Source organism: Amycolatopsis sp. NPDC058340 (assembly GCF_042723975.1).
GTDB lineage: Bacteria > Actinomycetota > Actinomycetes > Mycobacteriales > Pseudonocardiaceae > Amycolatopsis.
This window is the reverse complement of the sequence record NZ_JBHXIB010000009.1, coordinates 107,285-164,955: the sequence shown is the minus strand read 5'-3', so window position 1 is coordinate 164,955 and position 57,671 is coordinate 107,285. Positions and strand designations below refer to the sequence as shown.

General features: G+C 69.4%; 47 protein-coding genes and 1 riboswitch (2 of these 48 running past the window's edge). Of the genes, 35 read left to right on the top strand and 12 right to left on the bottom strand.

Going from position 1 to position 57,671, the window contains the following annotated elements; genetic code table 11:
* On the bottom strand, positions 1-1,216 hold the 5' portion of the coding sequence (locus tag ACFWIW_RS14720; RefSeq protein ID WP_378368906.1) for a glutamine synthetase family protein. The gene continues 158 nt to the left of window position 1, outside the view; the window shows 1,216 of its 1,374 coding nt (coding positions 1-1,216); it begins with the start codon at positions 1,214-1,216; its stop codon lies beyond the left edge, outside the window.
* A 96-nt stretch (positions 1,217-1,312) separates the two neighbouring features.
* Between ACFWIW_RS14720 and ACFWIW_RS14715 the strand changes: the two genes are divergently transcribed.
* The 3 genes from ACFWIW_RS14715 to lgt are packed head-to-tail and all read left to right on the top strand — an operon-like array spanning position 1,313 to position 4,691.
* Positions 1,313-2,455 carry an amidohydrolase family protein gene (locus ACFWIW_RS14715; RefSeq protein WP_378368905.1) on the top strand — a complete coding sequence of 381 codons (1,143 nt, stop codon included), beginning with the start codon at positions 1,313-1,315 and terminating at the stop codon, positions 2,453-2,455.
* On the top strand, positions 2,452-3,621 hold the full coding sequence (locus tag ACFWIW_RS14710; RefSeq protein ID WP_378368904.1) for a M20 family metallopeptidase: 1,170 nt from the start codon (positions 2,452-2,454) through the stop codon (positions 3,619-3,621). The genes ACFWIW_RS14715 and ACFWIW_RS14710 overlap by 4 nt, the downstream gene beginning before the upstream one ends.
* Positions 3,622-3,650: 29 nt before the next feature.
* A complete protein-coding gene (gene lgt / locus ACFWIW_RS14705; RefSeq protein ID WP_378368903.1) occupies positions 3,651-4,691 on the top strand; it encodes a prolipoprotein diacylglyceryl transferase in 1,041 nt (346 codons plus the stop codon).
* Between the two features lie 245 nt (positions 4,692-4,936).
* Here the strand turns inward: lgt and ACFWIW_RS14700 are convergent, their stop codons facing one another.
* Both ACFWIW_RS14700 and ACFWIW_RS14695 read right to left on the bottom strand, forming a co-directional pair.
* The gene (locus ACFWIW_RS14700; protein ID WP_378368902.1) at positions 4,937-6,001 is read right to left on the bottom strand and encodes a diacylglycerol kinase; all 1,065 of its coding nucleotides are present in this window, start codon (positions 5,999-6,001) and stop codon (positions 4,937-4,939) included.
* Positions 6,002-6,009: 8 nt separating this feature from the next.
* Positions 6,010-6,795 carry an SDR family oxidoreductase gene (locus ACFWIW_RS14695; protein WP_378368901.1) on the bottom strand — a complete coding sequence of 262 codons (786 nt, stop codon included), beginning with the start codon at positions 6,793-6,795 and terminating at the stop codon, positions 6,010-6,012.
* Positions 6,796-7,122: 327 nt separating this feature from the next.
* Here ACFWIW_RS14695 and gltB point away from each other — a divergent pair, with 327 nt between their 5' ends.
* The 5 genes from gltB to ACFWIW_RS14670 all read left to right on the top strand — a co-directional run bounded on the left by gltB (position 7,123) and on the right by ACFWIW_RS14670 (position 17,282).
* A complete protein-coding gene (gene gltB / locus ACFWIW_RS14690) occupies positions 7,123-11,691 on the top strand; it encodes a glutamate synthase large subunit (RefSeq protein WP_378368900.1) in 4,569 nt (1,522 codons plus the stop codon).
* Complete coding sequence (locus tag ACFWIW_RS14685; protein ID WP_378368899.1) at positions 11,684-13,192, top strand: glutamate synthase subunit beta; 1,509 nt, start codon at positions 11,684-11,686, stop codon at positions 13,190-13,192. Before gltB ends, ACFWIW_RS14685 begins: the two co-directional genes overlap by 8 nt.
* Before the next feature lie 165 nt (positions 13,193-13,357).
* Positions 13,358-14,749, top strand: a complete 1,392-nt coding sequence (locus tag ACFWIW_RS14680; RefSeq protein ID WP_378368898.1) for an alpha/beta hydrolase — start codon at positions 13,358-13,360, stop codon at positions 14,747-14,749.
* Between the two features lie 128 nt (positions 14,750-14,877).
* Positions 14,878-15,810, top strand: coding sequence for a trypsin-like serine peptidase (locus ACFWIW_RS14675; RefSeq protein WP_378368897.1), 933 nt, complete (start codon positions 14,878-14,880; stop codon positions 15,808-15,810).
* Positions 15,811-15,890: 80 nt separating this feature from the next.
* Entirely contained in the window at positions 15,891-17,282 is a 1,392-nt protein-coding gene (locus ACFWIW_RS14670; RefSeq protein ID WP_378368896.1) for a class II 3-deoxy-7-phosphoheptulonate synthase, read from the top strand.
* Between the two features lie 69 nt (positions 17,283-17,351).
* Here the strand turns inward: ACFWIW_RS14670 and ACFWIW_RS14665 are convergent, their stop codons facing one another.
* Positions 17,352-18,656, bottom strand: coding sequence for a wax ester/triacylglycerol synthase family O-acyltransferase (locus tag ACFWIW_RS14665; RefSeq protein ID WP_378368895.1), 1,305 nt, complete (start codon positions 18,654-18,656; stop codon positions 17,352-17,354).
* A gap of 224 nt (positions 18,657-18,880) precedes the next feature.
* On the opposite strand from ACFWIW_RS14665, the gene ACFWIW_RS14660 reads away from it, so the two are divergent.
* Complete coding sequence (locus tag ACFWIW_RS14660; RefSeq protein ID WP_378368894.1) at positions 18,881-19,390, top strand: DinB family protein; 510 nt, start codon at positions 18,881-18,883, stop codon at positions 19,388-19,390.
* On the opposite strand, the gene ACFWIW_RS14655 is transcribed toward ACFWIW_RS14660, so the two are convergent.
* Positions 19,377-20,162 carry a DUF1295 domain-containing protein gene (locus ACFWIW_RS14655; RefSeq protein WP_378368893.1) on the bottom strand — a complete coding sequence of 262 codons (786 nt, stop codon included), beginning with the start codon at positions 20,160-20,162 and terminating at the stop codon, positions 19,377-19,379. The two genes, ACFWIW_RS14660 and ACFWIW_RS14655, sit on opposite strands and share 14 nt — an antisense overlap.
* A complete protein-coding gene (locus ACFWIW_RS14650) occupies positions 20,162-21,433 on the bottom strand; it encodes a class I SAM-dependent methyltransferase (protein ID WP_378368892.1) in 1,272 nt (423 codons plus the stop codon). The genes ACFWIW_RS14655 and ACFWIW_RS14650 overlap by 1 nt, the downstream gene beginning before the upstream one ends.
* A gap of 87 nt (positions 21,434-21,520) precedes the next feature.
* Between ACFWIW_RS14650 and ACFWIW_RS14645 the strand changes: the two genes are divergently transcribed.
* The 11 genes from ACFWIW_RS14645 (at position 21,521) to ACFWIW_RS14595 (ending at position 30,626) form a co-directional block, all read left to right on the top strand.
* Positions 21,521-22,798 carry an NAD(P)/FAD-dependent oxidoreductase gene (locus ACFWIW_RS14645; protein ID WP_378368891.1) on the top strand — a complete coding sequence of 426 codons (1,278 nt, stop codon included), beginning with the start codon at positions 21,521-21,523 and terminating at the stop codon, positions 22,796-22,798.
* A 5-nt stretch (positions 22,799-22,803) separates the two neighbouring features.
* Positions 22,804-23,532, top strand: a complete 729-nt coding sequence (locus ACFWIW_RS14640; RefSeq protein ID WP_378368935.1) for a DUF1365 domain-containing protein — start codon at positions 22,804-22,806, stop codon at positions 23,530-23,532.
* Positions 23,525-24,133 carry an ECF RNA polymerase sigma factor SigK gene (gene sigK, locus ACFWIW_RS14635; RefSeq protein WP_378368890.1) on the top strand — a complete coding sequence of 203 codons (609 nt, stop codon included), beginning with the start codon at positions 23,525-23,527 and terminating at the stop codon, positions 24,131-24,133. The genes ACFWIW_RS14640 and sigK overlap by 8 nt, the downstream gene beginning before the upstream one ends.
* A complete protein-coding gene (locus ACFWIW_RS14630; protein WP_378368889.1) occupies positions 24,130-24,900 on the top strand; it encodes an anti-sigma factor domain-containing protein in 771 nt (256 codons plus the stop codon). The genes sigK and ACFWIW_RS14630 overlap by 4 nt, the downstream gene beginning before the upstream one ends.
* A 261-nt stretch (positions 24,901-25,161) precedes the next feature.
* The gene (gene ftsZ, locus ACFWIW_RS14625; protein WP_378368888.1) at positions 25,162-26,484 is read left to right on the top strand and encodes a cell division protein FtsZ; all 1,323 of its coding nucleotides are present in this window, start codon (positions 25,162-25,164) and stop codon (positions 26,482-26,484) included.
* Positions 26,485-26,558: 74 nt separating this feature from the next.
* Complete coding sequence (pgeF, locus tag ACFWIW_RS14620; protein ID WP_240593887.1) at positions 26,559-27,266, top strand: peptidoglycan editing factor PgeF; 708 nt, start codon at positions 26,559-26,561, stop codon at positions 27,264-27,266.
* A complete protein-coding gene (locus tag ACFWIW_RS14615; RefSeq protein ID WP_378368887.1) occupies positions 27,263-27,994 on the top strand; it encodes a YggS family pyridoxal phosphate-dependent enzyme in 732 nt (243 codons plus the stop codon). The genes pgeF and ACFWIW_RS14615 overlap by 4 nt, the downstream gene beginning before the upstream one ends.
* 82 nt (positions 27,995-28,076) lie before the next feature.
* Complete coding sequence (locus tag ACFWIW_RS14610) at positions 28,077-28,691, top strand: cell division protein SepF (RefSeq protein ID WP_378368886.1); 615 nt, start codon at positions 28,077-28,079, stop codon at positions 28,689-28,691.
* A 114-nt stretch (positions 28,692-28,805) separates the two neighbouring features.
* A complete protein-coding gene (locus ACFWIW_RS14605; protein ID WP_005155180.1) occupies positions 28,806-29,081 on the top strand; it encodes a YggT family protein in 276 nt (91 codons plus the stop codon).
* Between the two features lie 54 nt (positions 29,082-29,135).
* A complete protein-coding gene (locus ACFWIW_RS14600) occupies positions 29,136-29,996 on the top strand; it encodes a DivIVA domain-containing protein (protein WP_192741184.1) in 861 nt (286 codons plus the stop codon).
* A gap of 78 nt (positions 29,997-30,074) precedes the next feature.
* A complete protein-coding gene (locus ACFWIW_RS14595) occupies positions 30,075-30,626 on the top strand; it encodes a hypothetical protein (RefSeq protein ID WP_378368885.1) in 552 nt (183 codons plus the stop codon).
* Here the strand turns inward: ACFWIW_RS14595 and ACFWIW_RS14590 are convergent.
* Complete coding sequence (locus tag ACFWIW_RS14590) at positions 30,623-32,431, bottom strand: FUSC family protein (protein ID WP_378368884.1); 1,809 nt, start codon at positions 32,429-32,431, stop codon at positions 30,623-30,625. The genes ACFWIW_RS14595 and ACFWIW_RS14590 overlap by 4 nt on opposite strands.
* Before the next feature lie 303 nt (positions 32,432-32,734).
* Between ACFWIW_RS14590 and ACFWIW_RS14585 the strand changes: the two genes are divergently transcribed.
* Complete coding sequence (locus tag ACFWIW_RS14585; RefSeq protein WP_378368883.1) at positions 32,735-33,991, top strand: DUF222 domain-containing protein; 1,257 nt, start codon at positions 32,735-32,737, stop codon at positions 33,989-33,991.
* Between the two features lie 126 nt (positions 33,992-34,117).
* Here the strand turns inward: ACFWIW_RS14585 and ACFWIW_RS14580 are convergent, their stop codons facing one another.
* Entirely contained in the window at positions 34,118-34,663 is a 546-nt protein-coding gene (locus ACFWIW_RS14580) for a hypothetical protein (RefSeq protein ID WP_378368882.1), read from the bottom strand.
* A 48-nt stretch (positions 34,664-34,711) separates the two neighbouring features.
* Between ACFWIW_RS14580 and ACFWIW_RS14575 the strand changes: the two genes are divergently transcribed.
* From ACFWIW_RS14575 to ACFWIW_RS14530, 10 genes are all read left to right on the top strand, one after another.
* Positions 34,712-35,218: an Imm21 family immunity protein gene (locus tag ACFWIW_RS14575; protein WP_378368881.1), complete on the top strand. Its 507-nt coding sequence runs from the start codon at positions 34,712-34,714 to the stop codon at positions 35,216-35,218.
* Between the two features lie 262 nt (positions 35,219-35,480).
* Positions 35,481-38,642: an isoleucine--tRNA ligase gene (gene ileS, locus ACFWIW_RS14570; RefSeq protein WP_378368880.1), complete on the top strand. Its 3,162-nt coding sequence runs from the start codon at positions 35,481-35,483 to the stop codon at positions 38,640-38,642.
* Between the two features lie 212 nt (positions 38,643-38,854).
* Complete coding sequence (locus tag ACFWIW_RS14565) at positions 38,855-40,450, top strand: penicillin-binding transpeptidase domain-containing protein (RefSeq protein WP_378368879.1); 1,596 nt, start codon at positions 38,855-38,857, stop codon at positions 40,448-40,450.
* A gap of 43 nt (positions 40,451-40,493) precedes the next feature.
* Entirely contained in the window at positions 40,494-41,177 is a 684-nt protein-coding gene (locus tag ACFWIW_RS14560; protein WP_378368878.1) for an ArsR/SmtB family transcription factor, read from the top strand.
* Positions 41,178-41,289: 112 nt separating this feature from the next.
* A complete protein-coding gene (locus ACFWIW_RS14555; protein ID WP_378368877.1) occupies positions 41,290-42,768 on the top strand; it encodes a potassium/proton antiporter in 1,479 nt (492 codons plus the stop codon).
* Between the two features lie 131 nt (positions 42,769-42,899).
* On the top strand, positions 42,900-43,583 hold the full coding sequence (locus tag ACFWIW_RS14550; RefSeq protein WP_378368876.1) for a M23 family metallopeptidase: 684 nt from the start codon (positions 42,900-42,902) through the stop codon (positions 43,581-43,583).
* A gap of 128 nt (positions 43,584-43,711) precedes the next feature.
* Positions 43,712-43,826, top strand: a riboswitch (SAM riboswitch).
* 32 nt (positions 43,827-43,858) lie between these two features.
* Positions 43,859-45,214, top strand: coding sequence for an aminotransferase class V-fold PLP-dependent enzyme (locus ACFWIW_RS14545; protein WP_378368875.1), 1,356 nt, complete (start codon positions 43,859-43,861; stop codon positions 45,212-45,214).
* 19 nt (positions 45,215-45,233) lie between these two features.
* Positions 45,234-45,839 carry a hypothetical protein gene (locus ACFWIW_RS14540; RefSeq protein ID WP_378368874.1) on the top strand — a complete coding sequence of 202 codons (606 nt, stop codon included), beginning with the start codon at positions 45,234-45,236 and terminating at the stop codon, positions 45,837-45,839.
* The gene (lspA, locus tag ACFWIW_RS14535; protein ID WP_240593856.1) at positions 45,836-46,399 is read left to right on the top strand and encodes a signal peptidase II; all 564 of its coding nucleotides are present in this window, start codon (positions 45,836-45,838) and stop codon (positions 46,397-46,399) included. The genes ACFWIW_RS14540 and lspA overlap by 4 nt, the downstream gene beginning before the upstream one ends.
* A complete protein-coding gene (locus ACFWIW_RS14530) occupies positions 46,396-47,322 on the top strand; it encodes an RluA family pseudouridine synthase (protein ID WP_378368873.1) in 927 nt (308 codons plus the stop codon). The genes lspA and ACFWIW_RS14530 overlap by 4 nt, the downstream gene beginning before the upstream one ends.
* 40 nt (positions 47,323-47,362) lie before the next feature.
* Here ACFWIW_RS14530 and ACFWIW_RS14525 read toward each other — a convergent pair whose 3' ends face one another.
* Positions 47,363-48,355, bottom strand: a complete 993-nt coding sequence (locus tag ACFWIW_RS14525; protein WP_378368872.1) for an AsnC family protein — start codon at positions 48,353-48,355, stop codon at positions 47,363-47,365.
* A gap of 135 nt (positions 48,356-48,490) precedes the next feature.
* On the opposite strand from ACFWIW_RS14525, the gene ACFWIW_RS14520 reads away from it, so the two are divergent.
* The 4 genes from ACFWIW_RS14520 to ACFWIW_RS14505 all read left to right on the top strand — a co-directional run bounded on the left by ACFWIW_RS14520 (position 48,491) and on the right by ACFWIW_RS14505 (position 54,302).
* Positions 48,491-51,802, top strand: coding sequence for a DUF885 domain-containing protein (locus ACFWIW_RS14520; protein ID WP_378368871.1), 3,312 nt, complete (start codon positions 48,491-48,493; stop codon positions 51,800-51,802).
* 80 nt (positions 51,803-51,882) lie between these two features.
* Entirely contained in the window at positions 51,883-52,923 is a 1,041-nt protein-coding gene (locus ACFWIW_RS14515; protein WP_037344934.1) for an LLM class F420-dependent oxidoreductase, read from the top strand.
* A gap of 203 nt (positions 52,924-53,126) precedes the next feature.
* Positions 53,127-54,083, top strand: coding sequence for a Ppx/GppA phosphatase family protein (locus ACFWIW_RS14510; RefSeq protein WP_378368870.1), 957 nt, complete (start codon positions 53,127-53,129; stop codon positions 54,081-54,083).
* 39 nt (positions 54,084-54,122) lie between these two features.
* The gene (locus ACFWIW_RS14505; protein ID WP_378368869.1) at positions 54,123-54,302 is read left to right on the top strand and encodes a hypothetical protein; all 180 of its coding nucleotides are present in this window, start codon (positions 54,123-54,125) and stop codon (positions 54,300-54,302) included.
* 4 nt (positions 54,303-54,306) lie between these two features.
* Here the strand turns inward: ACFWIW_RS14505 and ACFWIW_RS14500 are convergent, their stop codons facing one another.
* The 3 genes in view from ACFWIW_RS14500 to ACFWIW_RS14490 are tightly spaced (at most 11 nt apart) and all read right to left on the bottom strand, a layout consistent with a single transcriptional unit that may run on beyond the window.
* The gene (locus ACFWIW_RS14500) at positions 54,307-56,667 is read right to left on the bottom strand and encodes a glycoside hydrolase family 65 protein (protein ID WP_378368868.1); all 2,361 of its coding nucleotides are present in this window, start codon (positions 56,665-56,667) and stop codon (positions 54,307-54,309) included.
* Positions 56,664-57,398, bottom strand: coding sequence for an HAD family hydrolase (locus ACFWIW_RS14495; protein WP_378368867.1), 735 nt, complete (start codon positions 57,396-57,398; stop codon positions 56,664-56,666). The genes ACFWIW_RS14500 and ACFWIW_RS14495 overlap by 4 nt, the downstream gene beginning before the upstream one ends.
* An 11-nt stretch (positions 57,399-57,409) precedes the next feature.
* Positions 57,410-57,671, bottom strand: partial view of a TetR/AcrR family transcriptional regulator gene (locus ACFWIW_RS14490; RefSeq protein WP_378368866.1) — the 3' portion only. The gene runs 311 nt beyond the window's last position; the window shows 262 of its 573 coding nt (coding positions 312-573); its start codon lies off the right edge, out of view — the gene reads right to left on this strand; it ends in the stop codon at positions 57,410-57,412.

Here is a 57,671-nt window from a genome sequence, read left to right as displayed (position 1 = left end):
CCAGCCGCTGAGGCAGGCGCTCGATCCCGCGCGCGGCGCGTTCCTCTTCCGTCAAGACGCCAGGGTCGACGTCCACCGGTTCCGGCAGTGACGCTTCCTCGTCGACACCGGCCATCCCGGAGAACAGCAGCGCGGCCGCCAGCAGGTACGGATTCGCGGTCAGGTCGAAACATTTGACCTCGAGGTTCGCCGCCGACTCGCGGTTCCCGGCGACGCCGCGCACCAGCCGCAGCGGCGTCTCCCGGTTCTCCAGCCCCCACGCGGTGTACACGCCCGCCCAATGGTGCGGCTCCAGCCGCAGGTAGCTGACCACCGACGGTGCCCCGATCGCGAGCAGTGCGGGCAGCCGCTTGAGGATGCCCGCGCTGAACGACTCGGCGACCGGTGTCAGCCCGAAAACCCTTTCCCCACCGGAGAAAAGATTCCGCGCGCCGTCCCAGACGCTCAGATGCACGTGCCCGCCGTTGCCGACGCCGGCGGGCGCGAACTTCGGGGTGAAGGACGCTTTCAGCCCGTGCCGGTGGCTGAGCGCGCGGATCGTCTCCTTCGTCAGCACGGCGATGTCGGCCGCGCGCACCGGATCGGCCGCGGCGACGGACAGTTCGAACTGGCCGTCGGCGTACTCCGGATGGATCTGCTCCACCCCGGCGCCCTGTTGGTCCAATGTGGACACCAGGGCGCGGAGGTAGTCCGCGCGCTCGGAGAGCCTCGCGTAGCCGTAGGCCGGGCCCGCCGTGGCCGACGTCGCGTCGTCCGGGGTGTCGGCGCTGGTGATCACCCATTCGATCTCGAAGCTCATCCGCGCGCGGAGACCGCGTGCGGCGAGCCGGTCCACCGCCGTCGCCAGCAGGGCACGCGGATCCTGCGGATGCGGCTCGCCCTCCTGGTCGAGTTTCGTCACCGGCGCCCAGGCCCAGCCGGGTTGCCCGGCGAGCACGGTCAGCGCGTCGAGATCCGGATGCAGCCGCAGGTCGCCGACCGGCCCGAGGGAATGCTCACCGCCGGTGATGACATCGTCGAAGCCGAAGAAGTCGAAGGAATTCGAAGCGCCGACACCCCACGCGGCCGCCGACGGCAGCTTCCGCAGCGGCACCGCCTTGACCCGCGCGATCCCGGCGTTGTCCACGAAGGTCAGCGCCACGAGCTCGACACCCCGTGCCCGGAGTTCCCCGGTGAGGGCGGTCGCGCGGGCCGTCAGTGCTTCCCGGTTCACCATGGTTCCTCATCCTGGCCTGTTCTCCAGCCCCTTGCCACGCCCGGATCCGGCCATAGGGTGAGGCCGCACTCGTCGATCACGAGAAGGGACGCGCTCATGCCGGGAACCCCGATCCTGCCGTTCGTGGCCCGGACACGGCTGGTGGACCACCACTGCCACGGCGTCGTCACCGGAGACCTCGGCCGGATCGAGTTCGAGCAGATGCTCACCGAGGCCGACACCGTCTCGTCACTGGGCACCACCCTGTTCGACTCGCTGATCGGGCTCGCCGTGCGGGCCCGCTGCGCTCCCGTGCTCGACCTGCCGCCGCACGTTCCGGCCGAGGTCTATCTCGCCCGCCGCGCCGAACTGGGCGCCACGGAGGTCAACGCGCGATTCCTGCGTGCCACCGGCACGACCGAATTCCTGCTCGACGGCGGTTTCCTGCCGGACACGCTGACCACGACCGAGCAGTTCGCCGCGCTGTCCGGTGGCCGCGCGCGGGACATCGTCCGGCTCGAACAGGTCGCCGAATCGGTGATCGGAGCGACCACCGCGGCCGGATTCGCCGAGGCCTTCACCGGGGAACTGGCGAAACGCGCCACGACGGCCGTCGGGTTCAAGTCCATCGCCGCCTACCGGGTGGGCCTCGACCTGGCGGGCGACCGGCCGACGGACGCCGAAGTCACCGAAGCGGCGGGCCGCTGGCTCGCGCGGATCGAGGCGGGCGAACCGGTCCGCCTCGCGGACGAGGTGCTGCACCGGTTCCTGATCTGGACCGGGATCGATCTGGCCTTGCCGATCCAGTTCCACGTCGGTTTCGGCGATTCCGACGTCGACCTGCACCGCTGCGATCCGCTGCTGCTCACCGGGCTGCTGCGGGCCACCCGGTCGCACGGGGTGCCGATCATGCTGCTGCACAACTATCCCTTCCACCGGAACGCCGCGTATCTGGCGCAGGTGTTCGAGCACGTGTTCGTCGACGTGGGACTCGCGACGCACAACGCCGGTCATCGTGCGCCCGCGATCATCGCGGAGACAATGGAGATCGTGCCGTTCGGGAAGCTGCTGTTCTCCACGGACGCGTTCGGGCTGGCCGAGCTGTACCACCTCGGTACCGCGCTGTTCCGGCAAGGACTGTCCGACTTCCTGTACGCGGGGCTCACTTCGGACGTACTGTCCGAAGTGGACGCGCATCGGATAGCGGCGCTGGTGGGGCACCGCAACGCCGAACGGGTGTACGGGCTGGAGGGGTCATGACGGAGCTGGACGAACTGCACGACCGGTGGGAGGCCGCGGTCGAAGCGGAGCTGCCTTCCGCGATCGAGCTGCGGCATCGCGTACACGCCGACCCCCGGGCGTCGGGGGACGAGGAGGACACCGCGCGGGTCGTCGTCGAGGCGCTGGGCATCGACGACGGGGTCCAGGTCGCCAAGACCGGGCGTGCCGTGCTGCTCCCCGGCACCGGGCCGGGACCGGCCGTGGCGCTGCGCACCGAGCTGGACGCGCTGCCGGTCACCGAACGCACCGGGATCCCATGGGCTTCGGAGACGTCGCTGATGCACGCGTGCGGACACGACGTGCACATGGCCGCGCTCGTCGCGACCTGCCGCGCGGCCGCCGTCGTCGGGGTGCCCCGGCCGCTCGTCGCGCTCCTCCAGCCGCGTGAGGAGACGTCGCCGTCCGGCGCGCTGGACATCGTCGAGTCGGGTGTGCTCGCCGAGTACGGCGTCGAGTCGGTCATCGGCGCGCACGTCCAGCCCCGGCTCGCGGCGGGTGTGGTGTCCGCGGTGCCGGGACCGGTCAACGCCTCCACCGACGAGTTCGACGTCGTCGTCCGCGGCCAGGGCGGGCACGCCGGATACCCGCATCTGCTGCGGGACCCGATCCTCGCGCTCAGCCAGATCGTGGTGAGCCTGCAGCAGCTCGCGAGCCGCCGGGTCGATCCGGTGTTCGGCGCGGTCTGCTCGGTCGGCCGGATCGAGGCCGGGACCACGGCGAACGTCGTGCCGAACGAGGCCCGCCTGTCGGGCTCGCTGCGGCTGATGCGCGCCGAAGACCGCGACCTCGCGCTGGAAGGGCTCGCCGAGGTCGTCCACGGCACCGCCAAGGCACACGGCTGCCGGGCGGAACTGGAGATCAGCCCGTGCGAACCGGTGCTGCACAACGACCCCGGGCTCACCCAGCGCGCGCACCGGCGGCTGCTCCGGACAGGCGTGGGCGTGGACACCGATTTCCGCTCGTTCGGCGCCGACGACTTCGCGCACTACTGCGGGATGACACGCGGGCTGATGATGTTCGTCGGCCTCGGCGACACCGCCGGTGCGCCCAGCCTGCACGACGAAGTCTTCCTGCCGCCGGACGCGGCCATCGGGCACGTGGCTTCGGCGCTGATCGCGGGCTATTTGGCCGCCGTCGAGGGCTGACGCCCCCAAGAAGTGGATGAAGCGCTACGGTGGCCGACGTGAATACCGCCTCGGCAGCGTTCCTCGCGACCATCCCCAGCCCCGACCAGGGCGTCTGGCATATCGGGCCGGTCCCGATCCGGGCGTACGCGCTCTGCATCATCGCCGGCATCATCGTGGCGATCTGGCTGGGCGAACGGCGCTGGGTGAACCGCGGCGGCACGAAGGGCACCGTCATCGACGTCGCGGTCTTCGCGGTGCCTTTCGGCCTGATCGGCGGCCGGTTGTACCACGTCATCACCGACAACCAGCTGTACTTCGGCGAGGGCAAGAACCCGCTCAACGCGCTGAAGATCTGGGACGGCGGCCTCGGCATCTGGGGCGCCATCGCGCTCGGCGCCGTCGGCGCGCTGATCGCTTGCCGCCGCCGGGGCATCCCGCTTCCCGCGATGGCGGACGCGCTCGCGCCGGGGATCGTGATCGCGCAGGCCATCGGGCGGCTCGGCAACTACTTCAACCAGGAGCTCTACGGCGCGCACACCGATCTGCCGTGGGGCCTGGAGATCTACCAGCGCTACAACCCGACCAACCCGGACGACTTCCTGAACGGCATCGCCATCGGGCACGTCCCGCTGCCGGACAGCCCGGTGCACCCGACGTTCCTCTACGAGCTGATCTGGAACCTCGGGGTCGCGCTGCTGGTCATCTGGGCGGACAAGAAGTTCCGCCTCGGCCACGGCCGCGCGTTCGCGCTGTACGTCGCCGGGTACACCGCGGGCCGGTTCTGGATCGAGATGATGCGGACCGACACCGCGAACCACATCCTCGGCCTGCGGGTCAACGTGTGGACCTCGATCCTGCTGTTCGCCGCGGCGGTCGCGTACTTCGTCCTGGCCGCCAAGCGGGGGCCGAGGGAAGCGCCGGAAACGCTGTGGAGCAAGGACGTGCCGCGAGAGGACTCCGCCTCCGATACCTCCGATGCCTCCGACTCCGGTGAGTCACACGCGGAGGTCGCCGCCGCTCCGGACACCGTCCGGGACTCCGCCGCCGACAAGGCGACCGAGGACCCGAAGCCCGACGCCGAGAAGTAGCGGGCTTCAGTACGTGAAGGCCCCCTTCATTGCGCTAGACGCAGTGAAGGGGGCCTTCACGTACCTCCACCTTCCGGGACTCGCCGCGGTGAGTCGCGTGATCAGACGGACGACACATGTGTCCAGACGGACGACACGCGTGATCAGGTGGACGGCACGCGATAGGACCTGGCTACGGCCCGTGGCGTCCGTCCCATCACGCGTGGTGTCCGTCTGATCACGCGTGTCGTCCAGCCAGTCAGGCTTCAGGGAGCCACCAGGCCCCGTCCGGTCACCAAAGGCAGGTCCAGCGCCGTCAGCAGCCCCGGCGGAGCCGCCACCACCGCCGGGATCGCGTTCACCAGCCGCATCGCGGTCGCCTTCAGCCCGGCCGTGTTGTGGTCGCCGTCGGTCCCGACCAGGCGCAGGTCCAGCACGTAGTTCGGCTCCCCGGTCACCTGGACGCGGTAGCAGCCCTGCCCGGTCGGCTGCGGCCAGTCCGGCCCGAGGTCGCCGCGCAGCCGCGTGATGTGCTCCAGCACGCACACCGGCCGTCCGCCGCGCATGCCGCGCACCTCGAACCGCAGCGCCGCCGCCGTGCCCTCCTTGATGGTTCCCGAGGCGATCTCGAACGTCTCAGGCGCCGGTAGCCGTTCGTAGACCTCCTCGACGGCGTCGAGTTCGACGTCCAGCCCGGCCGCGAGCTGCCGCACGACGCTGCCCCAGGCCAGCGACAGCACGCCGGGCTGCAGCAGGAGTGGCAGATCGTCCATCTCCCGGCCGAAGCCCATGATGTCGAACAGCACCTTGCCGTTGTCGTACGTCGAATAGTCGAGGATCTCCAGGCAGCGCACCTCGTCGATCCGCTCGCACACGCCGGTGAGCACCAGTGGCAGCCAGTCGTTGGCGAAGCCGGGGTCGACGCCGTTGACCCACAGCGAAGCACCGCCTTCGCGGGCGGCCTCCCGGATCGGCTCGATCATCTCCGGCGGGACGACACCTTCGGGGTACTGGAGGAACACCGGGCTGCTGGACACCACGTTGATCCCCGCGCGCAGGAAGCGCTTCAGGTCCTCGACGGCTTCGACGAGCCGGTCGTCGGCCATCGCCGTGTAGAGCACGCAATCCGGCTTCAGCGCGATGAGCGCGTCCGCGTCGGTGGTGGCCGCGACACCGAGCGCGCGCCCGAGCCCGGCCAGCTCCCCGGCGTCGACGCCGGCCTTGGCGTCGCTCGAAACCCAGACCCCGGCGAGTTCGAGATCGGGCCGGGCGGCTATCCCGGCCAGCGCGTGGCGGCCGACGTTCCCGGTACTCCACTGGACCACGCGCACGGTGCCTCCTACAGATCGGGCAGGCCCAGCTCCAGGTTCGGGGCCTGCAGTCCTCCGTCGACTTCGATGATCTTGCCGGTGACGTACCGGCCCGCGCCCGACGCCAGGAACACGACGGTGGCCGCGATGTCCTCGGCCTCGCCGATCCGGCGCAGGGGAGTGGCGGCCTCCATCCGGCCGCGCAGTTCGTCGTTGCCCACCACCACTTCGAGCGCGGAGGTCGCCACCGAGCCGACCGAGATCGCGTTCACGCGCACCTTCGGCGCGAGGTCGGCCGCGGCGAGCCGGGTGTAGTGCGCCAGTGCGGCCTTCGCCGTCCCGTACGCGGCGAAACCGCGGCCGGTCACGCGGCCCATGACCGACGAGATGTTGACGACCGAGCCGCCCGACTCCAGTAAGGACGGTGCCGCCGCCACGGTCAGCGCGTGCGCGGTGGAGACGTTGAAACGAAAGGCTTCTTCGAGGAAGTCCGGGGTGGTTTCCAGCAGCGGCCGTGGATACGTGCCGCCGACGTTGTTGACCACCAGGTCCAGCCGCCCGAACTCCGCCGCCGCGATCCGCGCCAGCTCGCCCGCGGCGGCCGGGTCGCTCAGATCGGCGGGTACCACGTGGGCGCGCCTGCCGGCGGCGGCGACCAGGGCCGCCACGTCCTCGAGCTGGGTCTCGGTGCGGGAGGAGATCACCACGTCGGCGCCGGCCTCGGCGAGCGCCACGGCGGTCGCCGCGCCGATCCCGCGTCCGGCGCCGGTGACCACGGCGACCTGGTCGGTGAGCCGGAAACGGTCCAGGATCATGGCCGGAACTGTAACATGTTCTATTTCCGGTGTCCTGGGCTCGCGCGACGGGGCCGGAGTGACTAGGGTCGCCTCACCGCGTCTCGTGACATCCCGGAACAGGACATATACTTAGCGGAACGAACTACTGCGACCTCATCAGGAACTGTGTCGTTCCGGGCGTCCAGATCGTTACCCATCGGCGGGCTTTCGCGCCCGCCGAACTGATGCCGACGTGTTTCACAGGTGTTAAAGTCGCGCTAACGAACGGGCCATCGTCGTCCCGTGCGCATTCCCCCGGCCGGCCTCGCCCGGTCGCTGAGCACAGACGACGAAGGAGGTCCCTTCATGATCTTCTCCGCCATTCCAGGCAAACAGGGTCTCTACGATCCCGAATCCGAACAGGACTCCTGCGGTGTGGCCATGGTGGCCGACATCCGCGGGCGGCGCTCGCACGGCATCGTCACCGACGGCCTGTCCGCGCTGACGAACCTCGACCACCGCGGTGCCGCCGGCGCGGAGCCGACCAGTGGTGACGGTGCGGGCATCCTGCTGCAGCTCCCGGACGAGCTGCTGCGGGCGGAAGTGGACTTCACGCTGCCCGAGGCGGACGCCGACGGTCACCAGACCTACGCGACCGGGATCGGTTTCCTGCCCTCGGACGCCGAGGAGCGGAACAAGGCCATCGCCCTGATCGAGCGGATCGCCGGCGAAGAGGGCCTCGACGTCCTCGGCTGGCGTGAGGTACCGGTCGACGCCGACCGCGCCGACATCGGCCCGACGGCGCGTTCGGTGATGCCGCATTTCGCGATGCTGTTCGTCGCGGGCGCCGAGGCCGACGGGCGATGTCCCGCCGGGCTCGAACTGGACCGCCTGGCCTTCTGCCTCCGCAAACGCGTCGAGAACGAGAGCGTGACCGCGGGCTGCGGCACCTACTTCCCGTCGCTGTCCTCGCGGACCATCGTCTACAAGGGAATGCTGACCCCCGAGCAGCTCCCGCTCTTCTTCGCCGATCTGACCGACACCCGGCTCACCAGCGCCATCGCGCTCGTGCACTCGCGGTTCTCCACCAACACCTTCCCGTCGTGGCCGCTGGCGCATCCGTTCCGGTTCGTCGCGCACAACGGCGAGATCAACACCATCCGGGGCAACCGCAACCGTATGCGCGCCCGTGAGGCGCTGCTCGAATCGGACCTCATCCCCGGCGACCTCACCCGGCTGTACCCGATCTGCTCGGCCGACGCGTCGGACTCCGCCTCCTTCGACGAGGTGCTGGAGCTGCTGCACCTCGGCGGCCGGTCACTGCCGCACGCGGTGCTGATGATGATCCCCGAAGCGTGGGAGAACCACGCCGGGATGGACGCCCAGCGTCGTGCGTTCTACCAGTTCCACGCCAGCCTCATGGAGCCGTGGGACGGCCCGGCCTGTGTCACCTTCACCGACGGCACGCTCGTCGGCGCGGTGCTCGACCGCAACGGCCTGCGCCCCGCCCGATGGTGGCGCACCGCGGACGATCGCGTCGTGCTGGCCAGTGAGGCGGGCGTCCTCGACGTCGCCCCCGCGGACGTCGTGGCCAAGGGCCGCCTCAAGCCCGGCCGCATGTTCCTGGTGGACACCGAAGCGGGCCGGATCGTCGACGACGAAGAGGTCAAGTCGGCGCTGGCCAAGGAGCTCCCGTACGAGGGCTGGCTGCACGCCGGACTCCTGCAGATCGCCGACCTCCCGGACCGCGACCACATCGTGCAGAGCCACGATTCCGTGCTGCGGCGCCAGCTTTCCTTCGGCTACACCGAAGAAGAACTGAAGATCCTCCTCGCGCCGATGGCGGTCAAGGCGGCCGAGCCGATCGGTTCGATGGGCTCCGACACCCCGCCCGCCGTGCTGTCGAAGCGTTCCCGGCTGCTTTACGACTACTTCAAGCAGAACTTCGCGCAGGTCACCAACCCGCCGCTGGACGCGATCCGCGAAGAACTCGTCACCTCGATGAGCCGGATCATGGGCCCCGAGCGCAACCTGCTCGCCCCCGGCCCGGCCTCCTGCCGCCACGTGCAGCTGCCGTATCCGGTGATCGACAACGACGAACTCGCCAAGCTGATCCACATCAACGACGACGGCGACCTTCCCGGCTTCGCGTGCAGTGTCCTTTCCGGACTGTACGAAGTGGACGGTGGCGCCGACGCGCTGGCGTCCGCGATCGAGCGGGTCCGGCGCGAGGCCTCCGAGGCGATCGCCGCCGGCGCGCGCACGCTCGTGCTGTCCGATCGCGACTCCGACCACCGCATGGCGCCGATCCCGTCGCTGCTGCTGGTGTCCGCGGTGCACCACCATCTGGTGCGCACCAAGGAAAGGTTGCGTGTCGCGCTGGTCGTCGAGACCGGCGACGCCCGCGAGGTCCACCACATCGCGCTGCTGCTCGGCTACGGCGCCGCGGCGGTGAACCCGTACCTGGCCTTCGAGACCATCGAGGACATGATCTCGACCGGTGCGGTCACCGGTATCGAGCCCGCCAAGGCGGTCCGCAACTACGTCAAGGCGCTCGTGAAGGGCGTCCTGAAGATCATGTCGAAGATGGGCATCTCGACCGTCGGCGCGTACACCGCGGCGCAGGTCTTCGAATCCTTCGGCCTGGCACAGGATCTGCTCGACGAGTACTTCACCGGGACGTCGTCGAAACTCGGCGGGGTCGGGCTGACCGTGCTCGCCGAAGAGGTCGCCACGCGGCATCGTCGCGCGTACCCGGACAACCCGACCGATCGTGTCCACCGTGGACTCGAGACCGGCGGCGAGTACGCGTACCGCCGTGAGGGCGAGCTGCACCTGTTCACCCCCGAGACCGTCTTCCTGTTGCAGCACGCGACGAAGACCGGGCGGGAAGAGGTGTACAAGAAGTACTCCGACGAGGTGCACCGCCTGTACCGCCAGGGTGGCGCGCTGCGCGGGCTGTTCTCCTTCCGCGAGGGGGCCCGCGAGCCCGTCCCGCTGGACGAGGTCGAGCCCGTCGAGGCGATTTTCAAGCGCTTCAACACCGGTGCGATGTCCTACGGCTCGATTTCGGCCGAGGCACACGAAACGCTCGCCATCGCGATGAACCGCATCGGTGGCCGGTCGAACACCGGTGAGGGCGGGGAAGACCCCGAGCGGCTCTACGACCCGGCACGGCGCAGCGCGATCAAGCAGGTCGCGAGCGGCCGCTTCGGTGTCACGAGCGAATACCTCGTCAACGCCGACGACATCCAGATCAAGATGGCGCAGGGCGCGAAGCCGGGCGAGGGCGGGCAGTTGCCGCCGAACAAGGTGTACCCGTGGATCGCGCGCACGCGGCACTCGACGCCTGGTGTCGGGCTCATCTCCCCGCCGCCGCACCACGACATCTACTCGATCGAGGATCTGGCCCAGCTGATCCACGACCTCAAGAACGCCAACGAGAACGCCCGCATCCACGTGAAGCTGGTGTCCTCGCTCGGTGTCGGAACAGTCGCGGCGGGCGTGTCCAAGGCGCACGCCGACGTCGTGCTGATCTCCGGCCACGACGGCGGCACCGGCGCCTCCCCGATGAACTCGCTCAAGCACGCGGGCACCCCGTGGGAGATCGGGCTCGCCGAGACGCAGCAGACGTTGCTGCTCAACGGTTTGCGCGACCGGATCACCGTGCAGGTCGACGGCGCGATGAAAACCGGCAAGGACGTCGTCATCGCCGCACTGCTCGGCGCGGAGGAGTACGGCTTCGCGACGGCGCCGCTGATCGTCGAAGGCTGCGTCATGATGCGCGTCTGCCACCTCGACACCTGCCCGGTCGGCGTCGCGACCCAGAGCCCGGATCTGCGCAAGCGGTACACCGGACAGGCCGACCACGTCGTGAACTACTTCCGGTTCGTCGCCGAAGAGGTCCGGGAAACGTTGGCGGCACTCGGTTTCCGCACCCTCGACGAGGCCATCGGGCACGCGGAGATGCTGAACACCGACGAGGCGATCGACCACTGGAAGGCTTCCGGTCTCGACCTCGCGCCGATCTTCGAGATGCCGTCCGACACCCCGTACGGCGGGGCGAAGCGGCGCACGCGTTCGCAGGACCACGGCCTGGAGCACGCGCTCGACCGGACGCTGATCCAGCTCGCCGAGGCGGCGCTGGAGGACGCGCATCCGGTGCGGCTCGAACTGCCGGTGCGGAACGTGAACCGGACCGTCGGCACACTGCTCGGCTCCGAGATCACCCGTCGCTACGGCGGTGAAGGGCTGCCCGAGGACACGATCCACGTGCTGCTGACCGGTTCCGCCGGCCAGTCGCTCGGGGCGTTCCTGCCGCGCGGCATCACGCTCGACATGGTCGGCGACGCGAACGACTACGTCGGCAAGGGCCTTTCGGGCGGGCGGATCGTCGTGCGCCCGCATCCGGACGCGAAGTTCGCCGCGGAGGGCCAGACCATCGCCGGGAACACCCTCGCGTACGGCGCCACGAGTGGCGAGATGTTCCTGCGCGGCCAGGTCGGCGAGCGGTTCTGCGTGCGCAACTCCGGCGCCGTGGTGGTCGCCGAGGGCGTCGGCGACCACGCCTTCGAGTACATGACCGGCGGGCAGGCCGTGGTGCTCGGCCCGACCGGGCGCAACCTGGCGGCGGGCATGTCCGGCGGCGAGGCCTACGTGTTGGACCTCGACCGCGGCAAGGTCAACGAGGAGATGGTGAACCTCCAGACGCCGTCGTCGGAGGATCTCGCCTGGCTCAAGAAGACCGTGCAGAAACACTACGACCTCACACGTTCGGCCGTGGCCGCGTCGCTGCTCGGCGACTGGCCGCGTCGCTCGGCGGCGTTCACCAAGGTGATGCCCCGCGACTACCAGCGTGTCCTTGACGCGGCGAAGGCGGCGCGCGCCGCGGGCCGCGACGTCGACGAAGCGATCATGGAGGCCGCTCGTGGCTGATCCGACGGGTTTCCTGAAGTACGAACGCGAAGAGCCGAAGAAGAAGTCTAAAGAGGACCGTCTCGCCGGCTGGGGAGAGGTCTACGCCGACGTGGAGCCGGGTGAGCGCAACGAACAGGTGCGCAAGCAGGCTTCGCGGTGCATGGACTGCGGCATCCCGTTCTGCCACTCCGGTGGTTCCGGCTGCCCGCTGGGCAACCTGATCCCGGAGTGGAACGACCTGGTTCGCCGCGGCGACTGGGCCGCGGCGAGCGACCGGCTGCACGCGACCAACAACTTCCCCGAATTCACCGGGAAGCTGTGTCCCGCGCCGTGTGAGGCGGGCTGCGTCCTGTCGATCTCGCCCCTGTCCGGCGGCCCGGTGTCGATCAAACGGGTCGAGCAGACGATCGCGGACCAGTCCTGGGAAGCGGGTTACGTGCAGCCGCAGGTCTCGGCGGTCTCGTCGGGGCAGCGGGTCGCGGTCGTCGGCTCCGGCCCGGCCGGGCTCGCCGCCGCGCAGCAGCTGACCCGCGCCGGCCACGAGGTGACCGTCTTCGAACGGGACGACCGGCTCGGCGGCCTGCTGCGATACGGCATCCCCGAGTTCAAGATGGAGAAGAAGGTCCTCGACCGGCGGCTCGCGCAGCTCCGCAAGGAGGGCACGAAGTTCGTCACCGGCTGCGAGGTCGGCGTCGACCTGACCGTCGAGGAACTTCGGGCGGAGTACGACGCCGTGGTCCTCGCCGTGGGCGCGTTGCGCGGCCGCGACGACAAGACCACGCCCGGACGCGAACTGGCCGGGATCCACCTGGCGATGGAACATCTGGTCCCGGCCAACAAGTACGTCGAGGGCGACGGCCCGTCGCCGATCGACGCGGCGGGCAAGCACGTCGTCATCATCGGCGGCGGTGACACCGGGGCCGACTCCTACGGCACCGCGACCCGGCAGGGCGCGCTTTCGGTGACCCAGCTGGACCAGTACCCGACGCCGCCGTCCACAAGGGACGACGAGCGGTCGCCGTGGCCGACGTGGCCGTACATCCTGCGCACCTATCCGGCGCACGAGGAGGCGGGCGAGCGCAAGTTCGCCGTCGCGGTCACCCGGTTCATCGGTGACGACGAGGGCAACGTGCGCGCCGTGGAGCTCCGTCAGGTCCGCGTGGTCAAGGACCCGGAGACCGGCAAGCGCATGGTGACCCCGGTCAACGACGAGGTCGAGGAACTGCCCGCCGATCTCGTGCTGCTCGCGATCGGGTTCGAGGGTGTCGAGCACATGCCGCTGCTGGACGGGCTCGGCCTTTCGCTGACGAAACGCGGCACGCTCTCGTGCGGCGCGGACTGGCAGACGGAGGCGCCCGGCGTGTTCGTCTGCGGCGACGCGCACCGCGGTGCCTCGCTGGTGGTGTGGGCGATCGCCGAGGGACGTTCGGTGGCGAGCGCCGTCGACGCCTACCTCACCGGCGCTTCGGACCTGCCCGCTCCGGTGCACCCGACGGCGCTGCCGCTCGCTGTCGTCTAGGTCCGGACAGCGTTGAGGCTCGTGAGTGGCAAGGACGGTTAGAACCGTCCTTGCCACTCACGAGGCCCAAGACCAACGTAAGGTCCCGCTCCTCCCGAAGGTGGAGGCCCCGGATCAGGCTCCGGTCCGACGCGGTGGGGCGGCCGGTCGCGCCAAGCTCGCCGCATGCGAAAAACGTTGGCGATACTGGCTTTCCTGCCCTTGGCCGTGGCCATCCCCGCAACCGCCGAAGCGGCTCCGGCGCTCAGGTGGACGTCGCCCTGCCCGGACTACGGCATGACACCGTCACCGACCGAGGGCCTCGAATGCGCGAAACTCGAGGTGCCGCTGGACTACGCCGACCCAGGCGGCCGGACGATCGAACTCACCGTCTCCCGCAAGGCGAGCGAATCGCCGAAGCGACGTGGCGTGCTGCTGATGAACCCCGGCGGCCCCGGCAGCCCCGGTCTGGCGATGCCCGCGCAACTCGCGCAGCGACAGGGACAGTCCGGCCTGCTCGACAGTTACGACGTCATCGGTTTCGACCCGCGCGGGACCGTTTACAGCACGCCGGTGACCTGTGACCTGAGCGAGGAACAGCGGTTCATCGCCGTCGGCCCGTACGCGGAGGGACCGCGTGACGTCGCCGAGAAGGCGGCGAAGTCCCGCGCGGTGGCGAGGCAGTGCGCCGAGTCGGAGACTGCGGATCTCCTGCCGCACATGACCACCGCCAACACCGCGCGCGACCTGGACCGGATCCGCGCGGCGCTGGGGGAGCGGAAGATCTCGTACTACGGCGTTTCGTACGGCAGCTATCTCGGCGCCGCCTACGCGTCGATGTTCCCCGCGCGCACGGACAGGATCGTGTTGGACAGCCTCGTCGGTCCTGAAGGACTGGACGTCCGGGCGCATCAGCGGTTCGCCGAGGGCTTTGATGATCGCTTCGGCGACTTCACGGCTTGGGCGGCGGCGCGCGATGACGTCTATCACCTCGGGCGGACACAGGCCGAGGTGACGGCGAAGTTCCTCGAACTGGCCGAGAAACGTCCGGGAATCCGAAGCGACACTTGGGGAGCGCTGTACGACGACGCGAACTTCCCTGGCCTCGCCGAGCGATGGGCCGCTCCGGCGGCGAAGGCACAGAGTGGGCCGCTCGACGGCGACAATCACGCCGCGCTTCAGCTCCAGGTGCTCTGCAACGACTCCGACTGGCCGGAAAGCGTTCGCTACTACCAAAAAGCGGTCGAGCGCGCCCGCGTGACGCATCCGATGTTCGGCCCCGCCACCGCGAACATCACCCCGTGCGCGTTCTGGCCGGTCGAGCGCCGCGAACCGCCCGTGCGGATCCACGACCGCGGACCGTCGAACATCCTGCTGGTGCAGAACCTCCGCGACCCGGCGACGCCGCTGTCCGGCGCGCGGGAACTGCGTTCGGCGCTGGGCGGACGGGCGAAGTTCGTCACCGTGGACGACGGCGGGCACGGCGTCTTCACCAAGGAGAACGCCTGCGGCAACGACTTCGTGGTCCGGTACCTGCGGGACGGCGACCTCCCGGCCGCCGACGCGCATTGCCTCTAGACCGAACGGCCCATACACGTCCACGGATGCGGCCGAACGGCCGCTTGTACGCCCGGTAGCAGGACAAATACTTTCGAAATGTCGTGCAAGTCATACGGCAATTCACCGGTGGCGAAAGGTGGTACGCCATGAAGAGGACGGCTTCCCGGGCGGGGATATTGGCGGCGCTCGTGGGACTGGCGGTGACGGGTCTGACAGCCGTCGCGAGTCCCGCCAACGCCGGACCGGTCCACCATGAAGCCGCGGCCGACGCGCGGGCGGTCGCGGCCTACTGGACCCCGGAGCGGATGCGGTCGGCGGTGCCGATCGAACAGCTGGTCCAGGCGCCCGCCTTCACCCCGAAGGATGTCGCGAAGGGCACGAGCACGATCATCCAGAGCATCCCCAACGGCGGGGGCGCGTGGACCGGCGCGGGCAAGGTCGTGCAGACCGCGGGCCGGGTGTTCTTCACCATGGGCGGGCGGAACGCGTCGTGTTCCGGTGACGCGGTCACCAGCACGAACGGCAGCGTCGTGATCACCGCCGGGCACTGCGTGAAGTACCAGGGCGCCTGGCACACCAACTGGACCTTCGCGCCCGGCTACAACAACGGCAACACGCCCTACGGCACCTGGGCCGCGAAGAGCACGCTGACCACCCCGCAGTGGGAAGCGAGCGAGGACATGAACTACGACATCGGCGCGGCCGTGGTCAACCCGCTCAACGGGCAGAAGCTGACCGACGTCGTCGGCGCGCAGGGGATCGCGTTCAACCAGGCGCGCAACCAGTCGATGTACACGTTCGGGTATCCGGCGGCGGCCCCGTACGACGGCACGAAGCTGATCTACTGCAGCGGGAGCACGTTCACCGACTTCCTGCTCACCAAGGACCACGGGATGAACTGCAACATGACCGGTGGTTCGAGCGGCGGCCCGTGGTTCCTCAACTTCAGCGAGGCGACCGGCGCGGGCATCCAGGCCTCGGTGAACAGCTTCGGCTACAACTTCCTGCCGGGCTACATGTTCGGCCCGTACTTCGGCACGGACGCGCAGAACCTCTACAACAAGGCACAGGCCGCCTGATCTCGTCCGCCGCCCGTCCACGATTTGGGACTTTCGTCCCGGTGGGCGGGCGGCTTTCGGCCCGGCATATCCTGGAGCCTGTGAACTGGACAGTGGACGTTCCCGTCGACACGCTCCCCGAACTGCCACCTCTGCCGCCCGAGCTGCGTGAGCGGCTCGACGACGCGCTTTCCCGGCCCGCCGCGCAGCAGCCCGAGTGGCCGGACGCCGAGCTGACGAAGCGCGTACGCGGCGTGCTGGAGAGCGTGCCGCCGATCACCGTTCCCGCCGAGATCGACCGCCTCTCCGACCGGCTCGCCATGGTCGCCCGCGGTGAGGCGTTCCTGCTTCAGGGCGGCGACTGCGCGGAGACGTTCGAGTCGAACACCGAGCCGCATATCCGCGCCAACCTGCGCACCCTGCTGCAGATGGCCGTCGTCCTCACCTACGGCGCGAGCCTGCCGGTGGTGAAGGTCGGCCGCATCGCCGGCCAGTACGCGAAGCCGCGTTCGGCGTCCACCGACGCGCTCGGCCTGCCGGTGTACCGCGGCGACATCATCAACTCGCTCGTCGCCAAACCCGAACTCCGCGTGCCCGACCCCGGCCGGATGATCCGCGCCTACGCGAACGCGGGCGCCGCGATGAACCTCGTCCGCGCGCTCACCGGCGCCGGTATGGCGGACCTGCACCAGGTGCACGACTGGAACAAGGACTTCGTGAAGTCCTCGCCCGCCAGCGAGCGCTACGAGGCGCTGGCCTCGGAGATCGACCGCGGCCTGCGGTTCATGTCGGCCTGCGGCGTCACCGACGCCTCGCTCCAGTCCACCGAGATCTTCGCCAGCCACGAGGCGCTGCTGCTGGACTACGAGCGCTCCATGCTGCGGATGGACCGCGTGGACGCGGCGAACCCCAAGCTGTACAACCTGTCCTCGCATTTCCTGTGGGTGGGCGAGCGGACGAGGCAGCTCGACGGCGCGCACATCGCCTTCGCCGAACTGCTGGCGAACCCGATCGGCCTCAAGATCGGCCCGACGACCACGCCCGAACAGGCCGTCGAGTACGTCCGGCGGCTCGACCCGCGCAACGAGCCCGGCCGCCTCACGCTGATCGCCCGGATGGGTAACGCCAAGGTGCGCGAGGTGCTGCCCGCGATCGTCGAGAAGGTCGAGGCGTCCGGGCACAAGGTCATCTGGCAGTGCGACCCGATGCACGGCAACACCCACGAGTCCTCGACGGGCTACAAGACCCGGCACTTCGACCGGATCGTGGACGAGGTGCAGGGCTTCTTCGAGGTGCACCGCAAACTCGGCACCTACCCTGGCGGCATCCACGTCGAGCTGACCGGCGAGGACGTCACCGAATGCCTCGGCGGCGCGCAGGAGATCTCGGATCTGGACCTTTCGGGCCGGTACGAGACCGCGTGCGACCCGCGCCTGAACACTCAGCAGTCGCTGGAGCTGGCGTTCCTGGTCGCGGAGATGCTGCGCGGCTGACGAACTCGGCGGCTGACCGGCTCGTGAGTGGCAAGGACGGTTCTAACCGTCCTTGCCACTCACGAGGCACTAGGCGGTATCGAGCAGGCGCGCGGCCGACTTGAGCACACCGTCGCGCAGCGAACCCACGTCCGAGACCGCCGCCCCGTTCGCCTGCAGTCCGATGTGGACCGAGTCGCGATAGGTCGCCACCGCGATCCCGACCGCCTGCCGCGGCGCGAGCGGCACGAACGGGTACACGCCCGACACCTGCGTCCCGTTCAGGGTCAGCCGGTTGGGCGGCACCGGCACCGTGGTCACCACGAGGTCGAACAGCAGCGGCGCGGCCAGCCCGGCGGCCTTCGAGCCGAGCCGGTGCAGCATCGGCGGCATCCGGTCGGCGAGCAGCGGGAAGGCACCCGCGCCCCGCGCCGGGCCCGCGGCCTTGTTCCGGCTCATCTCACGTTGGACGGCCAGCAGCCGCGCAAGCGGATCGTCGAGGCCGACCGGCAGCTCGCAGAGGTAACCGGACAGCTTGTTCCCGCCGAGCTGCTCGGCGGACCGCCCGCGCACGCTGACCGGGATGAGCGCCCGCAGCGTCCGGTCGTCGGCGCGCTGGCCGCGGTTGATCATCCATTCGCGCAGCGCGCCGCTGAGGATCGCCAGCACGACGTCGTTGGCGGTGCCGCCGTGGGCCCGGCGGATCCGCCGGATCTCGGCGGTGTCGAGCCGGACGAGGCCGAGCCGTCGTTCGGTCGACGGCGGCGCGCTGATCGGCGACAGCGGCGAGCGCGTCGCGCGGACGACCGAAGAGGCGATCCCGGCCTGGGTCAGCGTCGAGCCGACGGCCTCCTTGACGGCGTCCACAGGGGACCGCGGCGTGGGCGGCGCGGCGCCGCCGTGCGCACGCCGGGTGGGGCGGGGCAGCTCGTCGAGCAGGCCCACGGCGACGGCGTACGCGCCGGCGCCATCGGTCAGCGCGTGGTGCAGTTTCAGCAGCAACGCGAACTCGCCGTCCGGCAGCCCGGTGACGAGATGCAAGTCCCACAACGGTTTTCCGGTGTCGAGCGGCCGTCCCATCCAGCGCGACGCGTAGGCGGAGAGCGGGTCCGGTTCGTACAGGGAGCTCAGGTGATGATGTGAAATATGTTCACTGGCAACGAAATCCGGGTCTTCGGCCCAGATGGCGGCACCGGGCGGGAACAGCGCGGTGCGGGGGCGCTGACGCAGCTTGGGGAGGCGTGCCGCCCGCTCGGCGAGCAGCGTGGTCAGCTCGCGCGCGTGCACCTGCCCGTGCGGGCGGAAGGTGACCACCGCCCCCATGTGCATGGGCGTCGTTTCGCTTTCCAGGCAAAGGAAAGCGACATCGAGTGCGCTCAGCTGCAGGCCTGACATCAGTGACCTTTCTCGGTACTCCGGCGGCGGTGGCCACAACTGCACCAGCCTGACATGACGGGCGGGTGGTCGTCATGTTTCCTGGGCGCTAACTACCGTCGGGTTCACTCGAACGATGGGATCACGTTCGGACATGGACCACGGCTCTGCGACAGATGGTGGACAGTGCCTCCCCGGGTAACTCGTTAGCGGATCATCCGAGGAAACCGGCAGACTGCACGACCATGACCGACGAACCGAAGCGCCCCGAACCGCCGCTCACCGGCGACGAGCGCACCCAGCTGAACGGCTTCCTCGACTTCCTCCGCGCCACCGTGGTGTGGAAGTGCTCCGGCCTCACCGACGAACAGGCCAGGCGGCCGCTCGTCCCCAGCGAACTGACCACCGTCGCCGGTCTGCTCGGGCATCTGACCCTCGTCGAGCAGTACTGGTTCAACGTGGTGCTCAACGGGCAGGAGGACGTCTGGAAGGAGGCGCTGGAGGCCGATCCGGACGCCGAGTTCCGGGTCGCCATGCAGACCCCGATCGACCAGCTGATCGCCGCCTACGAGGCCGAGTGCGAGCGGAGCCGCAAGATCGTCGAGTCGATGGGGCTGGACGACGAGGTCCCCTTCCGCGGCGAGCGCAAGGTCAACGTCCGGTTCGTGGTCGCGCACATGATCGAGGAGACCGGCAGGCACGCCGGCCACCTCGACCTGTTGCGCGAGCTGACGGACGGGCTCACCGGGGAGTGACCCGGCGAGGGGGCAGCGGGAAGAACCCGCTGGTCCGCTCGACGTACGTCGCGTATCCCGGCCGGGAACGACGCAAACCCTTCTCCAGCAAAGGTTTTCCGGTTCCCCTGGCCAGCGTGTACGTCATCGCGACCGGCGACAGCACGGTCGCCGCCCCCACCCAGCTCGAACACGCCAGCAGGTACAGGCCCCACCACACGCACGCGTCCCCGAAGTAGTTGGGATGCCGGGTGTAGCGCCACAGCCCGCTGTCGAGGACCTTCCCCTTGTTGCCCGGGTCGGCCTTGAAGCGGCGCAGCTGCTCGTCGCCGATCGTCTCGAACCCGAAGCCGACCAGCCACACCGCGACACCCAGCCACGCCGTCACCCCGAAGGCGTCGCCGTACATCGCGAACTGGACCGGCAGCGAGACGAACCACAGCACCACGGCCTGCACCAGGTACACGCGGACGAACAGCTTGAGCGCCGGATTCTCCCCGGCGTTCTCGGCCATCCGCACATAGCGCGGGTCCTCGGGCAGCTTGTGATTGCGCAGGTGGAGGTGGACGCCGAGGCGTACACCCCAGATCGCGGTCAGCAGCGCGGTGACCACGCGCAGCGCGACCGGCCCGTCCCCGAGCGGGGCCGCGACCAGTGCGACGAGCGCGAAGCCCGGCCCCCACAGCGTGTCGACGGTGTCGTACCGCTTCCGCCATCGCGCGATGCCGAAGGTGACGACGAACGCCAGCAGCGTCGTGCCCGCCGTGACCGCGAGTGTGCCGCCGAGAGGCATCAGGACCACTCCCTGGTGGCGGGCAGCGCGCTCCGGCCTTCGTCCGACGGGCGGACCGCGAGGATCTGGTCCACGCCCATCCGGTTCTCCTCGAACGCGAGCGCCCCGCCGACCAGGTACAGCCGCCAGACCCGCGCGCCGGATTCACCGATCAGCGCGACGACGTCGTCCCAGTTGCTTTCGAGCGTGTTCTCCCAGGCCCGGACCGTGCGCACGTAGTGCTCTCGCAGCGCGTGGACGTCGCGGATCTCGAATCCGGCCGTCTCCAGATGCCCGAGCGTGCGGCTCAGCGGCCGCATCGTCATGTCGGGGGCGATGTAGCGCTCGATGAACGCGCCGCCGCCGGGCGCCACCGCGCCGCGGGACATCTGCTGCAGGACCAGCCGTCCGGTGGGCTTGAGCATCCGGTACAGCGTCCGCGTGTACTCGGGGTAGTTCTCCTCGCCGACGTGCTCACCCATTTCGATGCTGGCGACGGCGTCGAAGGGCTCGTCACACAGCTCGCGATAGTCCTGCCGCCGGACCTCGACGCGATCCTCCAGATCGTGCTGGACGAGGCGGCCGCGGACGTGCTGCAGCTGTTCCGCCGACAGGGTGATGCCGACGGCTTCGACGCCGTGATGTTTCGCCGCGTGCACCAGGAGCGAGCCCCAGCCGCAGCCGACGTCGAGCAGCCGCATCCCCGGGCGCAGGCCGAGCTTGCGGCAGATCAGGTCGAGTTTGTCCCACTGGGCCTGTTCGAGGTCGTAACCCTCGTCCTCGGACGTCCAGTACGCCGACGAGTAGGCCATCGATTCGTCCATCAACAGCTGGTAGAAGGCGTTGCCGAGGTCGTAGTGGTGGGCGATCGCGGACTTGTCGCGGAGCAGGGTGTGCAGCTTCCCGGACAGCCGGGCCTCCTCGGCGGGCGGTTTGGGCGGCGGCCCGACGACGCCGAGGCTCACCGCGAGCCGCAGCGCCTCGGCCCAGTCGCGCGGGCCGAGTTTCGCACCGCGCACGGCGCCCGACCGGGTCAACGCCCAGATCCGGCGGAATCCGTCGGCGAGGTCGCCTTCGACGTCGAGATCACCTGAGACGTACGCCCTGGCCAGGCCCAATTCGCCGGGGGCGTAGAGGAGACGGCGCAGGGCCCGGCGGTTGCGGAGCACCACGGTCGGGGCATCCGGCGGACCGGCGCGTACGCCATCCCAGGTACGCAGACCGACCGGAAGGGAGCCACCGAGGAGCCGCTCGACGAACGGGACTAGGCGGGACGCGGGACTGTTCGGCATAGTCGTCATTCGCTCCCGGACCGGAAAGGGATGGGTCGGATGCCGCGCCGGTTCACGAGATCCAATCCTCGCCCGATCCGGCTCCGAATGCTTCACGTGCACACCAAGGGGCAACGCATCGGAGTCATCGGCAGCGGCGTGGCCGGCCTCACGGCCGCGTATCTGCTGCAACGACGCTACGAGGTACTGCTGTTCGAAGCCGAAGACAGGCTGGGCGGGCACGCGCACACCCACGACGTCCCGAGCGCGCACGGCGGCACCGTCGGCGTCGACTCCGGATTCATCGTGCACAACGAGCGCACCTACCCGAACCTGCTCCGCCTGTTCGCCGAACTGGGCGTCGCCACCCGCGACACCGAGATGTCGATGAGTATCCGCTGCGACGGCTGCGGGCTCCAGTACGCCGGCGCGAAGGGGCTGAAAGGCCTGTTCGCGCAGCCTCGCAACGTCGCACGGGGCCGCTATCTGCGGATGCTCGCCGACGTCAAGCGTTTCCACCGGCACGCGAAGCGCGTCCTCGACGCGCCTGAGGCCGGAGACGTCACCCTCGGCGCGTTCCTCGCGATCGGCGGGTACACGAAGTACTTCGTCGACCACTTCATGCTCCCGGTCGTCTCGACCGTCTGGTCCGCCGACCGCGCCGACACGCTCTCGTACCCCGCGCGCTACCTGTTCGAGTTCCTGCGCAACCACGGGATGCTCTCGGTCGGCGGTTCCCCGAAGTGGCGCACCGTCGTCGGCGGTTCCCGCGAGTACGTCGAGCGCGCCGCCAAACAGCTGACCGCGGTGCACCTGTCCACTCCGGTCCGCTCGGTCGAGCGCACCGCGCGGGGGATCGAGGTCCGCGACGACGCCGACACGCGGCACCGGCTCGACAAGGTCGTCCTGGCCACGCACGCGGACCAGGCGCTGAAGCTGCTCGCGTCGCCGACCGCGGCCGAGCGCGACGTCCTCGGCGCCTTCCGGTACTCCAGCAACGAGGCGTGGCTGCACACCGACACCGGCGTGCTCCCGACGGCGGAATCGGCGCGGGCGGGCTGGAACTACGCGACGCCGTACTGCGGTGCCCACCACGGCGCGGTCCAGGTGTCCTACGACATGAACCGCCTGATGCGGCTCGACGAGCCGACCGGCTACGTCGTCACGCTCAACCCGGGCGCCGGGCCCGGCCACGGCTCGGTGCTGGCCAAGATGTCCTACGAACACCCCGTCTACACGCCGGATTCCGTGGCCGCCCAGCGCCGTCTGCCCGAACTGAACGACGGCACGGTCGCCTTCGCCGGCGCGTACCACGGCTGGGGATTCCACGAGGACGGCTGCGCGTCCGGTGTCCGCGCGGCCGAGAACTTCGGGGTGCGCTGGTGACCGTCATGGCCGTGCTCTACGACTCCACGGTGGCGCATGTCCGGCGCAACGATCCGCCGATCTCGTTCGCCCACCGGATCTACCTGTGGTTCGTCGACCTCGATAGGCCGCCGAAGCTGCCGTGGTGGCTGCGCCCCTTCGCCCGCTTCGACCCGCGAGACCACTTCGCGCCCGACGACACCTCCGGCATCCGGTCCAAATTGGACCGCTGGCTCGCCGCGCGCGGCGTGGACCTCCGCGGCGGCCGGGTGCTGATGCTGGCCGGCGCGCGGATGCTCGGCCACAACTTCAACCCGATCACCCTGTACTGGTGCCACCGGCCGGGCGGCGAGCTCGAATGCGTCGTCGCCGAGGTCCACAACACCTACGGGGGCAGGCACGCGTACCTCCTGCGCCCCGACGCGGACGGGAACGCCTTCGCGGACAAGGAGTTCTATGTGTCGCCCTTCCAGTCGATGGACGGCGAGTACCGGATGGCGGTACCCAGACCGGAGTCGCTGCTTTCCGTCAAGATCGCCCTCCACCAGGACGGGAAGACGCCGCTGACCGCGTCGCTGCGCGGCGTGCGGCGCCCCGCCACCGCCAAATGGCTGGCGCACATGCTGATCACCCGTCCGCTCATGCCGCACCGGGTCTCCGCGCTGATCCGGCGGCACGGGGTCAAACTGTGGTTGAAGAAGGCGCCGATCACCCAGCGGACGCCGCAGACGGCCGGAGGCAGGCTTGATGGATGAATCGGCACGCCCGCGCCGGATGGCGCCCGTTCCCGGCGACGGCGAACCGGCCGGTCCGACGGCCGAGGAACTGCTCGTCCGGGTCGCGAAGGGTGACGAGCGGGCCTTCGACGCCTTGTACGACCGGCTCGCCGGTCCGATCCTCGGCCTTGTGCGCCGGATCCTCCGTGACGCCGCGCAGTCCGAAGAGGTCACGCAGGAGGTCATGGTGGAGCTGTGGCGCACGGCCACGCGCTACTCGCCGGAGCGGGGGAGCGCGCTGAACTGGGCCATGACGCTCGCGCACCGCCGCGCCGTGGACCGCGTCCGCTCGGCACGGGCCAGTTCGGACCGCGAGGTCAAGGCGACCTTCGAGGCCGCCCGGGCGCGGCCCTTCGACGAGGTGGCCGAGGCCGTCGCCGCCCGCTGGGAGCGTTCGCAGGTACGCCGCTGCCTGACCACCCTCACCGAGCTGCAACGGGAATCCGTGCTGCTCGCCTACTACCAGGGCTATACCTATCGCGAGGTCTCCGAGGTGCTGCAGACGCCGCACGGGACCATCAAGACCCGTCTCCGGGACGGCCTGATCAGGCTCCGGGACTGTTTGGGGGTGACGGCATGACCATGCCCGAAATGCACACGCTCACCGGGGCCTACGCCGTCGACGCGCTGTCCGAAGTGGAGCGTGCCCAGTTCCAGCGGCATCTCGCCGAGTGCGCTTCGTGCGCGCAAGAGGTCCTCGAACTGCAGATGACGGCGACCCGGCTCGGCGCGGCGCTGGCCGAGGACCCGCCGCCCGAACTGAAACGCCGCGTGCTCGCCGAGGCGATGGCGACCAGGCAACAGCCGCCGAAGACGCGCTTCGAGGCGGGGGAGCGCGTCAAGGACCGCCGTCGCACCCCACGCTGGGCGATCGCCGCGGTCGCGGCGGCCGTCGTCGGGCTCGCGGGCACCGCCGTGTTCGGCGGGATCGCCTACGACAACCACTCGCAGCTGACGGCCGCGCGGGAGCGGGCGGCGCAGTACGCGGACCGGTACGCGCCGGTCGCCGACGTCCTTTCGGCCGCCGACCTCCGGACCGGGCACGCCGAAACCTCGGCGGGCGGTGGCGGCACCGTGATGATGTCGCGCGCGAAGGACCGTCTGGTGTTCATGGCGGCGCAGCTGCCGGCGAACGAACCGGGCCGGATCTACCAGGCCTGGCTCATGTACCCGGACGCCGCGCCCAAACCCGCCGGGCTCATTTCCGGTGGTCAGGACGGTGCGCTGCTGGTCGCCGACGGGCTCGGCGGTGCCGAGAAGTTCGCGCTCAGCGTCGAACAGGCGGGCGGATCACCGACCGGGTCGCCGTCGAAGGACGTCGTCATGGTCATGTCCATGCCTTCCTGATGCCCTCCTGATCTTCGCCTTTACCAGGCCGCCGTTCGCCGCCGCGACCGGGTCTCGCTCTTGCGCCCGCGAACATGTTGTGGCAAAACACCTTTGCGACACACGGCGTGGCTACTGGATTCGAGCCAGCCTGGTGCATACCGTCCTGCTTCAACGTCGGCAGTTGACATAACTCTCAATCTGAACTTCAGCTCGAGGGTTCGGCACAGGCTCAGCGACCGGCGGGCAGCACGAGCACACACGATCAGGAAGGCGGCTCCGATGACGCCCCCGCACAACTACCTTGCGGTGATCAAGGTCGTCGGTATCGGCGGCGGCGGAGTGAACGCCGTGAACCGCATGATCGAGGTCGGCCTCAAGGGTGTCGAGTTCATCGCGGTGAACACCGACGCTCAGGCACTGCTCATGTCCGACGCCGACGTCAAGCTCGACATCGGCCGGGAACTGACCCGCGGCCTCGGTGCCGGCGCCGCCCCCGAGGTGGGGCAGAAGGCCGCCGAGGACCACCGCGAAGAGATCGAAGAGGTCATCAAGGGCGCCGACATGGTGTTCGTGACCGCGGGCGAGGGCGGTGGCACCGGCACCGGTGGCGCGCCGGTCGTCGCCCAGATCGCCCGCAAACTCGGCGCGCTGACCATCGGCGTCGTCACCCGCCCGTTCACCTTCGAGGGCAAGCGCCGCAGCAAGCAGGCCGAAGAGGGCATCCAGCAGCTGCGCAACGAATGCGACACCCTCATCGTCATTCCGAACGACCGGCTGCTGCAGCTGGGCGACATCGGCGTCTCGCTGATGGACGCCTTCCGCTCGGCGGACGAGGTGCTGCTTTCGGGTGTCCAGGGCATCACCGACCTGATCACCACGCCGGGTCTGATCAACCTGGACTTCGCCGACGTCAAGAGCGTCATGTCCGGCGCGGGTTCCGCGCTGATGGGCATCGGCTCGGCGCGCGGCGAGGGCCGGGCGATCCAGGCGGCGGAGAAGGCGATCAACTCGCCGCTGCTGGAAGCGTCGATGGACGGGGCGCACGGCGCGCTGCTGTCGATCGCGGGCGGATCGGACCTCGGCCTGTTCGAGATCAACGAAGCCGCGTCGCTGGTGCAGGAATCCGCGCACCCCGACGCCAACATCATCTTCGGGACGATCATCGACGACTCGCTCGGCGACGAGGTCCGGGTCACCGTGATCGCGGCCGGTTTCGACGCCGGCACCCCGACCCACAAGAAGCTCGACCCGCCGGCGTTCGGCTCCCGCACGAGCTCGACCGCGTCCGCACAGGCGGGCCAGGTCAACGGCGGCGGGGCGACCCCGGTGCAGAGCCCGCCTTCGGGTGCCACGCCGGTGCCGTCGACCGGTTCGAACGGCTACCCGGTCGCGCCGCCGCGCACGCACACTCCGATGCCGTCCGCCCGCAACGAGGGCAACGGTTCGCTGAGCGGCGGGCTCCCGCAGCCCGGCGGCGGCTCGCGCGGCTACTCGCCGATCGGGTCGAACACGAACCACGGCAGCCTGCCCGGCCGCGCCACCCCGGTGCACGACGACCCGTCGGACGACGAGGTCGACGTGCCGCCGTTCATGCGCCGGTAGTTCGCCAGTACGTTCCGTGAAGGCCTCCTTGACTACAGTCGAGGGGGCCTTCACTCAGGTCTAGGAGGAAAAGCGTGCGGGTACGGCGGGTCGTCACGACCAGGGCGGGCGGGGCTTCCCGGCCGCCTTACGACACCTTCAACCTCGGTGATCACGTCGGCGACGACGCGGGCGACGTCTACGCCAACCGCAAACGTCTCGCCACCGAACTCGGCCTCACCGAGGACAGGCTGGCCTGGATGGAGCAGGTCCACGGCCGGACCGCGACCGTCGTCGACGGCTCGGAGACCTCCGCCGCCGAAGCGACCGACGCGCTCGTGACGGCCGAGCCCGGCCTCGCGCTCGTGGTGCTCGTCGCCGACTGCGTTCCGCTTCTGCTGGCCGACGCCGAAGCCGGTGTCGTCGCCGCCGTCCACGCGGGCCGCGTCGGCGCCAGGGTCGGTGTCGTCCCCGCCGCGATCGAGGCGATGCGTTCGGTCGGCGCCGAGCCCGCCCGCACCGAAGCGCTGCTCGGTCCCGCGATCTGCGGCGACTGCTACGAAGTCCCCGCCGACATGGCCGCCGACGTCGAAAAGCACGTGCCGGGCAGTGCCTGCAAAACCCGCAAGGGCACACCGGGGCTCGACCTGCGGGCCGGTCTCTGGCGGCAACTGGCCGACCTCGGCGTCGGCAAGATCGGCGTGGATCCGCGCTGTACCAACGAAGACAAGACCTTGTTCAGCTTCCGTCGCGACGGCACCACGGGCCGGATCGCCGGGATCACGTGGCTGGACGCGTCGTGAGTGACGCCCGCAAGGGGGAACTCGCGGCTTCCCTCGCCGAAGTGGAAAAGCGGATCGCCGCCGCGTGCGAGGCCGCCGGCCGGGCCCGCGACGAGGTCAAACTGCTCGCGGTCACCAAGACGTTCCCGGCGCTCGACGCCGCGCTGCTCGCCGACCTCGGCGCGCTCGACCTCGCCGAGAATCGCGATCAGGAAGCGGGCGCGAAGGCCGAAGAGGTCGCCGGTCTCCGTCCGGACGCGCCGATCCGCTGGCATATGGTCGGCAGCCTGCAGCGGAACAAGGCCAAATCGGTCGTGCGCTGGGCCGACGAGGTCCAGTCCGTCGACTCCGAGCGGCTCGCCGACGCACTCGCGAAGGCGACCAAGTCCGCGCTCGATTCCGGGCAACGTGATCACCCGTTGGACGTCCTCATTCAAGTAAGTCTCGATGACGATCCGAAACGCGGGGGCATTCGGTTGAGCGAAGTGAGCCATTTGGCGGAGCGGATAGCCCATGTGGGTGATATTCGGCTCCGGGGGCTTATGGCGGTCGCGCCGCTGGGTACTGATCCCGCCGAGGCGTTCGGGAAACTCGCTCGTGCGTCGGAGCGTCTACGGGAAGAACACCCAAATGCCCGTGAGATCTCCGCCGGAATGAGCAATGATCTCGAGCAGGCGATCGCGCACGGCTCGACCTGTGTGCGTGTCGGAACCGCGTTGCTCGGTGGGCGCGGTTTAGCCTCGCCCTAGGGAATACCGTCTCGTCGTTACGGGGAGTGGTGGCGAGGGCGGGGGAGTACGGTGCGGGACGCGGCTAAGGCTAGGGAGAGGCATGAGCGCGCTGCAGAAGCTGAAGGCCTACTTCGGGATGGTGCCCGCGGACGAAGACGGCTATGACGTCGAGGATGACTACCGGCGAGGCTATGCCTCAAAGGACTATGCCGACGACGAGTACGACTACGACGACGAGCCGCCGGCCCGGTCACGGGGTGGACGTTACCGGGACGAAGTTGACACTTACGACGAGCCCGCGCCCCGGCCTCGGTCACGCTCCGTGGCCAGCCTGGAGCCGGCCGTCCACGGAGCGCTGGCGATGGACCGTCAGCCGGAGCCGGTCGCGCGGCTGCGGCCGGTCACCGAGCCGGTCCGTCCGGCGGTGCGTGACCCGTTGAGCCGGATCACGACGCTGCACCCGACGAGCTACGCGGAAGCGCGGGCGATCGGGGAGCACTACCGGGAGGGCATCCCGGTGATCATGAACCTCACGGAGATGGAGAACGCGGACGCGAAGCGTCTCGTCGACTTCGCCGCGGGGCTCGCTTTCGCGTTGCGCGGATCGATGGACAAGGTCACCAACAAGGTGTTCCTTCTCTCACCGCCCGATGTGGATGTCACCGCGGAGGACCGTCGGCGGATTGCCGAAGGCGGATTGTTCCTGCGCGGCTGATCACCCGGTGACCGCTGAGCGCAGCCGGATGTGATTTTGTCGACTCATCGGCATCCGTGGCCCGTCAACTGCGTCTTTTGACGCGAGGCATGGCAGAGTGGTTACGTGAATGCTGTGTTGCTGGTCGTCTGGTACGTGCTGTTCGCCTTCTGGCTCCTGCTGACGGCACGGATCGTCGTCGAGCTCGTGCGTGCTTTCGCTCGCGAGTGGCGTCCTGCCGGAGGGGTTGCGGTAACGCTCGAGACCATCTACACAGTGACCGACCCACCGGTTCGTCTGTTCAGACGAATCATCCCGACCGTACGAATCGGCGGCGTCGGACTGGACTTATCGATTATGGTGCTGCTGTTGGTTGTGTTCTTCGCGATGCAGCTGGCAACGCCAGGGTGATTTTCGGGGAAGCCCCGGTGGACCTGCAGGCCATGGAGTGCGTGAGGTGATCTGATGTCGTTGACCCCCGCTGACGTGCATAACGTCGCGTTCAGCAAGCCGCCCATTGGCAAAAGGGGCTACAACGAGGACGAGGTGGACGCGTTCCTCGACCTGGTGGAGACCGAGCTTGCCCGGTTGATCGAGGACAACAACGAGCTGCGGCAGCAGGTCGAGCAGCTCGACAACGAGCTCGAGACCACCCGTGGTGAGCTCGAGAACGCCAAGGCCGGCGCCGTCGGCCCGCCGCCGCAGGTACGCGACGAGCCGTCGCGCCGCCTGGCGCCGGTGCCGCCGCCGCAGTCGGCGATGGAGCAGACCCAGGCCCACTCGATGGTGCCGGACAACGGGGAGCCCAACGTCCAGGCCGCGAAGGTGCTCGGGCTGGCGCAGGAAATGGCCGACCGGCTCACCGCCGAGGCCAAGACCGAGTCGGACGGCATGCTGGCAGAGGCCCGGACCAAGTCCGAGCAGCTGCTGTCGGACGCGCGGTCCAAGTCGGACTCGATGGTGAACGAGGCGCGCACGCGTGCCGAGACGATGCTGAACGACGCGCGGACCCGTGCCGAGACCTTGGAGCGCCAGGCGCGCGACAAGGCGACGACCATGGAGCGCGAGGCTCAGCGCAAGTACACCGAGACCATGAACAACATGAACGCGGAGAAGGGCTCGCTGGGCAAGAAGATCGAAGAGCTGCGCACGATCGAGCGGGAGTACCGCACGAGGCTGCGCGGGTTCCTCGAGTCCCAGCTGCGTGAGCTCGACGACCGCGGTTCGGCCGCTCCCGCTTCGGCGTCCTCGTCGAGCTCGGGGCAGTCGTCGTCCTCCGGTAGCGGACAGGGTTACTCGTTCGGTCCCCGGGCCGAAGCGGGCTGATTTCTACCCACTGGAACGGCCTCGGCACTCTCCGGAGGGTCGAGGCCGTTTCGCTTTGCTCTCGTGTTGTAATTCACCGTGCTCTTCATCGTCCTGGTACTGGTACTGGCGGCTCTGGGGCTGCTCGTCGCGGCGCTCATCACCGCGAACTCCCTGTGGGCCTGGATCTCCATCGGCCTCTCCGTCGTCGCGGGGTTGCTGCTTCTCTTCGACCTGCTGCGCCGCCGGAAGAAGCGCGCGGCTCCCGCTGAGGAAGCGGCGGAGGACCCGGACGGAGAGGACGAGCCCGCCGAGGGTGCGGAAAAGAAACCCGAGGATGCCGAGCAGACCGTCCTGATGCCCGCCGCGGGTGAGCTCGGCGACGCGGAGGACACCCCGGAGCCTCCGCAAAGCGGCGACCCCGGCGAGGAGAAGAGCGACCCCGCGGATGTGGCGGTCGTCTCCGAACTCGAGACCGAGGTCGTCGTCGTCGACGAGTACCCGCGCTATCACGTGACGTCGTGCGAGTGGCTCGAAGCAAGGGACACCATCCCGCTCGGCATCGGTGAAGCACGGCAGCTCGGGTTCACCCCGTGCGCGCTGTGCACGCCCGACGCGGAGATCGCCGGGAAGCACCGCGAGAAGGCTTAAAGCTTCTGAGCCGCTTCGCCGACCGCTACGACATCGGCGGCGATCGTGTCGAGCACCAGACGCTGTTCCTCGTCCGCGTCACGTGGCACGGGGATCTCCGCGGCTTCTTCGGTGCCGAGCGTGCGTGCCGCCTCGTCCACGGCGTCCGCCGCTTCGGCGGAGCCGGGACGCAACAGGAGTGACGACGCCGTGACGGACAGGCCGCGCAAGGCCTCGGCGGCCTTCTCCAGCGCGTCCCGTTGACCGGACGCGGGTTCCTTGGTGCCCGGCTCCGCCGCGAGCAGACCATGGTGGGCGATGGTGGCGGCGCGGAATTCGCGGCCGAGCGTCCGCGGGCCGACGTCCTCGCCGCGGAGTTTCCGCGCCACCGAGCCGAGCAGCTCCCGGGTGGCGCCGACGGCGTTCTCGAATCGTTCCGCCGGTCCGGGTTTCGGCACCCCGGGGATCGCCGCGAAACCGAACAGCAGCGCGATGGCACCGGCGAGGACCATCAGAAGCAGATACTCGACGAGTACGTAGCGTGGGTCGAGATGTCTGGTGGTCGCGTTCATACCGACCGACATCAGGACCATGCAGCCGTTGAACACCGCCGGCCGGGTCTGCATGAACGAGAACCCGCCGAGGAGCGCGACGAGCCCGATCGGCAGCAGAAACCCTTGCGGCAGAAGCCAAAGAACGAGACTGAGCACGACGGCGCCGCCGAGTGAGCCGCCGATCCGCTGCCAGGCCTTGCCGAGGCTGTCGCGCCATTCCGGCTGCAGGATGGCGAAGGTGGCGAGCAGGAACGACACGGTGAGCGGGTCGCCGGGCCGGAAACTCGCGACCACCAGCGCCAGCCCGACGCCGAGCCCGCAGCGGAGCGCGTGCCGGAACTGCGCCGACTGCCAGGAGAACGCGCCACTCAGTTCGATCCGGCGCAGCTCCTTGCGGAGTCCTTTCGGGACGTCCACACGCGACTCGTCGCGTTCGGTCGCCGCGGTCCGGATGGTTTCGAGTGCCTCCCAGAGCGCGGTGACGAGCCTCGCCGTGGCGCCGGGCAGATCGCGGGGTTCGTCGCGCCGCACCGGCTCGACGTCGTTCGGCGCGCTGGGGTTCCGGACGGCTTCGGCCAGCCTGGCGGCTTCTTCCTTGGCGGTGTTGAGCGTTTCGCCGATTTCCCCGCTGTTCAGCCGTTTCCGGCGGATCTCCAGCAATCCGATGGCCGCGCTATACCGGAACAGGCCGCCGAGGACCCCGCCGGTCCAGCGACGGGGCCGGTCCGCGAGCCAAAGCCTCGCCGCACGCTCCCGGGTTTCGGAAGTACCCGTCGAGAGCGCGTCGGCCAGCGCGTCACGGGTCGGCTTGGCGGGATCCTTCGCGCCCATCAGCACCCGCAACAGGATCACGACCCCCACCGCGAGCGCGGGCGCGCCCAGGATCTGCCCCGCCGACGCCGTCCCCGTCAGCTGGAAGCCGTACCCGAACAGCGACGCCATCCCGAGCCCCAGCCCGACCGTCACGAACCGCGGCCCGAGCACGGGCAACAGACCGGCGACGACCGCGATCGCCACCAGCAGCCCGATCGCCGCCCATTGCGACACCGCGCCCAGCAACCGCGGCACCCCGACCGCGAGGACCAGCGCGGGCGCGAACCACGCCAGCAACCGCAGATCCGCCCAGAGCGGCCCGCCGACCGCCGCGATGAGACAGAAGAGCGCGGTGAGGGCGGCCAGGACGGCGGCGTTACCCAGTCCCAGCAGGAACCCGAGCCCGCTGACGCCACCGAGGACGACCAGCAGGACGACGAGGAGTCCGGGCCCTTTCATCGGGGCTCGCAGATCGGCATACCGTCAACCTAGAGGCGGTGGTGAGGACGGCAACTCGGGCCCCTGGGTCGTGGTGTTGTCGTCGGTGGCGGTTCGGGTTTTGTCTCGGTCTGCCTCGGGTTTTGCCTCGGGTTGCCTCGGGTGTTGCCGAGGCGCGCAATTAGTCGACTGATTGCGACCACTCCGAATTGCGGCCACCTCTGATTGCGGCCACCTCGCCCTTTTCTTCAAAAGTCCTACATCGTTCGATATAGCCTGAATATGCTATAGCACAGGTGTTCGATCCGGCGTAGCGTTGATCTTGTGTCCAGCGACGATGCCTCCCCGAAGACGCCCACCCAGTGGTGGCGCGTCGACACCGCGACGCTGCACGCCCGCAAACAAGAACTCGAAGTCCAGAAGCGCCAGCTGGATGCCGAGCAGAACGCGATCCTCGCCGAAATCAACTCCCGAGGAGTGCGTGGCTGCAGCGGTCATTCGACGCTGGCTGGGTTGATCTACGAGGATTTCCTGGTGTCGGACAAGGAAGCCAGCGCCCGCGCCGACCGAGTCCTCGCCCTACATCCCGGCCCGTCCCTGGGCGGTGACCCCGAACCACCCCTAGCACCGTTGACCGCCGAAGCCGCGGCCGAAGGCGCGATCGGCGGATCGCAGATCGACGCCATCATCAAAACCCTCGCCCGCATCCCGTCTTCTGTCCCGGAAGACGATGTCCGTGCCGGGGAGAAAATCCTGGTCGAGCTGGCCCGGCACGCGGGGCCACGGCAGATCGCCCGTGCCGGACGCCGCCTGCTCGACGAACTCGACCCCGACGGCAAAGAACCCCGCAACGAGAACCCCAAAGACACCCGCCCAGAACTACGGTTCGTGAAGCACCGCGACGGCACCCTCGGCCTCAAAGCACGACTGGACCTGGAAACCTACGCCCGGCTGAAAACCGACCTGGATCCCCTCGCGAAACCCCACAAAGCCATCGACGGGGTCCGTGATCCCCGTACCCAGGACGAACGCTACGGGGATGCCTTCACTGACTACGTCCGGTTGAAGACCACCAGCCGGAACCTGCCCGGCCAAGCCGGGGAGGCCACCCACATCCTCATCACCATGTCGTATGAGGACTTGATGAACGATCTCGGCGAAGCCCACCTGGACCTCGTCGGCCCGATCAGCGCCACCGACGCGAGGATCCTCGCCTGCGACGCCCGCGTCCGGCCCGGCGTCCTCGGCACCGCAGGCGAACCGCTGGACATCGGCCGCTCCAAACGCACCGTGTCGTTGGCCCAGAAATACGCGCTCACCCTCCGCGACGGCGGCTGTGCCTTCCCGGGTTGCGATATGCCGGTGCCTCGTTGCACCGCACACCACATTGTTTTCTGGCGACACCACGGCGAAACCAAAATCGACAACCTGGTACTCCTCTGCACTCGGCATCATCGGCTCATCCACCGCAGCGAATGGAAAGTCCGGATCGCCCAAGACGGCCTGCCGGAATTCACTCCGCCCGCTTACCTCGACCCGAGCGGGGCTCCGAGGCGCAACACCATGCACCTACGGACGTAGGCCGACCCCGTCGCTCCACCGATCGCCCCCAGCCCGTGGACAAAGTCCAAGTCGCCCAAGATCGCCTTGCCGACTCGGCCGGGCGCCGAGGCACAAAACTGTATAACGACCTACACGCCCACGCTTTCAGAAGCGGCGGATTTGTCGCGCCGTGTTCCACGGAACACGCGCGACAGCAACAAGATCAGTGAAGGCGAGGACCGATTCGTCGAGCCGCTGGAAGGTCAGCCCGCCGTCGTGCCTTTCCTCCAGTTCGCCCGCGACCAGCACCAGCGGCCGTGTTCCGATCCGGAAATGCACTTCGGCCAGGAGGTGCTGATCGAGGAAGAGAGCCACGTGATCGACCGAACCGGTTGGCAACTCAGGAAAGGACCGCCAACGATAAATCCCGCTCCACCGACCGTCGTCGTGAGACACGTCCGACGTATGGCCGCCGAGGCTGAAGTCGTCGTCGTCCTGATAGGTGCCGATCTCGACCGCGCTGCCGTCGTCCAGCCAAGCCTGAAGCCAATACAGCTGAAGGCAAGGGACTTCGGGGTCGGCGAACTGCGGGCCGGTTCCCGCCAGGTTCTCCCGCAACGCCATCTCCACGCCGACCCACTTGTCGACTCGCTTGCCCAGCAGCGCCGTGAAGGTACTTGATTGCCCGGCCAACCACTCGTCTCGCCCCATGGCCGCATTGTCGCCGAAACTGTCGGTCCCTCACGGCACACTGCGGCCGTGACCATCACGCGGACTCAATCCTGGGTCGAGTCCCTCGGCGGCCCGCTCATCGTCGTGCCCGTTTCCGCCTTGGCGGACTGGAAAGGAAGCCTGGAAGGAGGCGAGGACGACTACGACCGTGCCTGCGCGGTGAACGCGCTCGTTGGCACGCTGCCCATCGGCGGGGCGACGGGTCTGGTCCTCGGCGACGAACCCGCCGCCACCTGTTACCTCCCGGAGCACCGCGCGTTCCTCCGCTGGCTCACCGCCGGCTCTGAGGACGAGTTGCTCGCCGAGGCCGAGCGGCTCCTCGCCGACCCCGCGACGCCGTGGGAGGACTGCGGCCACTGGGAGACCGACGGTCCCGCGATCCTCATGGACTCGGTGACGGCGGGCACCGAGCTTGGCATCGCGTATCCCGCCGGCGGGAAGCCGCAGGAGGAGCACGTCGACATCGAAAGGGGGAGTTTCGCGATCCGGGCCGTCCACACCCGGGGCGTCGGCCTGGTCCGGTTGACCGGGTGAGAACCCGGTTGCGCCCGCGCGCTACCCTTGAACGAACTGGCACCGATCCGGCCATCACCGGGGAGCCTCCGGAAGAACAGGGCCCGCGCCCTCAGTAGAACCGGACGGGTACGGCCCGTCACAGCCGTCGAATGAGCGGCCCAGCCGGAACACCGACCGGCCGGGCAAGCGGGGTGGTACCGCGGAACGCGCCGGAAACGGCCGTCTCGTCCCCGTGTGGGTGGAAGCCCGTACGAGAGACGAACCGCGAGGAGCACCGAAGATGTATCCCAAGGCACAGGTGGACGGCGAGACCGGCGTCCCGTCCCAGCCTTCGTTCCCCGAGTCGGAGAAGCGCGTCCTCGCGTACTGGGAAGCCGATCGGACCTTCCAGGCTTCGATCGACGCCCGCGACCCCGGCGTCAACGGTTCGAACGAGTACGTCTTCTACGACGGCCCGCCGTTCGCCAACGGGCTCCCGCACTACGGTCACCTGCTCACCGGGTACGTGAAGGACCTGGTGCCGCGTTACCAGACCATGAAGGGCAAACGCGTCGAGCGCCGCTTCGGCTGGGACACCCACGGCCTTCCCGCCGAGCTCGAGGCCATGCGCCAGCTCGGGATCACCGAGAAGTCCGAGATCGACGCGATGGGCATCGACGTCTTCAACGAGGCCTGCCGCGAGTCCGTGCTGCGCTACACCGGCGAATGGCAGGACTACGTCACCCGTCAGGCCCGCTGGGTCGACTTCGACAACGACTACAAGACGCTCGACCTGTCCTACATGGAGTCGGTCATCTGGGCGTTCAAGCAGCTGTGGGACAAGGGCCTGGTCTACGAGGGCTACCGCGTGCTGCCCTACTGCTGGCGCGACGAGACGCCGCTGTCCAACCACGAGCTGCGCATGGACGACGACGTCTACGCCAGCCGCCAGGACCCGGCCGTCACGGTCGGTTTCCGCTTGGAGGGCAACGACAACGAGCTCGACGGCACCTATCTGCTGATCTGGACCACGACCCCGTGGACGCTGCCGTCCAACCTCGCGACCGCGGTGCACCCGGACGTGCGGTACGTCGTGGTGGAAAGCGACGGCAAGCGGTTCCTGCTCGCCGAAGCACGCGTCGCCGCGTACGCCCGCGAGCTCGGTGAAGAGCCGACCGTCGTCGGGCACTACACCGGCACCGAGCTGCTCGGAACCCGTTACGCCCCACCGTTCCCGTATTTCGCCGGGCACGAGAACGCGCACCGTGTGCTGGCCGCGGACTACGTCACCACAGAGGACGGCACCGGTGTCGTCCACATCGCGCCCGCTTACGGTGAAGAGGACAAGGTCGTCACCGACGCGGCGGGCATCGTCCCGGTCACCCCGGTGGACGCGCAGGGCAAGTTCGACGCGACCGTCTCGGACTACGAGGGCCAGCAGGTCTTCGACGCCAACCCGAACATCATCAAGGACCTCAAGAACGGCACCGGTTCGGCCGGCCGTCAGGGTGCGGTGCTGCTGCGCCACGAGACCTACGAGCACCCGTACCCGCACTGCTGGCGCTGCCGGAACCCGCTGATCTACCGCGCCGTCTCGTCGTGGTTCGTCGCGGTGACCGAGTTCAAGGACCGGATGGTCGAGCTGAACCAGCAGATCACCTGGTATCCGGAGAACGTCAAGGACGGCCAGTTCGGCAAATGGCTGGAGAACGCCCGCGACTGGTCGGTCTCCCGCAACCGGTACTTCGGCACGCCGATCCCGGTGTGGCAGTCGGACGACCCGGCGTACCCGCGCACGGACGTCTACGGCTCGCTCGACGAAATCGAGCGCGACTTCGGTGTGCGGCTGGAGAACCTGCACCGGCCGTTCATCGACGAGCTGACCCGGCCCAACCCGGACGACCCGACCGGGAAGTCCACCATGCGCCGGATCGAGGACGTCCTGGACGTCTGGTTCGACTCGGGTTCGATGCCGTACGCGCAGGTGCACTACCCGTTCGAGAACACCGAGTGGTTCGAGCACCACTACCCGGGCGACTTCATCGTCGAGTACATCGGGCAGACCCGCGGCTGGTTCTACGTCCTGCACGTGCTGGCGACCGCGCTGTTCGACCGGCCGGCGTTCCGCACCTGTATCTCGCACGGGATCGTGCTCGGCTCGGACGGCCAGAAGATGTCCAAGTCGCTGCGCAACTACCCGGACGTCAACGAGGTCTTCGACCGCGACGGCTCCGACGCGATGCGCTGGTACCTGATGGCGAGCCCGATCCTGCGCGGCGGGAACCTGGTCGTCACCGACAAGGGCATCCGCGACGCCGTCCGCCAGGCCGTGCTGCCGCTGTGGAACTCGTACTACTTCCTCGCGCTCTACGCGAACGCCGAGGGTGTGGAAGGCCAGTGGCGCACGGATTCGAAGCACATCCTCGACCGGTACGTGCTGGCGAAGACGCACGAACTGGTGACCGACGTCGAGCACGCGCTCGACACCTACGACGTCGCCGGTGCTTGCTCGACCGTCCGTGACTTCCTCGAGGTGCTGACGAACTGGTACGTGCGCCGGTCGCGCGACCGGTTCTGGGCGGGCGAGCAGGACGCGATCGACACCCTGCACACCGTGCTGGAGGTGACGTCGCGGGTGGTGGCGCCGCTGCTGCCGCTGACCACGGAGGTCGTCTGGCGCGGGCTGACCGGCGGTCGTTCGGTACACCTGACCGACTGGCCGAACGCGCTCGACCTGCCCGCCGACGCGGCGCTGGTGACGGCGATGGACCGGGTGCGCCAGGTGGCGTCTTCGGCGCTCTCGCTGCGGAAGTCGAACAAGCTGCGGGTGCGGCTGCCGCTGGCCAAGCTGGTCGTCGCCGCGCACGAGGCCGACTCGCTGCGCGACTTCACCGACATCCTGCGCGACGAGGTCAACGTCAAATCCGTCGAGCTGACCACGGACGTCGCCGCGCACGGCGGTTTCGAGGTCGCGGTGAACGCACGGGCGGCCGGGCCGCGGCTGGGCAAGGACGTCCAGACGGTGATCAAGGCCGTCAAGGCCGGTGAGTGGACGACGTCCGAGAGCGGCGCCGTCGTGGCGGCCGGGATCGAGCTCGTCGAAGGCGAGTACGACCGGCGCCTGGTCGCCAAGGGCGGCGGCGCGGCCGCGGAACTGCCGGGTGGTGCCGGGCTGGTGCTGCTCGACACCGACGTGACCGACGAGCTGGCGGCCGAGGGCCTGGCCCGCGACCTGGTCCGGGTCGTGCAGCAGGCCCGCCGTGACGCCGGGCTCGACGTCGCCGACCGCATCGCGCTGACGGTCGACGCGCCGGAAGACGTGGTCACGGCCGCGAAGACGCACGAGGAGTTCATCGCTTCGGAGACGTTGGCGACGTCGGTGGCGTACGGCGACGTCGCCGACGGCTCTGCCGGGACGGTCGGTGAAGGCACGAAGGTGACCGTGGCGGTCACCAAGGCCTGACCCTCGCGAGTGCCATGAAAGGTCCTTTCCTTGCGAATTTCGCAAGGAAAGGACCTTTCATGGCGTCCGGGGGCGGGTGCCGATCACCGGGATCACGAAACGGATTCGGAACAGCGGCTTTCTCGCCGCGCGGGAGCCTTGCGCGGGGGAAATCGGCAGGCTGGCGCCCGGGGGCGCGCGAGGGTACGCGCCGAATGGGGGAGAGCGAATCCATGAGTCCTGCCCGGAAAAGAGGGATCCTGATCGGCGCCGCGCTGGCGGTGGTCGCCATCGTGGTGGCCGGGGTGGTGCTGCTGGTCAAGGAGGACCGGGCGCCCGCGGCTTCCGGCCCGGGGGACTCCACCGAGAGCGTGCAGGACAGCCCGGCGCAGGTCGCCGGCCGGTTCCTGCGGCTGTTCGACACCGGCGACCTGACCACCGCCCCGGTCGACGATCCGGCGGCGGCCACGGCCGCGCTGACCGGGACGCGCAACACGCTCAACGGCGCGTCGGTCAAGACGTCGCTCGGCGAGGTCCCGACGACGCCGGGTAACGCGACCACGACGTCGGCCACCTTCCACGTCGCGTGGACGTTCGCGGGCACCAGCGTCTGGAAGTACGAGGGCAAGCTGGACCTGGTGCGCATCGCCGGGAAGTGGGTGGTCCGCTGGGCGATGTCGGTGATCCACCCGAAGCTCGAAGCCGGGCAGCGGCTTTCCGTCGCCCCCGTTTCGGCGAAACCGGTCGTGGCCGACCGCGACGGCAAGGCGCTGGTCGGCGGTGACGCGACGGGCGTCGCACCGATCCTGCAGGGAGCGTTGACCAAGGTCGCTTCCGGGGAGAACAGTGGCGCCGCGACGACCGTCACCGTGTCTCGCGTCGACGTCTCCGGCAAACCGGTCGAGACGCTGTTCGGGCAGGCCGCCGAAGCCGGCAAGCCGCTGGTTTCGACTTTGAGCGTGGCGTCGCAGAACGCCGCTCAGAAAGCCGTCGACGGCTTCCAAGGGCCGGCGATCATCGTCGCGATGAAGACCTCGGGCGAGCTCCTGGCGGTCGCGCAGAACGGCGCCGCCGGGAACCAGCCGAAGGCGCTCAACGGCCTGTACTCGCCGGGCTCGGCCTTCAAGATCGCCACGGCGACCGCGGCGCTGCAGCAGGGCGGCGTGACCGCCGACTCCCCGCTGCCCTGCCCGGGCAGCGAGCAGATCGGCACCCGCACGCTCAAGAACGACAACGGGTTCGACCTGGGCACCGTTTCGCTGAAGACGGCGTTCGCCGCGTCGTGCAACACGACCTTCGGGCGGCTCGCCGGGCAGTTGCCCGCGGACGGCCTCGCGAAGGCCGCGAGCCAGCTCGGCCTCAACGCCGACTTCGAGATCCCGGGACTGTCGACGGAAGTCGGGAAGGTGGAACCGTCGGGTAGCGGTGACGAGCAGGTCGAGGCCGGGATCGGCCAGGGCAGGGTGCAGGTCAGCCCGCTGGGCGCGGCGCTCATGGCCGCGACGGTCGCCACGGGGAAGCCGGTCGTGCCGAAGCTGTGGCAGGGGCTGGAGACCAAGGTCAACGCCGGGTACCAGGCTCCGCCGGCGGGGGTGCTGAACCAGGTCCGCGCGATGATGCGCGAGGTCTGCACGACAGGGACCGCGAAGGCGCTGAAGGGCAGCGGGGCCGTCTTCGGCAAGACCGGGACGGCGCAGTTCGGCTCGGGCGCGGACGCCAACGGCTGGTTCGTCGGCTATCGCGGTGACGTCGCCTTCGCCGTCATGCTCGAAGGTTCCAACGACTCCAAGCCCGCGGTCCAGCTGGCGGCGAAGTTCTTGGCAGGCTGACGATTCGGCCGTCGCCGAACCGTGGGTCTTCTACGGTGAAGGCATGGAAACGATCGCACTGGCCGAGGTCGCGGCCGTGCTCGCCGATCCGAGCCGCGCGTCGATGTGTCTCGCCCTGCTGGATGGGCGCGCCTGGACGGTGACCGAGCTGGCGGGCGCGGCCGAGGTGGCCGCGTCGACGGCGAGCGAGCACGTGACGAAGCTGACCGATGCCGGGTTCGTCGTGCGGGTCAAACAGGGGAGGCACAGTTACGTCCGCATAGCCGACCCCCGGGTGGCGGAACTGATCGAGCATCTGGCGCAGCACGCCGAACATCGGCCGGTGAAGGGACTGCGGTCGTCCGTGCGGGTGAAGCGGCTCGAGTTCGCCAGGACCTGCTACGACCACCTCGCCGGGACTGTCGGGGTCGCGCTGCGGGACGGGATGCTCACCACCGGGCTGATCGACGACGCAGGCGGATTGACGCTGACCGGCCGCGGACGGCAGGTGCTCGACGGGCTCGGAGTCGAGATCGACGGCGGCCGCCGTCCGATGCTGCGTGACTGTCTGGATTGGACAGTGCGCCGTGATCATTTGGCGGGCCGGGCCGCCGCGGCGTTACTGTCTCACGGTGTGAGCGTCGGCTGGTTGTCCCGTGAGGGCAACCGCGCGGTGAAAGTCCTGCCCGCGGCGGAAAAGCCGTTCGCGGAACTCGGTGTCGACCTGGTGGCCCTGCGGAGTCCCTAGTGGACAGTCTGTAACACAGGTTATCCCGGCGCTTTCCGACCGGTACACGAACGTGTGACGATCACCGCCTCACTATTCTGGAGCCCTCACGGCGACCGGAACGGGAGGCGACATGGAGCAGCTCCCGCTCATCCTCGGCACCGGTGGCGCGGTGCTTCTCGTCGCCGTGATCGCGGTCCGGGTGTCGATCCGGGTCGGCCTTCCTTCGCTGCTGCTGTACCTGGGGATGGGGGTCCTGCTCGGCGAGGCCGGGTTCGGCATCCAGTACGACAACCCCGAGCTCACCCAGTCGCTCGGCCTCGCCGCGCTGGTGATGATCCTGTCCGAAGGTGGCCTCACCACCCGGTGGACGGCCGTGAAACCCTCGCTGGGCATCGGAATCGCACTGTCCACAGTGGCCGTCGCGGTGAGCATCGCGGTCACCGGCGCGGCTTTGCACTGGTTGCTGGGCCTGGACTGGCGGATGGCGTTGCTGTGGGGCGCGGTACTCGCCTCGACCGACGCCGCCGCGGTCTTCTCCGTGCTGAGATCGGCGGGGATCGGGAAGCGGCTCGTGGGCGCGCTGGAGATCGAGTCCGGGATCAACGACGCCCCGGCCTACATCGCCGTCGTCGTCCTCGCCGAGGGGGCGACCGTCGACTGGTCGCTGCCGCTGCTGGTGGTCTACGAACTCGCCGCCGGGCTGGTGATCGGCCTGGCCTTCGGCTGGGGCGGGGCGTTCGCGCTGCGCCGGGCGGCGCTTCCCGCCACCGGTCTGTACCCGCTGGCCACCGTCGCGGTGTGCGTCGTGGCGTATTCGAGCGGGCAGCTCGCTCACGCGTCGGGGCTGCTCGCCACCTACGTCGCGGCCCTGGTGCTGGGGAACTCGAAGCTGCCGCACCGATCGGACACGCTGTCCTTCGCCGAAGGGCTCGGCTGGCTCGCGCAGATCGGCCTGTTCGTGCTGCTGGGCCTGTTCGCCTCGCCGAGCCGGATCTTCGAGAGCCTGGTCCAGGGCCTGGTCGCCGGCGCGGTCGTGCTGCTGCTGGCCCGCCCGCTGTCGGTGCTCTTGTCGGCGCTGCCGTTCAAGATCCCCTGGCGAGAACAGGTGTTCCTGTCCTGGGCCGGGCTCCGCGGCGCGGTCCCGATCGTGCTCGCGCTGATCCCGCTGTCGTCCGGGGTGCCCGGCGCGCAGGAGCTGGTCGACGCGGTGTTCGTGCTGGTCATCGTGCTGACACTGCTCCAAGGGGCGACGCTGACCCCGCTCGCACGAGTGCTCGGGCTGGCCCAGCACGCCGAAGCGCACGAGATCGACGTCGACTCCGCGCCGCTCGACGAGATGGGCGCGGAACTCCTGCAGGTCCGGATCAACACCGGGTCCAAGATGCACGGCGTCTACCTGGCCGAACTGCGGCTGCCGGTGGGGGCGACGATCAGCCTCCTCGTGCGCGATGGTTCCGGCTTCACCCCGAACAAGAACACCCGGCTTCAGGAACGCGACCAGTTACTCGTCGTGACCACCGCCGAAGCCCGTGACGCGGCCGAACGACGCCTGCGGGCCGTCGACCGCGCGGGTCGTCTCGCCAGGTGGAAGGGCGAATCCGGCCAGTAGGTCACGAACCGGCACCAGCTGTTCGTCGGTTGATCTCAGAAAATTCTTCCCTTTCGTACTCCTTTTGGATTACTTTCCCCGCAATCGACTCCATCGAATGGGTGAGTGTCACGGGGTAAGGAGTACGCAAGGTGACGAAACTTCCTGCGCGGTTCGCTGGCCTGGGGGTCACTGCCGCACTCGTCGGGGTGATTCTCGCGGCCCCGACGGCGACAGCGGCCGGCGCCTTTCCCTCGTTCGGGCTGCCCTTCGACACGGGCCAATCGGTCTACTCGGCGGGGATCCACTCCGACAACGGGAACTCCGGCGTGAAGAACGCCATCGACTTCAGCCCCGGTGACAAGACCGTCCGCGCCCCGCTGGCGGGCACCGTCCGGATCCAGCACTGCTCCGGCGGCGATTGGGTGACCGTCGACCACGACGGCGGCTGGCGCACCGGGTACTACCACATGGAGAACATTTCGGTCACCGACGGCCAGAAGGTCGCCCCGGGCGACACCCTCGGCCGGACCGGCAACGCGCTGCCCTGCGGTGGCAGCAGCACCGGCGCCCACGTGCACTTCACCCTGTGGACCCTGCCCGCGGCCGCCGCGCAGGGCGGCGACTCGCGTGACTTCGGGGTCGGCGCGGGCAATTGGAACGGCCTGTCCTACGACGAGGTCTCGACCAAGGTCGCCGAGGCCTACGGCGAAGCGGTCGACGGCAAGACCTTCGGCGGCTGGCGGTTCACCGCCGGCACCGATCAGTACTCCGGCACCGCGACCGAGGTCTCCTCCCGCGCGACCGTCCCGCTGCCCGGCCGATTCCGGGTCTGACCTGCCGTTGCCCGGCGCGGCGCGGCGCCGGGCAACGGTACTTCCCGCGCACGGGACACGTGAGCGGCGTCTCAAGATGCGGACGAGGGCTGGCTCGATCGCCCGCCCATCCGCTAACTTCGTCCGTAGGTCACGAGTGTCAGCGTCAAGCCCCGGCTAGCTGACCGGCAACCCTCCTTCCGCGGTGGGGTGCCCCGGGTGAGGACCTGGCTCGTCGCGAGGTGCGACGGGCAAGCGCGGGATCCTCGCCGGGTCCCCTGGCCCGGAGGATGACGATGACCCTCGCTCTCGAACGCACCAGCACCCCCGCCGAAACCGTTGCCACCCGCGAAATCCCGGCTGTCGCGTGCGCCGATCTGCGGGTTCCGCTGGTCACCGGCGGCGACATCGGCTACGCCAATCTGGATCACGCGGCGAGCGCCCCCTGTCTGGACAAGGTGCGTTCCGCGGTCGACGAGTTCCTGCCCTGGTACGCCAGCGTGCACCGCGGCGCCGGGTTCGCTTCGCAGGTTTCGACCAAGCTTTACGAGCGCACGCGCGGAATCCTGCGTGACTTCGTCGACGCGCGGTCGACCGACACCGTCGTGTTCACCCGCAACACCACCGATTCCTTCAACCTTCTCGCCCGCAGCCTGCCGAAGCACACGTCGGTCGTCGTGTTCGACACCGAGCACCACGCCGCGCTGCTGCCGTGGAAGGGTCCGAACGTCCGCCGCGTCGAGACGCCGCGCACCCGCCTCGCCGCGGTGTCCGCTGTGGACGAAGCGCTCGCGGACTGCCCGCAGGGCCCGCGGCTGGTGGTGCTCACCGGCGCGTCCAACGTGACCGGGGAACTGTTGCCGGTCAAGGAGATCGCGGCCGTCGCGCGGCGGCACGGCGCCCGGATCGCGCTCGACGCGGCACAGCTCGCGCCGCATCGGAAGATCTCATTGCGCGAGCTGGACGTCGACTACGTCGCGCTGTCGGGGCACAAGCTGTACGCGCCTTTCGGTGCCGGAGCGCTGATCGGTCGCGCCGACTGGCTGCGCGCGGCCCAGCCTTACCTCGCCGGCGGCGGCGCGACGAAACTCGTCACCCGTGACTCCGAAAACCTCGGTGTGGTCTGGAATTCCGGTGCCGAGCGGCACGAAGCCGGTTCGCCCAACACCGTCGGCGTCTACGCGCTCGGTGTCGCCTGCGAGACGCTGGCCGCGAACTGGGACGGGATCGTCGCCCACGAGGAGGACCTGCTGGCGCGCCTGCGCCGCGGCCTCGCCGCCATCCCCGGCTTCGCCGAACTGCGGTTGTTCGACGCGCCTGTCGACCGCGTCGGCACGCTCAGCTTCGTCGTCGACGGCTTCGACCCCGGCTGGCTGGCCGCGGTCCTTTCGGCGGAGTACGGCATCGGCGTGCGGGACGGCGCGTTCTGCGCGCACGTGGCGACCAAACGGCTGATCGCCGTCGCCGGTTCGACGGGGCAGCAGGCCGTGCGCGTCAGCCTCGGCCTCGGCAGCACCACCGAGCATGTGGACCGGATCGTCCTGGCGCTGCGCCAGATCGTCGCCCGCGGCGCGCGCTGGCAGTACGAGAAGCCGGAAGGCCGCTGGGTGCCGGAAAACGATCCGCGCGAACTGCCACCGTTCTGCGCCTGACCCACTACCCTCGCCCCGTATGGGGAACGAGCGACCGCGTTACTGGTTTCCGCTGGCGCTGCTGGGATTCGCCCAGCTGGCGGTGGTGGCCCTGTCCGTCGGCACGCGCCGGTCCGAGGGGTGGGTCGCCTATGTGCCCAACGGGGGCGGCGGCGTGTTCGGCTCCGTCCGGGGTGCGGGGGAACCCCTGACAGCGGTTTCGGTGGTCGGCATGAGCAGGATGGACAACTGGCTGTTCGCCGTCTTCGTGGTCTATCTCGGCACGGTGCTGTTCTACGCCCTTCGAGCGAAGAGCATGCGCTGGTGGAAGGTCGCCGGGATCGCGCTCGGCGGACTGATCGCCATCGCGCTGGCCGACCTGGTCGGCTACTGGGAACTCGGCCTCGACGGCGACACCCGGAGCGCGCTCCTGCTGACGCTGGGCCTGGTGCTGCTGGCCTGGCTCGAACGCAGCGTGCTGGTGCTGGTCGTGGCGGTGGCGTTCGTGCTCTGCGCGGTCGTGCCCGCGCAGGGACAGCTCGCGCTGGTGCTGTCGTCGCTGGTCGTGCTCGCCGGGGCGTTCGCGGCCCTGCTGAACAGGCCGAAGGGGAGGCCCGAACACGCCCAGTGGACAATGGGGGAGTGAGCACAGAGCCCGAAACCGCGCCACCGTCGCCGCCGCTGCCCAAGAAGCGCGTCGCCGTGGTGTTCGTCGTCGCCGCGGTGCTGTGGGGGATCGACCTCCTCACCAAGCAGATCGCCGTGTCCACGCTGGAGGGCAGGCAGCCGGTCGAGTTCCTCGGCGGGCTCGTGTACTTCCAGCTGGTGCGCAACCCCGGTGCCGCCTTCTCGATGGCGACCGGGCTGACCTGGGTGCTCGCGCTGGTCGCGATCGCCGTCGTGATCGCCATCGTCTGGCTGTCGCGGCGGCTTCGCTCGGTCGGCTGGGCGATCGGCCTCGGCCTGGTGCTGGCCGGCGCGCTCGGCAACCTGACCGACCGGATCTTCCGCGCCCCCGGACCGCTGCAGGGGCACGTGGTCGACATGATCTCCGCCTTCGCGCCGAACGGGCAGGGCTGGGCGATCTTCAACGTCGCCGACTCCGCGATCTGCGTCGGCGGCGTGCTCATCGTGATCCTTTCCTTGCTGGGCAAGGACTACGACGGAACATCCACAAAGGACAAGAAGAAGGCGGCGACCGAATGAGCGCGCGCATGCTGCCCGTCCCCGACGGGCTCGACGGAATGCGCGTCGACGCGGGGCTGGCGAAACTGCTGGGGCTTTCCCGCACCGTGGTGGCGGAACTGGCCGAATCCGGCGAGGTCCTCCTCGACGGCAGGCCCGCCGGGAAGTCGGACCGGCTGACCGCGGGCGGACTGCTCGAAGTGACGCTGCCCGATCCGGCCTCGGCCGTCGAGGTCGTCGCGGAGCCCGTCGAGGGCATGAAGATCCTGCATGACGACGACGACATCGTGGTGATCTCGAAACCGGTCGGTGTCGCCGTGCACCCGAGCCCGGGCTGGACCGGGCCGACCGTCGTCGGCGGGCTCGCCGCCGCCGGGCTGCGCATCGCGACCTCGGGCGCGGCCGAACGCCAGGGCGTCGTGCACCGGCTGGACGCGGGCACCACCGGCGTGATGGTCGTGGCGAAGAGCGAGCACGCGTACACCGTGCTGAAGCGGGCGTTCAAGGAACGCACCGTCGACAAGGGCTACCACGCCATCGTCCAGGGCCACCCCGACCCGACGCGCGGCACCATCGACGCGCCGATCGACCGGCACCCCCGGCACGACTACAAATTCGCCGTCGTCCAGGGCGGGCGGCCCAGCGTCACGCACTACGAGGTCGTCGAGGCGTTCCGCGCGGCGTCGCTGGCGCAGATCAAGCTGGAGACCGGCCGCACGCACCAGATCCGTGTGCATTTCTCGGCGCTCAAGCACCCGTGCGTCGGTGACCTGACCTACGGCGCCGACCCGGTGCTGGCGCGCAAGCTCGGGCTTTCGCGGCAGTGGCTGCACGCGAAGACGCTCGGCTTCGCCCATCCGTCCGACGGGCGCTGGGTCGAGTTCGAGTCGGAGTACCCGGACGACCTGGCGAACGCGCTGCGGATCCTGCAGGACGAGAACTAGGCGCTGCCCGCATTTAGTCCTCTAAATGCGGAAGGGCGCGTCAGTCCTCGATCGACCATGTCAGCGTGCGCTCGTCCGGCTCCGGCCGCGGCGACCAGCGCACGGCGACCACGCGGGTGGCGTCCGGCAGCACGTAGACGGTGTGCCCGCCCAGGGTCTCGCCGGGCCGGACGCCGATCTTGTGCGGCGGCCGCGAGGTCAGCGAGACCGGCGCCTTCGCGATCGGTTTGCCGTCCGCGGTGAGCAGTTCGAGGTAATTGTCCGGAAGCGACACGAACGGGATGTTCCCGCGGTTGGTGATCTCGGTGTGCACCACGACCGAGCGTTCCCCGGCCTCCAGCGAGTAGCCCGCCGCGCTGAACAGGTAGTCCGCCGGGTCCTGGACCTCGAGCAGCTGGACGGTGAGCTGCTCGCCCTCCAGGCCCTGGGTCTCCATCACGTCGCCGGTCCGGCCCTTCTTGCCCTCCGGGGCGGCCTGCGGCGTGACCTGCTGTTCGTCGCCGCGTGCCCACGACGCGGTCTGGGGGACACCCCAGGTGCTCATCACCGGGTCGGCGGGCGCCATCGGCGGCGGGGCGAACTGCTGCTGCGGCGGGGCGGGCGGACGCGGCGGTGGCTGGGGCGGCGCCATCGGCTGGCGCACCGGAGCCGACGGCGGGCCGGGGTAGCGGCCCGAAGGCGTGCCGTGCACGTTGTACGCGCCCGAAGGGGTCCCTTGGACGTTGTACGGCCCCGAGGGCGTGCCCTGGATGTTGTGCGGCCCGGAATGCCCCGGGGGACGCTGGGGCTGCTGAGGTTGCGGAGGCTGCTGGGCCCAGGAGGGCGGCGCGCCGGCGATGGCGGAGCGTAGCCCGTTCGGGTCGCTCTCCACGCCCACGAGCAGGGGCAACCCGCTGCCCGAGAGGGCGACCAGGCGGTACGCGACCTCGCGCGGATCCATCCCGACCTTCGCCGCGAGTTCGTGTACGGCCGCCTTGCCCAGGTCCGCGAGGGCGGCGAGCAGGCGGATGTCCACGGGATCGGTCACGGCCACGTCCGGGAACGCTACCGTCTCGCCTTCGGCGCCGTGGGGAGAGGCCGCCCGAGCGCGGCAAAACCCGGCTTCGGTAGTACTCGCTCTCCGTTAGGGTCGGGGATACCGCTTCCACCGATCACTGGGGAAAGAAACATGAGCGAAGTCTCCGCCCTCGCCGACGAGTTCGTCGAAGCCCTCTTCGACGCCGAGCCGGTCACGCCCGCTTTGCAGGGCTTCCGTCCGGAATCGACCGGGCTCACCGATCTCAGCGAGGCCGCCGGAGACGCTTTCCGCGCACGGCTCGCCGGGTTCGCGGAGCGGGCCGAGGCGCTGGCCACCGACGGGTTGAGCGCGGAGGAGAAGACCACCCGTGCCGTCCTGATCGCGATGGCGCGGGCGAGGATCGCCCTGCTGGACTCGCGGTTCGTCGAGTTCACCATCAGCGACCTGTTCATCTCGCCCGCCGCCGAGGTGCTCACCGTGCTGCCGATGATGTCGGTCGGGACGGGCGCGCAGGCGGAGGCGCATCTCGGGCGGATCGCCGCGATCCCGGAGTACCTGCGGCAGGCCGCGCAGCGGCACCGCGACGGCGTCGCCCGCGGCCTGGTCCCGGTCGCCTACCTGGTCGACGCCGCCGTCGCGTACCTCGACCGCCACCTCGCCGAGCCCTCGGCCGATCCGCTGCTGCGCCAGCCCGCGCCCGACGAGGACTTCGAGACCCGCCGCGCCGAACTGCTGCGCGACGCCGTCCGCCCCGCGATCGCCGAGTACCGCGAGGTGCTCGCGAAGGAGATCGCGCCGCACGGCCGCCCCGAGGACAAGCCCGGCGTCTGCTGGCTGCCCGACGGCGAGCGCCTCTACGCCCTGCTCGCCGAGATGCACACCACGACCGTCCGCACCCCGCGTGAGCTGCACCAGACCGGTCTCGACGTGATCGCGAACCTGGCCGCCGAGTATCGCGAGTACGGCTCGCGGGTCTTCGGCACCAGCGACCTCCAGGAGATCTTCAGCAAGCTCCGCACCGACCCAGAGCTGCGCTGGTCCAGCGCCGACGAGATGCTCGACTCGGCCCGCGCGGCCATCACCAGGGCCGAGGCCGAGGCGCCGAACTGGTTCGGCCGGATCCCGCCGCAGCCGTGGACGGTCGAGGCGGTCCCCGCCGAATCCGCGCCCGGCGCGCCGGCCGCGTACTACATGTGGCCCGCGGTCGACGGCTCCCGGCCGGGTATCTACTTCGCCAACACCCACAAGGCGGAGGAGCGGTTCCGGCACGCGGCCGAGGCGACGGCCTTCCACGAGGCCATCCCCGGCCACCACTTCCAGCTGAGCCTCGCGCAAGGGCTCACCGAACTCCCGTTGCTGCGCCGCATCGGCGACTTCACCGCGTACGCCGAGGGCTGGGGCCTGTACACCGAGCGCCTCGCCGACGAGATGGGCCTGTACTCCGACGACGTCGCGAAGCTCGGCATGCTGACCATGGATTCGATGCGCGCCGGACGGCTGGTCGTCGACACCGGGCTGCACGCGCTGGGCTGGAGCCGCCGTCAGGCCATCGATTTCCTCACCGAGAACACGCCGATGGCGCTCGTGGAGATCGAGTCCGAAGTGGACCGGTACATCGCCTTCCCCGGCCAGGCGCTGTCGTACATGGTGGGACGGCTGGAGATCCAGCGCATCCGCGCCGCGGCGGAGCTGACGCTGGGCAGCCGGTTCGACATCAAGGCCTTCCACGACGTCGTGCTCGGCGGCGGTTCGCTGCCGCTTTCGGTGCTGGACGGCGTGGTCCGCGACTGGGTGAAGGGCCACGGTGACACCCCGAACGGCCTCGCCGAGGAGCTGATGGAGCTCAAGTTCGAGGAGCTTCCGTTGTGGCGGTCCCTGCTCGGCCTCCCCGGCGACGAAGGCGCGTTGCCCGATCCGAGCGCGGAGGCCGCCGCCGCCCGGCGCGCGTCGGCGGTCGCCATCGCCGAGCGGGCCGAAGCCCTTGCCACCGAGGGACTTTCCCCGGCCGAGGCGGTCACCCGCGAGGTCGTGATCCAGCAGGCGAAGGCGATGGCCGACGTCATCGATTCGCGGGCCTCGGAGTTCTCGGTCAGCGACGGACTCGCCTCGCCCGCGCTGTTCATGCTCAACGAACTTTCGGTGCTGTCGCTGCACGACGAGGAAAAGGTCCGCGGTTACCTGAAGCGGCTGGAAGGTATGGGCGCCTACTTGGACGCCCTGATCGAGCGTCAGCGCGCGGCCGCGGCCGACGGGCTGGTCCCGCCCGATTTCCTGGTCGAAGGCGGGATCGCTTACGTGGAGCGCTATCTCGGCGACGAGGCGGGGGATCCGCTGGCGCTCACCGCGTCCGTTTCCGTGGAGGGCTACGAGGCCGAGCGGGACCGGCTGCTGGCCGAGGTCGTCCGGCCCGCCTACACGCGGTATCGCGACTTCCTCGCCGACGAGCTGCGGCCCGTGGCGAAGCCCGAGACCGAGCCGGGTCTCTGCGCGCTTCCCGGCGGGCAGGAGAAGTACGCCGCGCTGATCCGGGCGCATACGTCCACCGAGCGCACCGCCCAGGATCTGCACGACACCGGCCTCGACATGATCGCGAAACTGGCCGAGCAGTACCGCGAACTGGGCGAGAAGGTCTTCGGCACCAAGGATCTCGACGAGATCTTCGAGCGGCTGCGCACCGACCCGGCCCTGCGCTGGCGGGACGGCGACGAGCTGCTCGACGCGGCGCGTGACGCCATCACCCGCGCCGAAGCCGTCGCACCGGAGTGGTTCTCGACCGTGCCCGAGGAACGGTGCCAGGTCGAGCCGGTCCCGCCCGCGGAGGCGCCCGGCGGCACGCTGGCGTACTACATCGAGGCGGCGCTCGACGGTTCGCGGCCGGGCACCTACTACGCGAACACCTACGAGGCCGAGCAGCGCCCCAAGCACACGAGCGAGGCGATCGCCTTCCACGAAGCCGTTCCGGGGCACCACTTCCAGATCTGCATCGCGCACAAGCTCAAGGGCCTGCCGATGCTGCGCGGGCACGCCGACGTCAACGCCTACGTCGAAGGCTGGGGGCTCTACTCGGAGCGGCTCGCGGACGAGATGGGCCTGTACTCCAGCGACCTGACCAGGTTCGGCATGCTCACCCAGGATTCGATGCGTGCCGGACGGCTGGTCGTCGACACCGGGATGCACGCGCTCGGCTGGAGCCGTCAGCAGGCCGTCGACTACCTGGCCGAGAACACGCCGATGGCCAGGGTGGAGATCGAAGCCGAGATCGACCGCTACGCCGCCGTTCCCGGGCAGGCGCTTTCGTACATGGTGGGGCGGCTGGAGATCGAGCGGATCCGGGCCGAGGCCGAGGCCGCGCTCGGTGACCGGTTCGACGTCAAGGGCTTCCACGAGGTCGTGCTGGGCAACGGGATCCTGCCGCTGCGGGTGCTGGACGACGTGGTGAAGGGCTGGGTGGCCGCGCAGTGAGCCGGGACACACGCGAAGAACGCCATCCCGGCGCATACTATCGCTAAGCGAGCGCTCAGTAACTCGATGAGGAGATGCGGATGAGGATCGGGACCGCGATCAGCTACGCCGGCGGGTTCGCCGAGAGCGTGGCCGACATCGTCGAACTGGAGAAGGCCGGGCTGGACATCGTCTTCGTCCCCGAGGCCTATTCGTTCGACGCGGTCAGCCAGCTCGGCTACGTCGCGGCGAAGACCGATCGCGTCCAGATCGCGTCGGGCATCTTCCAGATCTACACGCGGACGCCGACGCTGACCGCGATGACCGCCGCCGGGCTCGATTTCGTGTCCGACGGCCGGTTCACACTCGGCATCGGCGCCTCCGGCCCGCAGGTCATCGAGGGTTTCCACGGCGTCAAATACGACGCGCCGCTCGGGCGCACCCGCGAGATCATCGACATCTGCCGTCAGGTGTGGCGGCGGGAGAAGGTGGTGCACTCCGGCACGCACTACTCGATCCCGCTGCCACCCGAGCAGGGCACGGGTCTCGGCAAGCCGCTCAAGCTGATCAACCACCCGGTGCGCGAGCGGATCCCGATCCTGCTGGCGTCGATCGGCCCGAAGAACGTCGCGCTCACCGCCGAACTCGCCGAGGGCTGGGAGCCGATCTTCTTCCACCCCGAGAAGGCCGCCGACGTCTGGGGCGCGTCGCTGGCGGAGGGCAAGGCGAAGCGTGACCCGTCGCTGGGCGAGCTGGACACCTTCGTCGGCACCGCGCTGGCGATCGGTGACGACGTCGAAGGGATGCTGGACCACCTTCGCGGCATGCTCGCGCTCTACATCGGCGGAATGGGCGCGCGCGGCAAGAACTTCTACAACAGTCTCGCTCAGCGGTACGGCTACGAGGCCGAAGCGAAGCTCATTCAGGACCTCTACTTGGACGGCAAGAAGGAAGAAGCCGCCGCGGCGGTGCCGAAGGAACTGATCAGGGCGATCTCGCTGATCGGTCCCGAGGGCTACGTCAAGGAGAGGCTGGCCGCCTTCCGTGAGGCCGGTGCGACCACGCTGGTGGTCAACCCGCTCCTGCCCGGTCGTGAGGCCCGCGTGGCGCAGGTTTCGAAGCTGCGCGAACTCATCGACTAGGCACGCAGGGGGAGGCGAACCTCTCACCTGTATCGATACGGTATACTTGACCTGCGCCGGTGTACCCCCTTCGTGGTCAAAAAACGGCCTCCCGGTGGAAAGAGAACGTGAATAGCACCTGAACGGCGGGAAAATCCGCCATTATCAGGAGTGAAAGCGAGACCTCGGGGGAATCCGTTCGCGACGAAGGTGAGGTGCCTCGCGTGCGCAAGCAGATCGGCGAGCCGTCCGCCGCGGTCCTGGACGTCGGGTCGTTCAGTGCACGGCTGGTGGTCCTGGCCAAGGGTGGTTCGCCACTCGACCCCGTGCTGAGCCACCAGACGCGGCTGCGCCTGGACAGGGAACTCGACGATGACGGGAACCTGACCCGGCGTGGGATCGACGCGGTCTCTTCCGCGGTCGAGGCGGGGATGACCATGGCCGCCAAGCACGGTGTCGAGGACGTGTACCCGCTCGCCACGTCGTCGATCCGCGACGCCGCGAACGTGAAGCAGGTCGTCTGCGCCGTCCAGAAGGCCACCGGCGTCAAACTGCGCTTCCTCACCGGCCGCCGCGAGGCGGAACTGGCTTACGTCGGCGCGCGCCGCTGGTACGGCGCTTCCGCCGGGCGGCTGCTCGTGCTCGACATCGGCGGCGGGACCGTCGAACTCGCCGCCGGGGACGCCGAGGAAGCCGGGTTCGCGCACTCCTTGCCGCTCGGCGCGCGTTCGCTGACCCGGGACTGGTTCGCCACCGAATGCCCGTCACCCAAGGTCGTGCGGGCGATGCGGGAACACGTGCTGGACGAGGTCCGCGACGCGATGCAGGACGTCCTTCCGCATATCCGCGATCATCGCGCCGTCGGCTGCTCCAAGGTGCTGCGGCAACTCGCCCGGCTCGCCGGCGACCGGCCCTCGCGCTCCAGGGAACTGCACCTCGACGATCTGCGCGCGTGGATCCCGCGGCTGGCGAAGCTGCCCGCGAAACGCCGCGCCGAACTGCCGGGCATCTCGCGGCAACGTTCCCACCAGGCGCTCGCCGGCGCGATCGTCGCCGAGGCGTTGCTGACGCTTTCGGGTGGCCAGGTCGCCATCTGCCCGTGGTCCACCAGGGACGGATTGCTGCTCGGCATGCTCGACGGGCTGGTCACGCTGGACGGCAAACCGGCGAAAGCCGCCTGAAGACTGGCGCATCCGGCCGCGAGCGGGTACCCCGGACACATGAGGGAAAGCAAGAAGAGCTTCGGGCAGGACGAGGAAGAAGACCTCGACGACCTCCGCGGGGTCCAGCCGAAGACCGACGTGCCGAGCGCACCCAACCGTGACATCGGGCCGCACGGAACCAAGGAGGTCGACGACGTGCCGGATGGCGGCGAAGTACCCATCGAGCCGCCGGACTGAGCGCTCACCCCTCCTTCGGCCGCCTTCGCGTCGGAGCGCGGCCCGCGGGCTGTGTCGGCGCCGGACCCGGATCGAGCGCCGGGATCGGCAGCCGCACCGGCTCGGTGGTCGCCGTGAACGTCTCGCCGTGGTGCGCCAGTTCCAGCGGTTCCCCGGTGATCACGTGGTATGTCGCGCCCTCGCCGTCGATCTCGACCTGGAACCGGGTGCCGCGGAAGGTCAGCCGGAACGCGATCCGCCGCAGCTGTGGTGGCAGCCGCGGCGCGAAGGTCAGCCGCCCGCCGTGGTCGCGCAACCCGCCGAATCCGGCGACGGTGCCTTGCCAAGCGCCCGCCAGCGATGCCAGGTGCAGTCCGTTGCGGACGTTGTTGTGCACGTCGTGCAGGTCGGTGAGCGCCGCCTCGGCGAGGTAGTCGTAAGCCAGTTCGAGATGCCCGACCTCGGCCGCCACCACCGCCTGCGTTCCCGCGGACAACGAGGAATCCCGCACGGTGATCGCCTCGTAGTAGGCGAAGTCGCGCGCTTTCTCCTCCGGGGTGAAGGAATCCCCGCACAGGTGCAGCGCGAGCACCAGATCGGCCTGTTTGACCACCTGCTTGCGGTACAGGTCGAAGTACGGGAAGTTCAGCAGCAGCGGGTAGAAATCCGGGTCCGTGGCCTCGAAATCCCACTCGTCGTGTTCCAGGAACCCTTCGGACTGCGGATGGACGCCGAGATCCTCGTCGTAGGGCACCAGCATCGCGTCGGCCGCCTTGCGCCACAACGCGACCTCGTCCTCGCCGACCTCGAACCGCCGGGCGATGTCGTCGTGCTGCCCGACGATTTCGGCGGCGTAGAACAGATTCCGGCGGGCCATCAGATTCGTGTAGACGTTGTTGTCCGCCACCGCGGAGTACTCGTCCGGGCCGGTGACCCCGTCGATCCGGAACCGGCCCCGCCGGTCGAAATGCCCCAGCGACAACCACAACCGCGCGGTTTCGAGGAGCAGTTCCGCGCCGCAGGTGCGCATGAACTCGTCGTCGCCGGTGGCGTTGAGATAGCGCACGACGGCGTCGGAGATGTCCGCGCTGACGTGGAACGCCGCCGTGCCCGCCGGCCAGTACGCCGAACATTCCGCGCCGTTGATGGACCGCCAGGGGAACGCCGCCCCGCGTAAACCCAGCTGGGTCGCCCTTTCCCTGGCTTTGTCCAAAGTGGAGTGACGCCAGCGCAGCGCGTCGCGGGCGGCGTCCGGCATGCTGTAGGTGAGCACGGGCAGGACGAAGGTCTCGGTGTCCCAGAACGCGTGCCCGTCGTAACCGGGGCCGGTCAATCCCTTGCCCGCCAACGCCCTCGTCTCGCCGCGGGCTCCGGCCTGCAGGAGATGGAACAGCGCGAACCGCACGGCCTGCTGCAGTTCCGGGTCTCCGTCGATCTCGATGTCCGACGTCTCCCAGAAGTCGTCGAGGAATTCCTTCTGCTCGGCGAGCAGTCCCTTCCAGCCGGTCTGCCGGGCCCCGGCCAGCGCGGCCTCGACCTGCGCGCGCACGGCGGGTACCGAACGCTGCGCGGACCAGCCGTAGGCGAGGAACTTGGTGAGCCGCAGCCGACCGCCCTTGGGCACGTCGACGGCGATGGTGAGCCGCGCCAGATCGTCCTCGGCCTCGATATGCGTGCGCACGCCGTCGGAGACGTCGATCTTGTGGTCCATCGCCGCGGCCATCCGCAACCCGGATCGCCGGGTCTGGTGCACCAGCACCGCGTGATACGCCTCCGCGTGGTGGTATTCCCCGACCAGCGGCGATTCCAGCGCCGCCGCGACCCGCGGATCGCGCGTGTCGGACTCGATCGGCTCGTTCGCCAGCAGATCGGACTGCACCACCAGCTGGAGCTCGTCGTCGAGCGGTTCGACCTCGTACCGGATCGCCGCGACGGCCCGCTGGGTGAAGGAGACCAGGCGTTCGGTCTTCACCCGGACCCGGCGCCCGGTCGGCGAGGACCAGACGGTGTCCCGCGCGAGGGTGCCCTTCCGGAAGTCGAGGACGCGGTCGTGCTCGGTCGCCTGGCCGTACCGCATGTCGAGCGGTTCGTCCTCGACGAGCAACCGGATGACCTTGCCGTCGGTCACGTTGACGACGGTCTGGCCTTCTTCGGGATAGCCGTAACCGGTTTCCGCGTAAGGGAGGTCGTGCTGTTCGTAGAAACCGTTGAGGTAGGTGCCCGGCAGGCCGCGCGGCTCCGCCTCCTCCAGCGTGCCGCGCAGGCCGATATGCCCGTTGGACACCGCGAACGCCGATTCGGTGCGCTGCAACGCGTCGACGTCCATCCCGTGCCAGCGCAGCTCCCAGGGCGCGACCTCGTAGCCGCGGAAAAGCGATTCGGTCACTTGCGCTCCTCCAGGAGTTCGGCGAGATCGTCCACCACGACGTCGGCACCGTGCGCGAGCAGTTCGCCGGCCTGGTGCGCGCGGTTCACGCCGACCACGTAACCGAATCCGCCGTCCCTGCCCGCCTGCACGCCCGCGAGCGCGTCCTCGAAGACGGCCGCGTTCTCCGGGGCGACACCGAACGCCTCGGCACCGGCGAGGAAGGAATCGGGGGCGGGTTTGCCGCGCAGGTTCTTCTCGGCGATCACGATCCCGTCGATCCGCGCTTCGACGAACTTGGTCAGGTCGGCGGCGTCGAGCACCTTCGCGCCGTTGGCCGACGAGGTGACGACGCCGATCCGCAGTCCGGCCGCCTTCGCCGCTTCGAGATACCGGACGGAACCCGGGTACGGGGTCACGCCCTCTTCTTCGATGATCTTCAGTACCAGCTGGTTCTTCCGGTTCCCGACCCCGTTGACGGTGGCGGCGTCGATGCCGTCGTCGGGGTTGCCTTCGGGCAGCTCGATCCCGCGTGAGGCGAGGAAGGTGCGGACGCCGTCGGCCCTCGGCCTTCCGTCGACGTAGGCCGCGTAATCGGTGTCGGTGAACGGTGAGAACGCGTCACCGTCGCGGGCGCGCAGGAATTCGTCGAAGGTGCGCTTCCACGCCGCGCGATGCTGGGCCGCGGTTCCGGTCAGCACGCCGTCGAGGTCGAAGAGACAGGCCGTGATGGTGTCGGGCAGACCGATCATGCCTGGCAACGCTACCCCGGCTCGGCGGTACCCGCGCGGGTCACGAGCGCGACGTGCCGCGCGGCCCGCTCCAGCGGTTCGGGTGATCGGTGGACCCGGCTCACGAGCAGTGCGCCTTCGAGGTTGTTCATGATGGCCGTCGCGACGTCTTCGGGATCCTGGACATCGCCGAGCAGCTCGACGAGCAACGTGTGCCAGGCGGCGAACGCGTCCTGGCACGCCTTGGTGATGGCAGGCGAGGCGTGTGCCATCTCCAGCGTGATCGTGGCGAGC

What these genes read in the sequence shown, in the direction of transcription:
- ACFWIW_RS14640 (WP_378368935.1), top strand. Translation starts at nt 22,804, where the DNA reads ATGGCCGTGCTCTACGACTCCACGGTGGCGCATGTCCGGCGCAACGAT.
- ACFWIW_RS14600 (WP_192741184.1), top strand. Translation starts at nt 29,136, where the DNA reads ATGTCGTTGACCCCCGCTGACGTGCATAACGTCGCGTTCAGCAAGCCG.
- gltB (WP_378368900.1), top strand. Translation starts at nt 7,123, where the DNA reads ATGATCTTCTCCGCCATTCCAGGCAAACAGGGTCTCTACGATCCCGAA.
- ACFWIW_RS14650 (WP_378368892.1), bottom strand. Translation starts at nt 21,433, where the DNA reads ATGCCGAACAGTCCCGCGTCCCGCCTAGTCCCGTTCGTCGAGCGGCTC.
- ACFWIW_RS14530 (WP_378368873.1), top strand. Translation starts at nt 46,396, where the DNA reads ATGAGCGCGCGCATGCTGCCCGTCCCCGACGGGCTCGACGGAATGCGC.
- ACFWIW_RS14610 (WP_378368886.1), top strand. Translation starts at nt 28,077, where the DNA reads ATGAGCGCGCTGCAGAAGCTGAAGGCCTACTTCGGGATGGTGCCCGCG.
- ACFWIW_RS14560 (WP_378368878.1), top strand. Translation starts at nt 40,494, where the DNA reads ATGGAAACGATCGCACTGGCCGAGGTCGCGGCCGTGCTCGCCGATCCG.
- ACFWIW_RS14540 (WP_378368874.1), top strand. Translation starts at nt 45,234, where the DNA reads ATGGGGAACGAGCGACCGCGTTACTGGTTTCCGCTGGCGCTGCTGGGA.
- ACFWIW_RS14655 (WP_378368893.1), bottom strand. Translation starts at nt 20,162, where the DNA reads ATGCCTCTCGGCGGCACACTCGCGGTCACGGCGGGCACGACGCTGCTG.
- ACFWIW_RS14545 (WP_378368875.1), top strand. Translation starts at nt 43,859, where the DNA reads ATGACCCTCGCTCTCGAACGCACCAGCACCCCCGCCGAAACCGTTGCC.
- ACFWIW_RS14665 (WP_378368895.1), bottom strand. Translation starts at nt 18,656, where the DNA reads ATGTCAGGCCTGCAGCTGAGCGCACTCGATGTCGCTTTCCTTTGCCTG.
- sigK (WP_378368890.1), top strand. Translation starts at nt 23,525, where the DNA reads ATGGATGAATCGGCACGCCCGCGCCGGATGGCGCCCGTTCCCGGCGAC.
- ACFWIW_RS14565 (WP_378368879.1), top strand. Translation starts at nt 38,855, where the DNA reads ATGAGTCCTGCCCGGAAAAGAGGGATCCTGATCGGCGCCGCGCTGGCG.
- ACFWIW_RS14660 (WP_378368894.1), top strand. Translation starts at nt 18,881, where the DNA reads ATGACCGACGAACCGAAGCGCCCCGAACCGCCGCTCACCGGCGACGAG.
- ACFWIW_RS14505 (WP_378368869.1), top strand. Translation starts at nt 54,123, where the DNA reads ATGAGGGAAAGCAAGAAGAGCTTCGGGCAGGACGAGGAAGAAGACCTC.
- ACFWIW_RS14680 (WP_378368898.1), top strand. Translation starts at nt 13,358, where the DNA reads ATGCGAAAAACGTTGGCGATACTGGCTTTCCTGCCCTTGGCCGTGGCC.
- ACFWIW_RS14520 (WP_378368871.1), top strand. Translation starts at nt 48,491, where the DNA reads ATGAGCGAAGTCTCCGCCCTCGCCGACGAGTTCGTCGAAGCCCTCTTC.
- ACFWIW_RS14580 (WP_378368882.1), bottom strand. Translation starts at nt 34,663, where the DNA reads ATGGGGCGAGACGAGTGGTTGGCCGGGCAATCAAGTACCTTCACGGCG.
- ACFWIW_RS14555 (WP_378368877.1), top strand. Translation starts at nt 41,290, where the DNA reads ATGGAGCAGCTCCCGCTCATCCTCGGCACCGGTGGCGCGGTGCTTCTC.
- ftsZ (WP_378368888.1), top strand. Translation starts at nt 25,162, where the DNA reads ATGACGCCCCCGCACAACTACCTTGCGGTGATCAAGGTCGTCGGTATC.
- ACFWIW_RS14590 (WP_378368884.1), bottom strand. Translation starts at nt 32,431, where the DNA reads ATGAAAGGGCCCGGACTCCTCGTCGTCCTGCTGGTCGTCCTCGGTGGC.
- ACFWIW_RS14695 (WP_378368901.1), bottom strand. Translation starts at nt 6,795, where the DNA reads ATGATCCTGGACCGTTTCCGGCTCACCGACCAGGTCGCCGTGGTCACC.
- ACFWIW_RS14675 (WP_378368897.1), top strand. Translation starts at nt 14,878, where the DNA reads ATGAAGAGGACGGCTTCCCGGGCGGGGATATTGGCGGCGCTCGTGGGA.
- ACFWIW_RS14710 (WP_378368904.1), top strand. Translation starts at nt 2,452, where the DNA reads ATGACGGAGCTGGACGAACTGCACGACCGGTGGGAGGCCGCGGTCGAA.
- ileS (WP_378368880.1), top strand. Translation starts at nt 35,481, where the DNA reads ATGTATCCCAAGGCACAGGTGGACGGCGAGACCGGCGTCCCGTCCCAG.
- ACFWIW_RS14715 (WP_378368905.1), top strand. Translation starts at nt 1,313, where the DNA reads ATGCCGGGAACCCCGATCCTGCCGTTCGTGGCCCGGACACGGCTGGTG.
- ACFWIW_RS14515 (WP_037344934.1), top strand. Translation starts at nt 51,883, where the DNA reads ATGAGGATCGGGACCGCGATCAGCTACGCCGGCGGGTTCGCCGAGAGC.
- ACFWIW_RS14630 (WP_378368889.1), top strand. Translation starts at nt 24,130, where the DNA reads ATGACCATGCCCGAAATGCACACGCTCACCGGGGCCTACGCCGTCGAC.
- ACFWIW_RS14495 (WP_378368867.1), bottom strand. Translation starts at nt 57,398, where the DNA reads ATGATCGGTCTGCCCGACACCATCACGGCCTGTCTCTTCGACCTCGAC.
- ACFWIW_RS14645 (WP_378368891.1), top strand. Translation starts at nt 21,521, where the DNA reads ATGCTTCACGTGCACACCAAGGGGCAACGCATCGGAGTCATCGGCAGC.